This is a genomic window from Kribbella qitaiheensis, from assembly GCF_014217565.1.
Classification (GTDB): Bacteria; Actinomycetota; Actinomycetes; order Propionibacteriales; family Kribbellaceae; genus Kribbella; species Kribbella qitaiheensis_A.
On the sequence record NZ_CP043661.1, the window covers coordinates 684124 to 741794 of the forward strand.

Annotated in this window: 51 protein-coding genes, 1 tRNA gene, 3 pseudogenes and 1 riboswitch (1 of these 56 running past the window's edge); of the genes and pseudogenes, 36 read left to right on the forward strand and 19 right to left on the reverse strand. The window is 68.0% G+C overall.

Annotated features, from left to right (window positions below; all coding sequences use genetic code 11):
• Nucleotides 1-389, reverse strand: partial view of a magnesium/cobalt transporter CorA gene (corA, locus tag F1D05_RS02915; RefSeq protein WP_185445882.1) — the beginning only. The gene continues 586 nt to the left of window position 1, outside the view; the window shows 389 of its 975 coding nt (coding positions 1-389); the start codon lies at nt 387-389; the stop codon falls past the left edge of the window.
• A 91-nt stretch (nt 390-480) separates the two neighbouring features.
• On the opposite strand from corA, the gene F1D05_RS02920 reads away from it, so the two are divergent.
• From F1D05_RS02920 to F1D05_RS02930, 3 genes are read left to right on the forward strand one after another with little or no spacing between them, the layout of a single operon-like run.
• Nucleotides 481-1188, forward strand: a complete 708-nt coding sequence (locus F1D05_RS02920) for a histidine phosphatase family protein (protein ID WP_185445883.1) — start codon at nt 481-483, stop codon at nt 1186-1188.
• 13 nt (nt 1189-1201) lie between these two features.
• Entirely contained in the window at nt 1202-1774 is a 573-nt protein-coding gene (locus F1D05_RS02925) for a DUF3090 family protein (protein ID WP_185445884.1), read from the forward strand.
• Nucleotides 1771-2700, forward strand: a complete 930-nt coding sequence (locus tag F1D05_RS02930; RefSeq protein WP_185445885.1) for an SCO1664 family protein — start codon at nt 1771-1773, stop codon at nt 2698-2700. Before F1D05_RS02925 ends, F1D05_RS02930 begins: the two co-directional genes overlap by 4 nt.
• A gap of 161 nt (nt 2701-2861) precedes the next feature.
• Here F1D05_RS02930 and F1D05_RS42785 read toward each other — a convergent pair.
• Nucleotides 2862-3266: pseudogene (locus F1D05_RS42785) on the reverse strand (DUF6882 domain-containing protein); the annotation flags it as partial.
• A 100-nt stretch (nt 3267-3366) separates the two neighbouring features.
• Between F1D05_RS42785 and mshC the strand changes: the two are divergent.
• Nucleotides 3367-4587: a cysteine--1-D-myo-inosityl 2-amino-2-deoxy-alpha-D-glucopyranoside ligase gene (mshC, locus tag F1D05_RS02940; protein ID WP_185445887.1), complete on the forward strand. Its 1221-nt coding sequence runs from the start codon at nt 3367-3369 to the stop codon at nt 4585-4587.
• A 1115-nt stretch (nt 4588-5702) separates the two neighbouring features.
• Here mshC and F1D05_RS02945 read toward each other — a convergent pair.
• Nucleotides 5703-6548, reverse strand: coding sequence for a PAC2 family protein (locus tag F1D05_RS02945; RefSeq protein ID WP_185448961.1), 846 nt, complete (start codon nt 6546-6548; stop codon nt 5703-5705).
• 177 nt (nt 6549-6725) lie between these two features.
• On the opposite strand from F1D05_RS02945, the gene F1D05_RS02950 reads away from it, so the two are divergent.
• From F1D05_RS02950 to F1D05_RS02980, 7 genes are all read left to right on the forward strand, one after another.
• On the forward strand, nt 6726-7376 hold the full coding sequence (locus F1D05_RS02950; protein ID WP_185445888.1) for an HAD family hydrolase: 651 nt from the start codon (nt 6726-6728) through the stop codon (nt 7374-7376).
• 132 nt (nt 7377-7508) lie between these two features.
• Nucleotides 7509-9080, forward strand: coding sequence for an ABC transporter substrate-binding protein (locus F1D05_RS02955; RefSeq protein WP_185445889.1), 1572 nt, complete (start codon nt 7509-7511; stop codon nt 9078-9080).
• Between the two features lie 203 nt (nt 9081-9283).
• Entirely contained in the window at nt 9284-10282 is a 999-nt protein-coding gene (locus F1D05_RS02960; protein WP_185445890.1) for an ABC transporter permease, read from the forward strand.
• Between the two features lie 60 nt (nt 10283-10342).
• Nucleotides 10343-12103, forward strand: coding sequence for an ABC transporter substrate-binding protein (locus tag F1D05_RS02965; protein ID WP_185445891.1), 1761 nt, complete (start codon nt 10343-10345; stop codon nt 12101-12103).
• A gap of 89 nt (nt 12104-12192) precedes the next feature.
• A complete protein-coding gene (locus F1D05_RS02970; RefSeq protein ID WP_185445892.1) occupies nt 12193-13206 on the forward strand; it encodes an ABC transporter permease in 1014 nt (337 codons plus the stop codon).
• Nucleotides 13203-14249, forward strand: coding sequence for an ABC transporter ATP-binding protein (locus F1D05_RS02975; protein WP_185445893.1), 1047 nt, complete (start codon nt 13203-13205; stop codon nt 14247-14249). The genes F1D05_RS02970 and F1D05_RS02975 overlap by 4 nt, the downstream gene beginning before the upstream one ends.
• A gap of 67 nt (nt 14250-14316) precedes the next feature.
• Nucleotides 14317-15399, forward strand: coding sequence for an ABC transporter ATP-binding protein (locus F1D05_RS02980; RefSeq protein WP_185448962.1), 1083 nt, complete (start codon nt 14317-14319; stop codon nt 15397-15399).
• 118 nt (nt 15400-15517) lie between these two features.
• Here F1D05_RS02980 and F1D05_RS02985 read toward each other — a convergent pair whose 3' ends face one another.
• Genes F1D05_RS02985 through F1D05_RS03000 form a run of 4 tightly spaced genes read right to left on the reverse strand, consistent with a single transcriptional unit; the run spans nt 15518 to nt 18961 of the window.
• Nucleotides 15518-16183 (reverse strand): response regulator, encoded by a 666-nt coding sequence (locus F1D05_RS02985; protein ID WP_185445894.1) that lies wholly within the window; start codon nt 16181-16183, stop codon nt 15518-15520.
• The gene (locus F1D05_RS02990) at nt 16180-17421 is read right to left on the reverse strand and encodes a sensor histidine kinase (protein WP_185445895.1); all 1242 of its coding nucleotides are present in this window, start codon (nt 17419-17421) and stop codon (nt 16180-16182) included. The genes F1D05_RS02985 and F1D05_RS02990 overlap by 4 nt, the downstream gene beginning before the upstream one ends.
• Before the next feature lie 47 nt (nt 17422-17468).
• On the reverse strand, nt 17469-18242 hold the full coding sequence (locus tag F1D05_RS02995) for an ABC transporter permease subunit (protein WP_185445896.1): 774 nt from the start codon (nt 18240-18242) through the stop codon (nt 17469-17471).
• Nucleotides 18239-18961 carry an ABC transporter ATP-binding protein gene (locus tag F1D05_RS03000; RefSeq protein WP_185445897.1) on the reverse strand — a complete coding sequence of 241 codons (723 nt, stop codon included), beginning with the start codon at nt 18959-18961 and terminating at the stop codon, nt 18239-18241. Before F1D05_RS03000 ends, F1D05_RS02995 begins: the two co-directional genes overlap by 4 nt.
• Nucleotides 18962-19235: 274 nt before the next feature.
• Between F1D05_RS03000 and F1D05_RS03005 the strand changes: the two genes are divergently transcribed.
• Genes F1D05_RS03005 through F1D05_RS03015 form a run of 3 tightly spaced genes read left to right on the forward strand, consistent with a single transcriptional unit; the run spans nt 19236 to nt 23400 of the window.
• Complete coding sequence (locus tag F1D05_RS03005; protein ID WP_185445898.1) at nt 19236-20093, forward strand: MIP/aquaporin family protein; 858 nt, start codon at nt 19236-19238, stop codon at nt 20091-20093.
• Nucleotides 20094-20120: 27 nt separating this feature from the next.
• Complete coding sequence (gene glpK / locus F1D05_RS03010) at nt 20121-21638, forward strand: glycerol kinase GlpK (RefSeq protein ID WP_185445899.1); 1518 nt, start codon at nt 20121-20123, stop codon at nt 21636-21638.
• Nucleotides 21639-21687: 49 nt separating this feature from the next.
• Complete coding sequence (locus F1D05_RS03015) at nt 21688-23400, forward strand: glycerol-3-phosphate dehydrogenase/oxidase (RefSeq protein ID WP_219732990.1); 1713 nt, start codon at nt 21688-21690, stop codon at nt 23398-23400.
• Between the two features lie 64 nt (nt 23401-23464).
• Here F1D05_RS03015 and F1D05_RS03020 read toward each other — a convergent pair whose 3' ends face one another.
• Nucleotides 23465-23959, reverse strand: coding sequence for a winged helix-turn-helix transcriptional regulator (locus tag F1D05_RS03020; RefSeq protein WP_185445900.1), 495 nt, complete (start codon nt 23957-23959; stop codon nt 23465-23467).
• Between the two features lie 76 nt (nt 23960-24035).
• Here F1D05_RS03020 and F1D05_RS03025 point away from each other — a divergent pair, with 76 nt between their 5' ends.
• Nucleotides 24036-24506, forward strand: coding sequence for a nuclear transport factor 2 family protein (locus F1D05_RS03025; protein ID WP_206686060.1), 471 nt, complete (start codon nt 24036-24038; stop codon nt 24504-24506).
• A 34-nt stretch (nt 24507-24540) separates the two neighbouring features.
• On the opposite strand, the pseudogene glpK (F1D05_RS03030) reads toward F1D05_RS03025, so the two are convergent.
• From glpK (F1D05_RS03030) to F1D05_RS03045, 4 genes and pseudogenes are all read right to left on the reverse strand, one after another.
• Nucleotides 24541-26050: pseudogene (gene glpK, locus F1D05_RS03030) on the reverse strand (glycerol kinase GlpK).
• Nucleotides 26050-26808 (reverse strand): IclR family transcriptional regulator, encoded by a 759-nt coding sequence (locus F1D05_RS03035; protein ID WP_185445901.1) that lies wholly within the window; start codon nt 26806-26808, stop codon nt 26050-26052. The pseudogene glpK (F1D05_RS03030) and the gene F1D05_RS03035 overlap by 1 nt, the downstream one beginning before the upstream one ends.
• Before the next feature lie 60 nt (nt 26809-26868).
• Nucleotides 26869-29400 carry an ABC transporter permease gene (locus tag F1D05_RS03040; RefSeq protein ID WP_185445902.1) on the reverse strand — a complete coding sequence of 844 codons (2532 nt, stop codon included), beginning with the start codon at nt 29398-29400 and terminating at the stop codon, nt 26869-26871.
• A complete protein-coding gene (locus F1D05_RS03045; protein WP_185448965.1) occupies nt 29400-30176 on the reverse strand; it encodes an ABC transporter ATP-binding protein in 777 nt (258 codons plus the stop codon). The genes F1D05_RS03040 and F1D05_RS03045 overlap by 1 nt, the downstream gene beginning before the upstream one ends.
• A gap of 280 nt (nt 30177-30456) precedes the next feature.
• On the opposite strand from F1D05_RS03045, the gene F1D05_RS39645 reads away from it, so the two are divergent.
• The gene (locus F1D05_RS39645) at nt 30457-33069 is read left to right on the forward strand and encodes a PKD domain-containing protein (protein ID WP_281388900.1); all 2613 of its coding nucleotides are present in this window, start codon (nt 30457-30459) and stop codon (nt 33067-33069) included.
• 111 nt (nt 33070-33180) lie between these two features.
• Here F1D05_RS39645 and F1D05_RS03055 read toward each other — a convergent pair whose 3' ends face one another.
• Both F1D05_RS03055 and F1D05_RS03060 read right to left on the reverse strand, forming a co-directional pair.
• The gene (locus F1D05_RS03055; RefSeq protein WP_185445904.1) at nt 33181-34866 is read right to left on the reverse strand and encodes a ribonuclease J; all 1686 of its coding nucleotides are present in this window, start codon (nt 34864-34866) and stop codon (nt 33181-33183) included.
• Nucleotides 34867-35005: 139 nt separating this feature from the next.
• A complete protein-coding gene (locus tag F1D05_RS03060) occupies nt 35006-35893 on the reverse strand; it encodes a RecB family exonuclease (protein WP_185445905.1) in 888 nt (295 codons plus the stop codon).
• 160 nt (nt 35894-36053) lie between these two features.
• On the opposite strand from F1D05_RS03060, the gene F1D05_RS03065 reads away from it, so the two are divergent.
• The 5 genes from F1D05_RS03065 (at nt 36054) to F1D05_RS03085 (ending at nt 41902) form a co-directional block, all read left to right on the forward strand.
• A complete protein-coding gene (locus F1D05_RS03065) occupies nt 36054-36923 on the forward strand; it encodes an intradiol ring-cleavage dioxygenase (RefSeq protein ID WP_185445906.1) in 870 nt (289 codons plus the stop codon).
• 35 nt (nt 36924-36958) lie between these two features.
• Nucleotides 36959-38110: a site-2 protease family protein gene (locus F1D05_RS03070; RefSeq protein ID WP_246486384.1), complete on the forward strand. Its 1152-nt coding sequence runs from the start codon at nt 36959-36961 to the stop codon at nt 38108-38110.
• A 480-nt stretch (nt 38111-38590) separates the two neighbouring features.
• On the forward strand, nt 38591-39547 hold the full coding sequence (locus tag F1D05_RS03075) for a tRNA (adenine-N1)-methyltransferase (protein WP_246486385.1): 957 nt from the start codon (nt 38591-38593) through the stop codon (nt 39545-39547).
• Nucleotides 39548-39616: 69 nt separating this feature from the next.
• The gene (gene arc / locus F1D05_RS03080; RefSeq protein ID WP_185445907.1) at nt 39617-41359 is read left to right on the forward strand and encodes a proteasome ATPase; all 1743 of its coding nucleotides are present in this window, start codon (nt 39617-39619) and stop codon (nt 41357-41359) included.
• 201 nt (nt 41360-41560) lie between these two features.
• Complete coding sequence (locus tag F1D05_RS03085; RefSeq protein WP_185445908.1) at nt 41561-41902, forward strand: hypothetical protein; 342 nt, start codon at nt 41561-41563, stop codon at nt 41900-41902.
• Here F1D05_RS03085 and F1D05_RS03090 read toward each other — a convergent pair.
• From F1D05_RS03090 to F1D05_RS03105, 4 genes are read right to left on the reverse strand one after another with little or no spacing between them, the layout of a single operon-like run.
• Entirely contained in the window at nt 41899-42708 is an 810-nt protein-coding gene (locus tag F1D05_RS03090; RefSeq protein WP_185445909.1) for a hypothetical protein, read from the reverse strand. The genes F1D05_RS03085 and F1D05_RS03090 overlap by 4 nt on opposite strands.
• Nucleotides 42705-43322, reverse strand: a complete 618-nt coding sequence (locus F1D05_RS03095) for an RNA polymerase sigma factor (RefSeq protein ID WP_246486386.1) — start codon at nt 43320-43322, stop codon at nt 42705-42707. Before F1D05_RS03095 ends, F1D05_RS03090 begins: the two co-directional genes overlap by 4 nt.
• Before the next feature lie 36 nt (nt 43323-43358).
• Nucleotides 43359-44099: a phosphotransferase gene (locus F1D05_RS03100; RefSeq protein ID WP_185445910.1), complete on the reverse strand. Its 741-nt coding sequence runs from the start codon at nt 44097-44099 to the stop codon at nt 43359-43361.
• Nucleotides 44096-44596, reverse strand: a complete 501-nt coding sequence (locus tag F1D05_RS03105; protein WP_185445911.1) for an NUDIX hydrolase — start codon at nt 44594-44596, stop codon at nt 44096-44098. The genes F1D05_RS03100 and F1D05_RS03105 overlap by 4 nt, the downstream gene beginning before the upstream one ends.
• A gap of 72 nt (nt 44597-44668) precedes the next feature.
• Between F1D05_RS03105 and dop the strand changes: the two are divergent.
• From dop to F1D05_RS03180, 15 genes and pseudogenes are all read left to right on the forward strand, one after another.
• Nucleotides 44669-46190: pseudogene (gene dop / locus F1D05_RS03110) on the forward strand (depupylase/deamidase Dop).
• Nucleotides 46191-46269: 79 nt separating this feature from the next.
• On the forward strand, nt 46270-46479 hold the full coding sequence (locus F1D05_RS03115) for a ubiquitin-like protein Pup (protein WP_112238945.1): 210 nt from the start codon (nt 46270-46272) through the stop codon (nt 46477-46479).
• A gap of 8 nt (nt 46480-46487) precedes the next feature.
• Nucleotides 46488-47327 (forward strand): proteasome subunit beta, encoded by an 840-nt coding sequence (gene prcB, locus F1D05_RS03120; RefSeq protein WP_185445912.1) that lies wholly within the window; start codon nt 46488-46490, stop codon nt 47325-47327.
• A 48-nt stretch (nt 47328-47375) separates the two neighbouring features.
• Complete coding sequence (gene prcA / locus F1D05_RS03125; RefSeq protein ID WP_185445913.1) at nt 47376-48230, forward strand: proteasome subunit alpha; 855 nt, start codon at nt 47376-47378, stop codon at nt 48228-48230.
• A gap of 107 nt (nt 48231-48337) precedes the next feature.
• Entirely contained in the window at nt 48338-48871 is a 534-nt protein-coding gene (locus tag F1D05_RS03130) for an NUDIX hydrolase (RefSeq protein ID WP_185445914.1), read from the forward strand.
• A 66-nt stretch (nt 48872-48937) separates the two neighbouring features.
• Nucleotides 48938-49672, forward strand: a complete 735-nt coding sequence (locus tag F1D05_RS03135; protein ID WP_185445915.1) for a class I SAM-dependent methyltransferase — start codon at nt 48938-48940, stop codon at nt 49670-49672.
• A 366-nt stretch (nt 49673-50038) separates the two neighbouring features.
• Nucleotides 50039-50464: a hypothetical protein gene (locus F1D05_RS03140; RefSeq protein WP_185445916.1), complete on the forward strand. Its 426-nt coding sequence runs from the start codon at nt 50039-50041 to the stop codon at nt 50462-50464.
• A gap of 5 nt (nt 50465-50469) precedes the next feature.
• Nucleotides 50470-50560: riboswitch (ZMP/ZTP riboswitch) on the forward strand.
• A 29-nt stretch (nt 50561-50589) separates the two neighbouring features.
• Nucleotides 50590-51444 carry a bifunctional 5,10-methylenetetrahydrofolate dehydrogenase/5,10-methenyltetrahydrofolate cyclohydrolase gene (locus tag F1D05_RS03145; protein ID WP_185445917.1) on the forward strand — a complete coding sequence of 285 codons (855 nt, stop codon included), beginning with the start codon at nt 50590-50592 and terminating at the stop codon, nt 51442-51444.
• A gap of 87 nt (nt 51445-51531) precedes the next feature.
• Nucleotides 51532-51900 carry a chorismate mutase gene (gene aroH, locus F1D05_RS03150; protein WP_185445918.1) on the forward strand — a complete coding sequence of 123 codons (369 nt, stop codon included), beginning with the start codon at nt 51532-51534 and terminating at the stop codon, nt 51898-51900.
• Complete coding sequence (locus tag F1D05_RS03155; RefSeq protein ID WP_185445919.1) at nt 51897-52967, forward strand: prephenate dehydrogenase; 1071 nt, start codon at nt 51897-51899, stop codon at nt 52965-52967. The genes aroH and F1D05_RS03155 overlap by 4 nt, the downstream gene beginning before the upstream one ends.
• 9 nt (nt 52968-52976) lie before the next feature.
• Nucleotides 52977-53666, forward strand: coding sequence for a (d)CMP kinase (gene cmk, locus F1D05_RS03160; protein ID WP_185445920.1), 690 nt, complete (start codon nt 52977-52979; stop codon nt 53664-53666).
• Complete coding sequence (locus tag F1D05_RS03165; protein WP_185445921.1) at nt 53663-54391, forward strand: lysophospholipid acyltransferase family protein; 729 nt, start codon at nt 53663-53665, stop codon at nt 54389-54391. The genes cmk and F1D05_RS03165 overlap by 4 nt, the downstream gene beginning before the upstream one ends.
• Entirely contained in the window at nt 54384-55766 is a 1383-nt protein-coding gene (gene der / locus F1D05_RS03170; RefSeq protein WP_185445922.1) for a ribosome biogenesis GTPase Der, read from the forward strand. The genes F1D05_RS03165 and der overlap by 8 nt, the downstream gene beginning before the upstream one ends.
• Before the next feature lie 154 nt (nt 55767-55920).
• A tRNA-Pro gene (locus F1D05_RS03175) sits at nt 55921-55993 on the forward strand.
• A 110-nt stretch (nt 55994-56103) separates the two neighbouring features.
• The gene (locus F1D05_RS03180) at nt 56104-57060 is read left to right on the forward strand and encodes a S1C family serine protease (protein WP_246486387.1); all 957 of its coding nucleotides are present in this window, start codon (nt 56104-56106) and stop codon (nt 57058-57060) included.
• A 22-nt stretch (nt 57061-57082) separates the two neighbouring features.
• Here F1D05_RS03180 and F1D05_RS03185 read toward each other — a convergent pair whose 3' ends face one another.
• Nucleotides 57083-57535, reverse strand: coding sequence for a GNAT family N-acetyltransferase (locus tag F1D05_RS03185; RefSeq protein ID WP_185445923.1), 453 nt, complete (start codon nt 57533-57535; stop codon nt 57083-57085).
• Nucleotides 57536-57671: the final 136 nt, after the last annotated feature.

The window sequence follows — 57671 nt, forward strand, 5'->3', positions numbered from 1 at the left end:
TCCTCGAGCTCGGCCCGGGCGGTGGTCAGCGGGGCGCCCTCGCCGTGCCGGACGGTGACGACATAGCGCTTGCCGACGAAGACGCTGACCTGGCCGGTCTCGACCGCGTCGCCGCTGTCGGGGTACCAGAGTGTGCGCAGGACGACCACGATCGAGTCGCCGTACCGCTCGACCTTGGGCCGCTGGTGGGCCTTGAGCGCGTCCTCGACGGCGAGTTCGTGCAGGCCGAAGAGCTTCTGGACCCGGCTCATCTCGACCGCGGACGGTTCGTACAGACCGATCCAGCCGAAGCAGTCCTCGTGGTCGTCGATCGCCTGGGCGACGGTCTCCGGCTCCTTGGCGAGGTCCTGGCGTACGCCGTCGGCGTACACCCCGCAGTCGACGATCACCCGGCCATTCTGGCACCCGGGATCCGGTCCGGGCCGGGTGACGGCGGAAATACGCCGTACCGAATTTGTCCCGACCGGATAACGTGCGGCTATGCCCACGGTGATTCTGGTCCGGCACGGCCGCAGCAGTGCCAACACGTCCGGCGTACTGGCCGGCCGGACGCCAGGGGTGAAACTCGACGACACCGGCGTGCAGCAGGCGGCCGCGGTCGGCGACCGGCTGGCCGCGTTGCCGCTGGCCGCGATCGTCACCTCGCCGCTGGACCGGTGCAAACAGACCGCGGCGGCGATCGCGAAGCACCACGAAGGGTTGCGTCCGGCAACGGATCGGCGGCTGACCGAGTGCGGGTACGGCGACTGGACCGGCAAGAAGATCCCCGACCTGGCGAAGGACCCGCTCTGGGCGGTGGTCCAGCAGCACCCGTCGGCGGTGACGTTTCCGAACGGTGAGTCGATGCGCGGGATGCAGCAGCGCGCGGTCGACGCCATCCGGGCGCACGACGCGGCCGTTGCCGCCAGCCACGGTCCGCACGCGATCTGGGTGGCCGTCTCGCACGGCGACGTGATCAAGTCGATCGTGGCCGACGCGCTCGGACAGCACCTGGACACGTTCCAGCGGATCGTGGTCGACACCGCCTCGACGACGATCATCACCTACACCGCGACCCGCCCGTTCCTGGTCCGGCTGAACGACTCCGGCAGCGAGCTGGCCTCGCTGGTGCCGAAGCCACCCGCGAAGAAAAAGAGCACCCGAAAGTCCGCAGTACAGTCCTCGGACGCCGTCGTCGGCGGCCGCTAGATAGGGTCGAGGTATGGCGCGCGTAGTGCATTCGTATGACGATCCGGACCGGTTCGTCGCCGGCACCGTTGGTGAACCCGGTGCCCGGACCTTCTTCCTGCAGGCCCGGGCCGGTGCCCGGATGACGTCGGTGGCCTGTGAGAAGGAACAGGTGATGGCGCTCGCGGAGCGACTCGACGTGATGCTGGACGAGGTGGCCCGGCGGTTCGACCGCGACCCGGTCACGCCGGTCGGGGCCGACGACACCGATCCGCTCGAGCAGCCGATCGAGGAGGAGTTCCGGGCCGGCACGATGACGCTGGCCTGGGAGGCCGACGCCGAGAAGGTCGTGATCGAAGTCTTCGCGGTGGTCGTCGCCGAGCCGGCCGAGGAGGAGCCCGACCCGGTCGCGGCGGCGCTGGAGGCCGACGACGGCGAGGTGTTCATCGTCCGGATCAGCGAGGAGCAGGCCCGGGCCTTCGCCCGCCGGGCGGTCGCGCTGGTGGCGTCGGGGCGGCCGACCTGCCCGTTCTGCGGCCGGCCGATCGACCCGGAGGGACACATCTGCCCACGCGCCAACGGTTATCGCAGGCACGTAACCGAATGACCGATCCCGACCTGCTCCGCAGCGGGGAATTGTCCCTGCATGGACGCCTGGTGGCTGCCTCCAACGGCACTTTCCAGGGCTCGGTGAGCCTCGGTGAGGACTCGGCCACGGTGGTCTACAAGCCGGTCCAGGGGGAGCGGCCGCTCTGGGACTTTCCGGACGGCACACTGGCCCAGCGCGAGTACGCGGCGTACGTCGTGTCCGAGGCGCTCGGCTGGTCCGTGGTGCCGCCGACCCTGCTGCGCGACGGGCCCCTCGGCGAGGGCATGGTGCAGCTGTGGATCGATGAGGTCGAGCGGGAGCCGGGTGACACCGAGCTGGTCGACATCGTCCCGCAAGGTCGCGTCCCGAAGGGCTGGGTCGGCGTGCTCGATGCACTCGACGGCCGGCACAACCCGGTCACGCTGGTCCATGCCGAGACCGATCCGCTGCGCCGGATGGCCGTCTTCGATGCCATCGTCAACAATGCCGATCGCAAGGGCGGGCATGTGCTCGACCCGGGCGACGGGCGGGTGTTCGGGGTCGATCACGGGGTCACCTTCAACGCCGACGACAAGCTGCGGACGGTGCTCTGGGGCTGGGCCGGCGAGCCGGTGCCGGCCGACCTGCTGGACGACGTACGGCGGCTTGCTGATCAGCTGGCGGGGAAGCTCGGGCAGGAGCTGTGTGAGCTGATCACGGCGGTTGAGCTGACCGCGACCCGGGAGCGGTGTGCGACGTTGCTGAAGACGGGTGTGTTCCCGCTCCCGAGCGACGACTGGCCGGCGATTCCCTGGCGTTCTAGCTCTCTGCTGGGGGTTCGACCGTGGTGCGGTCGAGACGGGCCGGAGCGGTCGAAGGCTGCCACGATGCGGGAACCGTCGGGCGCCGTTGCGGAGATGGTGTCGTCCGATCCGTCGTACGGGATCTTGAAGTGCTTCAGGTAGCCGCGGACGACTCGCCGGTGGTCGGCCGGGAAGGCGCTGACGGCGGCCATCAGCAGGCGCGGGGTGGCGATCGGGTCGAAGCCGGCGATCGGGAGCAGGCTGTCGTCGACGTGCAGGTAGACCGCGCCCTTGCCGTCGTTGATCGGTGTGGACCAAGTGCCGTGCCCGCCGAGTACTACGCCGGCTGCGATCGCGAGGGTGGTGGCCGCCTGGTGAGGAGCGGAGAATCCGGCCAGCTCCGGCTCGCCGCTGGTGAACTCGAGGATCCCGTACTGCGTGCCGAACTCGCGGATCCGCAGCGTCGGCGCGATCGCCGGGTGGTCCTGGCTGAAGCTCGGGTTCGCCCAGCCCCACAACCAGGTCTGGGTGAGATGCGAGAAGCTGCCGAGAAGGGAGACGCCGGTCAGTACGCCGTCGGCGCCGGTAAGCGTCCTGGCGTCGAGGTCGGCCCAGCGATCGGTGGGGCCCAGCGTGGCGTTGAAGAGGTCCTGTTGCTGGATCGCGGCAGCCGCCACGGTCGCGCCGAACTTCTGGAACGGGCCACTGAAATCCTTCGGCGTGTTCATCGCGGCGGAGGTTAGCTGATGGGTGGGTCCGTCCGCTCACCGATGCGGGGAATGGAACCGGATCACGGCGCGAATTCGCTGACTGGATAGGCTCCGTCCCATGCAGGCGTGGACGAAACCAGAAATCCCGGTCGTACCCGGGCCGGCCCGGCGTCTTCGCCTCTACGACACCGCTTCCGGTGGCCTGGTCGAGGTGCCGCCCACGGACGGCGAGACTGCGCGGATGTACGTCTGCGGCATCACGCCGTACGACGCGACGCACATGGGCCACGCTGCGACGTACGTCACATTCGATCTGATCAACCGGCTGTGGCGCGATGACGGCCACGAGGTCCGGTACACCCAGAACATCACCGACGTGGATGACCCGCTGCTCGAGCGGGCGGCCGCGACCGGTGTCGAGTGGACCGACCTGGCCGAGCGCGAGATCCAGCTTTTTCGCGACGACATGACGGCGTTGCGGGTGATCCCGCCGCAGAACTACATCGGGGCGGTCGAGTCGATCCCGCTCGTCGTCGAGCGGATCGCCGAGCTGCGGAAGGCGGGTGCCGTCTACGAGGTCGAGGGCGATCTGTACTTCTCGGTGAAGGCTGATCCGGCCTTCGGCAGCGTTTCGTCGTACTCGCCGGAGTTGATGCAGGAGCTGTTCGGCGAGCGCGGCGGGGATCCTGATCGGGTCGGCAAGCGGGATCCGCTGGACTGCCTGGTGTGGCAGCTCGAACGGCCCGGAGAGCCGGCGTGGGAGTCGGAGTTCGGTCGCGGGCGGCCGGGGTGGCACATCGAGTGCTCGGCGATCGCGCTGCGGTACCTGGGGATGACGATCGACGTACAGGGTGGCGGGTCGGACCTGATCTTCCCGCACCACGAGATGTCGGCCAGCGAGGCGCAGTGTGCGACGGGGGAGTACCCGTTCGCCCGCGCGTACGTGCACCAGGCGATGGTCGGCCTCGACGGCGAGAAGATGTCGAAGTCCAAGGGCAACCTGGTCCTGGTCTCGAAGGAACGCCTGGCCGGCACCGATCCGATGGCGATCCGCTTGGCGCTGCTGGCGCATCACTATCGGACCGACTGGTTCTGGACGTCGTCGGATCTGGTTGACGCGCAGGCGCGCCTCGACGTGTGGCGGGCGGCCGTTGGTCGCGGCTCCGGGCCCGATGGCGCGGCCGCGGTGGATGCACTCCGAGCTGCCCTGACCAACGACCTCGACACAGTGGCAGCCCTCGCCGCCATCGACCAATGGTCCGAGACCAACGGCGACGACACCTCAGCCCCGGCACTCGTCGTCCAGGCCCTCGACGCCCTGCTGGGAATCAAGCTCTAACCCGTACGGCGATCAGTTGGCGCTCCTGCTTCGTGGGTTGCCTCGGAATAGGCCACCGCATCGGCCGCACCCGGTGAGCTTCACCTGGTTTCGCGGTCTCCGGTGCGGGATTGTGCCAGTCGAGGTGGCAGCTACCCGGATCCCGCGGGGATGTGTGAGTCGCCAGGCGTTGATCGGTGTGGGCGCCGATGCTGGTAGTGCGAGGGGGGGGTGTGTCCCGGGCGACAGGTAATGGGTGGCTGCTGTCCGGGGTGTCACGCTCAGCCGGGTGGCGCCGGGGCCGGATTCGGGGACTATTACCTGTCGCTCGGGACACCGGAGCAGCCTGGTTGTGGCTAGCTGGAAACTTTCTCTCGGGATGGGCAAGTTTGTTTCCGCCAGGCCGGGGATCGGCCTGGTTCGGGCCGATTGGGGGTGTAGCCGGACACCCAGGTAGGCAGTGGTGGAGCTGGGCGGGGGGGTGGTGGGTGCCTACTGGGTCGTGGTGGCGCTCAGGCTGGTCGTCGGCGGGGGGTGGTTTGGGTGGGTGGCGGGGGCACTGCCTGGCTGGCGGTACGGCGCGTGACGTCGGCGGGGTTGGGGTGGGATTCGGGTGCCGGGTTGGTGGCTTGTGGTGGTGCCGGGCCAGGAACCTGGTGCACCTTTGCCGACGCCGGCATGTCGCCACAGTGGTCAGCGGTTCCGGGATAGCTGCGTCCTTGCCTGGTCGGGGTGGTGGGTGTCAGGTGCCGAGCTTGCTCGGTCCCGCAGGGACGCCGAAGGCGCACTTGATACCCGGCAGCTCGACCAGCACAATCCCGCAGCCCGGGGACGCGAACCCGGACCACCCGCACCCCCACGAACCCGGACCACTCCGCGCCCACGAACCCGGACCACCCGCACACCCACGAACCCGGACCCCCGCACACCCACGAGCCGGACCACCACCCGCACACCACGAGCCCGGACCACCCGCACGCCCACGAGCCCGGACCACCTCACCCACCCCACGAACCCGGGCCAGCCGCCCCGACGAACAGGTGCGCCGCACCGCTGGTTCCAGCTGCGATGTAGGAGCCGCGTAGTGGGATGACCGGCCGATGAAGGAGGGGTGACGCGGCCTTCGGCGTACGAGGTTATTCGGGACGATCCGTGTTGCGCCGCCGCAGATACCGTTCGAACTCGGCCGCTATCGCGTCGCCCGAAGCCTCCGGGAGGTCGGTGGTTTCGCGTTGTTCTTCGAGGGACTGGACGTACTCGGCGACCTCGGGGTCTTCTTCGCTGAGTTCGTCGGCGCCTCGTTGCCAGGCGCGGGCGAGTTCGGGGAGGTCGCCTTCGGGGATGGGAAGGTCCAGAAGGGCCTCGAGCTTGCCCAACAGGGCCAGGGACGCCTTCGGGCAAGGGGTGCCGGCGATGTAGTGGGGGATCGCGGACCAGATGGAGACCGACGGTACGCCGAGGGTGCCGCAGAGGTCGGCGAAGACGCCGGTGATGCCGGTGGGGCCTTCGTAGGTGGACGGCTCCAGGCTCCAGTTGGCGGTGAGTTCGGGGTCGGACGACGACGCGCTGACCGGGATCGGGCGGGTGTGCGGGGCGTCGGCGAGCAGGGCGCCGAGGACGACCACCAGCTGGGCGTTCGAGTCGTCGACCAGTTCGAGGAGTTCGCGGCAGAATCCGCGCCAGCGCATGTTCGGCTCGATACCGCGGATCAGCAGGACGTCGCGGCCGGTGTCGGTCGGCCGGGCCAGGAAGATCCGGGTGGTCGGCCAGGTGAGCCGGCGGACGCCGTCGGAGTCGAAGCCGACCTGCGGCCGGTTGACCTGGAAGTCGTAGTAGTCCTCCGGGTCGATCGCCGTGACGAGCTCGGCCTCCCACTCGTCGATGAGATGGTCGACTGCGCCGGTGGCCGCCTCGGCGGCGTCGTTCCAACCCTCGAACGCGGCGATCACGACCGGGTCCCTCAGGTTCGCGAGATCTACCACTCCCGCCACCCCCTTGTCCTAGTCGTCTGAGGAGCTCCCGGCCCGGCCGGGAGCAGGGTGCCAGCCTACGTCCATCACCCACCCGACGCCGGTGCTTTCACGCCCGGCGGAAGTGTCGAGCCGATCCGGACCGGACCCGCCGTACGGCGGCTGACAGCAGCAAGGGAAACTTAGGACATGACCCTTCGAGCGGTGCTTTGGGACATGGACGGCACGCTGGTGGATTCGGAGCCCGTCTGGGCCCGGGTGCAGCTGGAGTTACTCGCCGGGCTGGGCGCGATCTGGACGCTCGAGGACTGCGTCAACCTGGTCGGCAGCGATCTGAGTGATGCGGTCGATGCGTGGATGGCACGGATCCCGGCCGGCGCGATCGAGCGGGAAGAACTGGCCGAGCGGATGTACGGCGAGGTGGTCGGGACCTTGAAGGAAGAGGTCGAGTTCCGCCCGGGCGCTGTCGAGCTGTTGCAGGCGCTCAACGCCGAAGGCATCCCGTGCGCGCTGGTCTCCGCGTCGTACCGCGTCATGATCGACGCCGTGCTCTCGCACCTGCCACCTGACCTGTACGACGTGATCGTGGCGGGCGACGAGGTCACCAACGGCAAGCCGCATCCCGAGCCCTATCTCACGGCGGCCCGCGAGCTGAAGGTCGATCCGGCCGACTGCATCGTGATCGAGGATTCGCCGGGCGGCACAGCCTCCGGTACTGCGGCCGGCGCGTTCGTGATCGCCGTGCCGCAATGGGTCACCATCCCCGCGGCACCGCGCCGGTTGGTCGCCGAGTCGCTCGAACAGTTCACTCCCCAAACTCTGCGCGACCTGCTGGCCTGAACCTCACGGAGGAGATGCGCCTGTCGCGCAGTACCGTCTTTGGTGCCGGCGATGGTCGGGAGGTAGCGTTTCGGGGCCCTCCGGGGTAACCGTGGCCACGGGTGGGGTCGCGAAGTCGAGAGGGTGGAATTGGTGATAGCGGTGAAGCGCCGGGCGGTAGCCGGCGTGCTGGTGGGGTCACTGGCCGTACTGCTCGCCGGGTGCGGGAAGAACGATCACCCGGTCAGCCAGGGCGGCACTCCACCTCCGCCGAAGCAGACGGTCCTCAAGGTCGCGACGACCGACGCCGTCACCTCGCTGGACCCGGCCGGGCCGTACGAGATCGGCTCGCGGACCCTGCAGGCGAACATCTTCCAGACCCTGCTGACGATCACCCCGGACAAGCCGACGCCGGTCCCGGACGCGGCCGACTGCCAGTACGACGCCCCGACGATCTACACCTGCAGCCTGAAAAAGGACCTCACCTTCCCGAACGGGCACGAACTGACGTCGTCGGACGTGAAGTTCAGCTTCGACCGGATGCTCAAGCTGAAGACGCCCGGCGGCCCGGCCGCTCTGTTCACCTCGGTCGCGTCGGTGACCACGCCCGACGAGCTGACGGCCGTGTTCAACCTCAAGCGACCGGACGCGCGACTGCCGTACCTGCTCACCATCACGGCCGCCTCGATCCTCGACGAGGAGTTCTACCCGACGTCGAAGCTGCTCAACGACACCGCGATGGGCAGCGGCCCGTACGAGCTCACGTCGTACAAGGCAGGCCGTCAGGCTGTGCTGACCAAGTTCACCGGGTACCGCGGGGCGCGCGGGGCGCTGAACGGCGGTGTCGAGCTGAACACGGTGGCCGACTCGGCCGCGCTGACCCAAGCGGTGACGAGCGGCAAGGCCGATGTCGCGCTGCACGGATTCGGGCCGACCGACCTGGACAAGCTCCGGTCGGGGGACAAGGTCCAGGTGGTCGAGGCGGAGTCCGCGGAGACGCGGTTCTTCTCCTTCAACTTCAAGTCGGCCACCGCCCGAAGACCTGCCGTACGCCGGGCCGTCGCGCAGCTCCTGGATCGGGCGACGCTGGTCAAGAAGGCGTACGCAGATCACGTCACGCCCTTGTACTCCGTGATCCCGCCAGGGTTCGGCGGCCATGTCGACGCCTTCAAGGCGGAGTACAAGGAGCCGAACAAGGCGGCGGCGACCATGATCCTCCGCGACGGAGGTCTGACCGGAGTGGTCACGTTGACGCTCGGCTGGACCCCGACCCACTACGGCCCAGGAGCGAAGGCCGAGGCGATAGAGGTGAAGCGCCAGCTGGAGGCCTCCGGGCTCTTCAAGGTGAACCTCCGCGGCGTCGAGTGGCCGCAGTACCAGCAGCTGGTGAAAGCTGGAACGTTTGATCTCTACCACGCCGGCTGGACCCCGGAGTACCCGGACAGCGACGACTATCTGGTGCCGATCGTGCGTGAGGGCGCGGTGTTCCAGAACGCCTACCGGTCGCAGAACGCGAACAAGCTGATGGATCAGGAAATCGCTGAGCAGAACCAGCTTGATCGCGAAGAGTTACTGGAGAACCTGCAGCGGGTGCTGGCCCACGACGTACCGGCTCTGCCCAGCTGGCAGGGTCGGCTGACCGTCGTCGCGGGCAAGGACATCAAAAACGTCGCGGCAACGCTGAATCCGCTGTCTTTCGTGTACTTCTCGTCACTGCGCAAGTAACGCTCCGCGATCCTTCCGCGACGCGTGGTGCCACGGCATGGTTTACTGCCGGACGTCCACGATACGGGACGATTTCCTAGTCATCACGATCGGGCAACGCACCCATTCCGGAGTTTGACTCCGCAACGTAATGGCGGCAGGTTTAGGCGGCAGCCGCTGCGAGCGGCTGGCGGAACAACACATCGGACAGGGGTAGCTATCGCGTGACCACACCACTCGAGGTCGAACCCGGGGGAGCGGCGGCGGGAGATCCGGAAGCCATCTTGCAGGGCACCACCCGGATCGAGGGTCGCTCGCTGTGGCGGATCTCCTGGACGCGCCTGAAGCGGGACAAGGTCGCGATGGCCGGCGCCGTCGTGGTCGTGTTGCTCATCCTGATGGCGGTCTTCGCGCCGTTGATCGTGAAGCTGCTCGGTAGCCCGCCGAACGAGTTCCACCAGAACCTGATCGACACCAAGGGCGGCACGCTGGCCCCGATCGGCAAGTTCGGCGGCATCAGCAAGGACCATCTGATGGGCCTGGAGCCCGTCAACGGCCGCGACATCTTCAGCCGGGTCGTCTACGGCTCCCGGATCTCGTTGCTGATCGCGTTCTTCGCCACCCTCCTGTCGGTGGCGATCGGCACCACGATGGGCATCGTGGCCGGCTTCTTCGGCGGCTGGGTGGATGCCGTCATCAGCCGCCTGATGGACATCTTCCTGGCCTTCCCGCTGCTGGTCTTCGCGATCGCGCTGGCCGGCGTGATGCCGGACGAGGCTTTCGGCCTGAAGGGCAACACACTGCGGATCTGCCTGCTGATCTTCATCGTCGGGTTCTTCAACTGGCCTTACATCGGCCGGATCATCCGCGGTCAGACGTTGTCACTGCGCGAACGGGAGTACATCGACGCCGCCCGGAGCCTCGGCGCCAAGCGGCCGTACATCCTGTTCACCGAACTGCTGCCGAACCTGCTCGGCCCGATCCTGGTGTACGCGACGCTGCTGATCCCGACCAACATCCTGTTCGAGGCGGCGCTGTCCTTCCTGGGCGTCGGAATCCGCCCGCCGACGGCGTCCTGGGGCGGCATGCTTTCGGACGCCGTGAACTTCTACACCCTGCCGCACTTCATGTTGTGGCCCGGCCTGGCCATCTTCATCACTGTGCTGGCCTTCAACCTGTTCGGGGACGGTCTGCGCGACGCCCTCGACCCGAAGGCCCGTTAGTTCCATCAAGTAGTCCCCGGTTTGACTTGGCTCCTGAGAAGAAGGGGTGGATCGGAAACGATGAACACCAGACGAATCAAGACAGCGATCGCCGCTACCGTGGTGCTCGCTCTGTCGCTTTCTGCCTGTGGCGGTAGCGACAACAACAGCGGCGGCTCGTCGGGCGGTGACACCGCGAAGGCTGAGTTCAACGCAGCGATGACCAAGGTGTTCAACGCCTCGGACAAGAAGGGTGGCATCGTCAAGTTCGCGGACGAGAGCGCCCCGGACTCGGTCGACACCGGCGACACCTACTACGGCAGCCAGTGGGACATGGTCCGGCTGTACAGCCGCGCGCTGACCATGTTCACGGTCGCCCCGGGCGATGCCAGCAACAAGCTTGTCGGCGACCTGGCCGAGGACGTCGGCAAGGCGACCGACGGCGGCAAGACCTGGACCTACAAGATCCGCAAGGGCGTCAAGTTCGAGGACGGCACCGTCATCACGTCGAAGGACGTGAAGTACGGCGTCGAGCGGTCCACGGACAAGACCGTCTTCCCGGACGGCCCGGCGTACTTCGACTCGATGCTCAACTGGCCGGCCGGCTGGGCGGGCCCGTACAAGTCCAAGGGCATGAACACGGACTCGGCGATCTCGACGCCGGACGACAACACCATCGTGTTCCACCTGAAGACGGCCTTCGCGGGATTCGACTACCTGGCGATGACGCCGCAGTCCGTTCCGGTCCCGGCCGCGACGGACCAGGGCGCGAAGCAGAAGCAGCACGTCATCTCCTCCGGCCCGTACATGTTCGCGTCGTACGCCGATGGCAAGAGCTACACGCTCAAGCGCAACCCGAACTGGGACCCGGCGACGGACCCGAACCGCAAGGCATTGCCGGACGGCGTCGACATGCAGATGAACGTCGACGCCGAGGACATCGACAACCGGCTGATCTCCGGTGACGTGGACATCGCCCTCGCGGGCACCGGTGTCACCGCCGCCACCCAGAGCCGGGTGCTGGGTGACCCGGCGCTGAAGGCCCGTGCCGACAACCCGACGCTGGGCCGGCTCTGGTACACCTCGATCAACCCGACGGTGAAGCCGTTCGACAACATCGAGTGCCGCAAGGCCATCGAGTACGCGATGGACAAGACGTCCTACCAGACCGCGTACGGCGGCGAGTTCGCCGGCGGTGCGCTGGCCACCACCCTGCTGCCGCCGATCATCCCGGGCTACAAGCAGTTCGACCTGTACACGACGCCGGACAGCAAGGGTGACCTGGCCAAGGCCAAGGAGTCGCTGACCAAGTGCGGTCAGCCGAACGGCTTCTCGACCAGCATCTCCTACCGCAACGAGCGGCCGAAGGAGAAGGCGACCGCCGAGGCGTTCCAGCAGCAGCTGGCCAAGATCGGTATCAAGATCACCCCGAAGGGCTTCCCGAAGAAGGACTACTTCTCCACCTACGCCGGCAACCCGCCGTACGTGGCGAAGAACGGTCTCGGCCTGGCCGTCAACGGCTGGGGTGCGGACTGGAACGACGGCTACGGCTTCCTGTCCCAGATCACCGACTCCCGCGTCATCCGCGAGACCGGCGGTTCGTCGAACACCAGCGTGCGGATCCCCGAGGTCGACAAGCTGCTGGATGAGGCGCAGGGTGAGCTCGACACCGCCAAGCGCGAGGGTGACTGGGCCGTGATCGACCAGAAGGTGATGGAGCAGGCAGTCATCTACCCGGGCGTCTACGCCAAGAGCCTGTTGCTGCGGGGCAAGAACCTGACCAACGTGTTCGTCAACCCGCAGTTCGGCATGTACGACTACCTGTCGCTGGGCAAGCCGTAACTCGTCCGTCTTCTTCAGATTAGGTAGGTGAAGGCACTTGGTGGCCGGTCCGGAAGTCGATTCCGGACCGGCCACCGACGCCGAGGTCCGTGGTCACATACATCATCCGGCGGCTGATCGCCGCCGTTGGTCTGCTCTTCATCGTGAGCGTCATCACGTTCTCGATCTTCTATCTGGTTCCGAGGCTGGCCGGCGCGACGCCGGAGACCCTCGCGACCAGGTACGTCGGTCGGACCGCGACGGCCGAGACCGTCAAGCTGACCGCAGAGAACCTCGGTTTTTACGACCCGATCGCCGTCCAGTACGGCAACTGGGCGAAGGGCATCTTCGTCGGTGAGAGCTACGACATGGGCACCGAGATCGAGCACTGCCCGGCGCCCTGTCTGGGCTACTCGTTCATCACCCGGCAACCGGTCTGGCCGGACCTGCTCGACAGAGCGCCGGTGACGTTGTCACTGGCCGCCGGGGCGTCGGTCCTCTGGTTGCTGGGCGGCGTTTCGATCGGCGTCCTGTCCGCGCTGCGAAGAGGCTCGCTGTTCGACCGGGCCGCGATGACGCTGGCGCTGGCCGGCGTCTCGATGCCGATCTTCTGGACCGGTCTGATGTCGCTGACCTTCCTGAGTTACAAATTCGGCTGGTTCAAGGGTGGCGGCAGCTATGTGCCGATCACCGAGAACCCCCTCGCATGGGCCCAGTCGCTGCTGCTGCCCTGGATCACCCTCGCGTTCCTGTTCTCGGCGCAGTACGCGCGGCTGACCCGGGCCGGCATGCTCGAGACGATGAACGAGGACTACATCCGGACGGCCCGGGCGAAGGGCCTGAAGGAGAACGTCGTCGTGGTCCGGCACGGCCTGCGCGCCGCGCTCACGCCGATCCTGACGATCTTCGGTCTCGACCTCGGCCTGCTGCTCGGCGGCGCGGTCCTGACCGAGAAGGTGTTCAGCCTGAACGGTCTGGGCAAGTACGCGGTCACCGGCATCTCCGACCAGGACATGCCGAAGATCATGGGCGTCACCTTGCTCGCGGCCTTCTTCATCGTGATCTCCAACCTGGTCGTCGACATGCTGTACGCCGTCGTCGACCCGAGAGTGCGGCTCCAGTGACCGAGAACAGCGCACCCACCAGGAACAACGCCTTCCTGCAGGTCCGCGACCTGCGGGTGCACTTCCCGACCGACGACGGTGTGGTCAAGTCCGTCGACGGGTTGTCCTTCAGCCTGGACCGGGGCAAGACGCTCGGTATCGTCGGCGAGTCCGGCTCCGGCAAGAGCGTCACCAGCCTGTCGATCATGGGCCTGCACAAGGCCGGTACTGCGCGGATCTCGGGCGAGGTGCTGCTGGACGGGCAGGACCTGATCAGCTCGAGCCGCGAAGAGGTGCGGCTGCTCCGCGGCAAGCGGATGGCGATGATCTTCCAGGACCCGCTGTCGGCGATGCACCCGTACTACACGGTCGGCGCCCAGATCATCGAGGCCTACCGGGTGCACAACAAGGTGACCAAGGCGGTCGCCCGCAAGCACGCGGTCGAGATGCTCGACCGGGTCGGCATCCCGCAGCCGGACAAGCGCGTCGACGCCTACCCGCATGAGTTCTCCGGCGGGATGCGGCAGCGCGCGATGATCGCGATGGCACTGTCCTGCGACCCCGACCTGCTGATCGCCGACGAGCCGACCACGGCGCTCGACGTCACCGTGCAGGCGCAGATCCTGGACCTGATCCGGGATCTGCAGAACGAGTTCAACTCCGCCGTGATCATCATCACCCACGACCTCGGCGTGGTCGCCGAGCTGGCCGATGACATCCAGGTGATGTACGCCGGCCGCGCGATCGAGTACGGCACGGCCCAGGACATCTTCGACCGGCCGCAGCACCCCTACACCTGGGGCCTGCTCGGCTCGATGCCACGGATCGACAAGGAACGGACCGAGCGGCTGATCCCGATCAAGGGCACGCCGCCGAGCCTCATCAACGTGCCGCCGGGCTGCGCGTTCAACCCGCGCTGCAACTACGCGCACCTGAACGGCGGTGCCAGCGAGACCGAGGTGCCGGAGCTGCTCGACATCGGCGGCGGACACCAAGTTGCCTGTCACCTGTCGCCCGAGCAACGCAAGCACGCCTGGGAGACCGACATCAAGCCGAAGCTGTGAACGCCGAAGCTGTGCGGGCTCGAACCATGACTGCCGAATCTGGGAACGACGGAGCGCCACTGTGACCATTACTGACACCGAATCGGGCACCGCGACCCCGCCCGTGGGCGAGGAGCTGCTCGCGGTCACGGGTCTGAAGAAGCACTTCGCGATCCGGAAGGGCCTGCTGCAGCGCCAGACCGGTGCGGTCCAGGCGGTCGACGGCCTCGACTTCACCGTTACCAGGGGCGAGACGTTCTCGCTGGTGGGGGAGTCCGGCTGTGGCAAGACGACCACCGGCCGGTTGCTGACCCGTCTGCTGGAGCCGACCGACGGCACGATCGTCTTCGAAGGCCGCGACATCAGCCATCTGTCCGAGGGCCGGATGCGTCCGCTCCGCAAGGACGTACAGATGATCTTCCAGGACCCGTACGGCTCATTGAACCCCCGCCATACGGTCGGCAAGATCGTCGGCGCCCCTTTCAAGCTGCAGAACGTGAAGACTCCGGGCGGCACCAAGAAGGCGGTGCAGGAGCTGCTGGAACTGGTCGGCCTGAGCCCGGAGCACTACAACCGGTACCCGCACGAGTTCTCCGGCGGTCAGCGGCAGCGGATCGGGATCGCCCGAACGTTGGCGCTGCGGCCGAAGCTGATCGTGGCCGACGAGCCGGTCTCGGCGCTGGACGTCTCGATCCAGGCCCAAGTGGTCAACCTGCTGGAAGACCTGCAGGAAGAGTTCAACCTGACCTACGTGATGATCGCGCACGACCTGTCGGTCGTCCGGCACGTGTCGGACCGAGTCGCGGTGATGTACCTGGGCAAGATCGTCGAGATCGCCGACCGGGTCAGCCTGTACGAGAAGCCGATGCACCCGTACACGTTGGCGCTGCTGTCCGCAGTACCGATCCCGGACACCAAGGGGAAGGGCGGCCGAGAGCGGATCCGGCTCCAGGGCGACGTCCCCAGCCCGATCAATCCGCCGCCGGCCTGCCGCTTCCACACCCGCTGCTGGAAGGCGCAGGACATCTGCAAGACGGTCGAACCGCCCTTGCTCCAACTGGCCCCGGGACATCAGGCGGCCTGCCACTTCCCGGAGAACCAGGCGGGCGGCGAAGCTCCGAAAACCGGCACCGCACGGCAGGGCACGCCCATCGCGACGCCGGAGAGCTGACAGCCGGCACGCAGCTCCAGTACCGAAGAGCCGCCCGGGGAGATTTCTTCCCGGGCGGCTCTTCGTCGAACGGGCGGTCCGCCGGGACGCGATGAGAGCGGGAAATGGTTGGCCCGTACTACGGTGATCTTGGGCGGACGATGCCGGTCTCGTAGGCATGGACGATGACCTGGGCTCGATCGCGCAGGCCGAGTTTGGTGAGGATCCGGCTGACATGGACCTTCACCGTGGGCTCGGAGATGTAGAGCTGCTCGGCGATCTCGCGGTTCGACCTGCCGCGGGCGATCTCGAGGAGGATCTCGCGTTCTCGCTCGGTGAAGCTTTCGAGCGGCTCTTCGGCCGGCGGTCGCGCGGGCTCAGGCAGGTGTGGGGTGAACTTCTCGATCAGCCGCCGGGTGACCGCGGGCGCGACTGCTGCCGCGCCGCTCGCGACGACCCGGATGCCGTTGATGAGATCGGCGGGGAGCGCGTCCTTGATCAGAAACCCGGAGGCGCCGGCGCGAAGAGCGGCGTACACGTACTCGTCGAGGTCGAAGGTCGTCAGCACCAAGATCTTGGCGGGCGAACCGGACGCGACGATCTGCCGGGTCGCCTCGATCCCGTCCAGAACCGGCATCCGGACGTCCATCAGCACCACGTCCGGGGCGAGCGTTCTGGTCAGAGAGAGCGCTTCCTGCCCGTTCCCGGCCTCTCCGACCACCTCGAGATCAGGCTCCTGGTTGAGAAACGCCCTGAACCCCAGCCGCAGCAGAGCTTGATCATCGGCAAGCAAGACCCGAATCACGCCCGCACCGCCTTCTCACTCGAAAGGTCTGGTTGAGGTGAAGGCAGGGCAGGTGGGTCGGGAGTGTGGGGGAGGTGGGCGGTCAGGTGCCAGCCGGTGGGGGTGGTGGGGCCGGATCGGATGGTGCCGCCGTAGGTGGTGGCTCGTTCGGTGATGCCTAGGAGGCCGTGGCCGCCGGGGGTGGTCGGGCGAGGGGGAGCGCCGGCGCCGTCGTCGGTGATGGTGAGGTCGACGCTGTCCGGCGTACGGAGGAGACGGACCTCGGCGCGAGCCTTGGGACCGGCGTGCTTGAGGGTGTTGGTGAGCGCCTCTTGCACGATGCGATAGATGATCACCCCGGCGCCGGGAGAGAGCGCTTCCTCGTGTTCTCCGACGACGCTCAGCTCGACCTGCAGCCCGGCATCACGCACCTGAGCGACCAACTCGTCCAGGTCGCCGAGGCCCGGCTGTGGTGCGCGCGAGTGCCCATCACGCAGTACGCCGACCATCCGCCGCATCTCGGACAGCGCTGCCCGCCCGGTGATCGACGACTGCCGCATCAGCTCGGTCGCCTGCTCGGGATCGCTACCGGCGGTGGCGGCTGCCCCGTCCGCCAGCGCGACCATGACCGCGAGGTTGTGGGCGACGACATCGTGCACCTCCCGCGCGAGCTGCGTCCGCTCGGCTACCACCGCGATCCGCGCCCTCGCGTCGAGCTCTTGCTGAAGATGTCGCGCTCTCTCGCGATCCGCCTTCTCCCGCAAACGCAAGGAGATCGCGAGCAAACAGGTGGCGGCCACGATCGAGCCGATCCCGATCAAGGTCGACAGCTGGCCGCTACTGGTCAGCGTCGCCACGACGACCGCGCTCAGGACCGCTGCGAGGGCGGGCCACAACTGGATCATCCGGGCGTACCGCGCAACGCCGTACAGGGCGAAGAGCGGGGCGAAGACCAGATAGACCCCTGGGACATTGAGGACGACGCAGAGGCCGACCAGGGCGAGCACCGACCAGAACACAGTGACCGGGGCACGCCGCCGCCAGATCAGCGGCAGGTGGACAGCGGCGAACAGCAGCCACGTCGGCCCGGCGACACCGGGCCCTGGCCCGATCGCGCCGGACGCGTTCGACCCGCCGACCGTCGCCGGGAGCACGATCAGCGCGAGCAGCACCGTCAGGCAGGTGTCCACCAACCGCGGCGGCTGGATCACCCACTGACGGCTCCCCGGACGGCCTGGGTTCCACCAATGACTGGTCATCGGGTTCTCCGGTGGTTGGTCAACGGATCTTCACCTTCGTCGCGGTTTCAGATGTCCCGGCGGCGCAGTAGCGCCGCGGCCCACGCCAGCATCAGGATGACCCACCCGAGGACCACCACGCTCGAGACGCCGGGGGAGAGCATCACGTCCGGTGCGTCCCCGACCTGGACCATCGCCTCCGACGCGTTCCGGAACATGCCCTGAAGAGCGAGGGTGGGGAAGTACGGCAACACGCCCTGGAACGACGCGGGCAACGCCGACAGCAGCACCGACGGCAGAACCACCAGAACGAGCACGTACGCCGACAGGGCGCCCGCGGTACTGCGGAGCAGCGTTCCCAACGCGAGTGCCATCAGTCCGGCGGCCACCGTCGCGCCGACTGCTCCGAACAACGACCGGACAATCCCCGGATCCCCCAGCGAAAGGCGGAGGGCGCTGTCCGTGAAGGCCTGATAGGTGAGGAACGCACCAAAGTATCCGAAGAGCAATGCGGGCGTCGCCACGACGACGAGAACCACGGCCTTCGCCCACAACACCGGCAGGCGCCGCGGTACTGCGGTGAACGTCGCCCGGATCACGCCGGACTGGAACTCGCCGCTCATCATCGTCAGCCCGAACACCCCGACCGCCACCGCGAACAGCAGGAAGCCGCCACCCACACTGAGAGTGGGATCGGTCGGCCGGGCGTGATTGGTGTGGCCGATCCAGCCGGACAACGCGCTGAAAACCACCGGCAGCGCGATCAGCACGGCCCAGTTCGTCGAGGACAGCTTGGTCCCTTCGGACCGGAGTACGCGCTGGAAGGCCGGCCCGTCGATCATCGCGCACCGCCCGAGAACTCGACCGAGTCACCGGTCAGCTGGAGATAGGCCTCTTCGAGTGAGGCGTGGCCCGAGGTGAGCTCGGCGATCGGCAGATCGGCCAGCAACCGCCCGCGGCCGACCACCACGAGCTGGTCCGCGGTCAACGCCATCTCACTGATCAGGTGGGACGACACGAACACCGTCCGCCCCTCCGCGGCCTGATCCCGCAACAAGTTCCGCAGCCAATGCACGCCGGCCGGATCGAGTCCGTTCGCCGGCTCGTCGAGGACCAAGGTGGACGGCTCACCCAGCAGCACAGCCGCGACCCCGAGCCGCTGCCGCATCCCGAGCGAGAACTCCGCCGAGGAGCGCCCGGCGACCGAAGTCAGCCCGACCAGGTCGAGCACTTCCTCCACCCTGCTCGCCGCGATCCCGTGCGTCTGCGCCAACGCCAGCAGATGCCGGTACGCCGTACGCCCCCGCTGCACCGGAGTCGCCTCGAGCAACGCCCCCACTTGCCGCAGCGGCTCCCGCAGCTCCGAATACAGCTGCCCGTCGATCGTCGCACTTCCACTCGACGCTCTGGCCAGCCCCAGCAGAATCCGCATCGTGGTCGACTTGCCCGCCCCGTTCGGCCCGAGAAACCCGGTCACCCGCCCCGGCCGCACCTCGAAACTCAGCCCGTCGACCACCACCACATCGCCGTACCGCTTCGTCAGCCCACTGATCTCGATCATGCCTGCGACGCTAGAGATCGTGGCGACACTCGACGTCCGGCAGACGGCTAGTTCCCGCTCTCCCCACTTACGTCGAAAGACGTACTCGATCGGGGGCAAGCGAGGACTGCTCGTGCGGAGACTGAAGCGGAATCTCAACCTAACGGTGTGGTCGGTAGGGCTTGCCGCGCGGCGGCGCGTTCGACAATGTCGAACGAGGGTCGTTGTGCCGCCTGGCAGACGCTCTTAGATTCCAATCCTCCGTGGTCGTCACGGAGTGGAAGGGAGACCAAGCATGGCTACGACTGAGGCGGTCAAGGCGAAAACCCTTCTGGGGGAGTGTTCCGCCGAGCTCGCCGGCACGTTCATCCTGATCCTGTTCGGCTGTGGCGTCGTCGCCCAGGTAGTCGCCGGTGGTATCGGCGACCACGACTCGATCGCGTGGGCCTGGGGACTCGGAGTGACACTGGGTATCTACGTGGCGGGCCGGATGACCGGCGCGCACCTGAACCCGGCGGTGACGATCGCGCTGGCGGCGTTCCGCGGGTTCAGCTGGAAGAAGGTGCTGCCGTACTCGGTGGCACAGTTCCTCGGAGCGTTCCTGGCGGCGCTCGTGGTTCGCTGGAACTACACCGAGGCACTGCACAAGGTCGACCCGGGCCTGACGATCAAGTCCCAGGGCGTGTTCTCCACGCTGCCCGGTAACGGCAGCATGGATCTCGGCGTCCACCTGTGGGGCGGCTTCCGGGACCAGATCATCGGTACGGCGATCCTGATGATGGTCATCCTGGCCATCACCGATCTCCGCAACACCGCACCCGCGGCCAATCTTGCCCCGTTCATCGTCGGCCTGCTCGTGGTCGGCATCGGAATGGCCTGGGGCACCAACGCCGGCTACGCGATCAACCCGGCCCGCGACTTCGGGCCCCGGTTGGCATCGTTCTTCACCGGGTACGGCGGAGCGATGAAGGATCAGTTCGGGGACGTCTATTTCTGGGTGCCGATCGTGGCACCGATCATCGGCGCGCTGGTCGGCGCTGCCCTGTACGACCTGCTGGTCGGCCGTCACCTGCCGATCTCGGACGAGGACGAGGAGCCCGGCCGCATCCCCACCGATGAGGCAGCGGCCGGAGCAGAGACGACCACCGCATGACCACCCAGTGTGAGGAGAGGACTTTCCATGGCTGACTTCGTAGGTGCCGTCGACCAGGGCACCACGAGTACCCGCTTCATGATCTTCGACCACTCCGGTAACGAGGTGGGCAAGCACCAGCTCGAGCACGAGCAGATCCTGCCGCAGGCCGGCTGGGTCGAGCACAACCCGGTGGAGATCTGGGAGCGCACCAGCTCGGTGATCCGGACCGCGCTGAACGCCAACGGCCTGCATGCGAGCGACCTGGCGGCGCTCGGCATCACCAACCAGCGCGAGACGGCCGTGGTCTGGAACCGCAAGACCGGCCGGCCGTACTACAACGCGATCGTCTGGCAGGACACCCGGACCGACCGGATCGCCTCGGCGCTCGAACGCGAGGGCAAGGGCGACGTGATCCGGCAGAAGGCCGGCCTGCCGCCGGCGACGTACTTCTCGGCCGGCAAGGTGCAGTGGATCCTGGAGAACGTCGACGGGGTCCGCGAAGCGGCCGAGGCCGGTGACGCCGTCTTCGGCAACACCGACAGCTGGCTGATCTGGAACCTCACCGGTGGCACCGACGGTGGTTCGCACATCACCGACGTGACGAACGCCAGCCGGACCATGCTGATGAACCTGGAGACGCTCGACTGGGACGACGAGCTGATCTCGTTCTTCAACATCCCGCGCCAGATGCTGCCCGAGATCCGGCCGTCGTCGGACCCGAACACCTACGGCGACACCCTGACCAACGGCCCCCTCGGCGGTCAGGTGCCGCTGACGGGCATCCTCGGCGACCAGCAGGCGGCCACCGTCGGCCAGGTCTGCTTCAAGCCGGGCGAGGCGAAGAACACCTACGGGACCGGCAACTTCATGCTGCTGAACACCGGCACCGAGCTGGTGCGGTCGAAGGCCGGCCTGCTCAGCACGGTGTGCTACAAGTTCGGCGACGAGGACCCGGTCTACGCGCTGGAGGGATCCATCGCGGTGACGGGTTCCGCGGTCCAGTGGCTGCGGGACCAGCTCGGCATCATCTCCGGTGCCAGCGAGACCGAGACCCTGGCCCGTCAGGTCGAGGACAACGGCGGTGTGTACTTCGTACCGGCGTTCTCCGGTCTGTTCGCACCGTACTGGCGCTCCGACGCGCGTGGCGCGATCGTCGGGCTGTCCCGCTTCAACACGAACGCTCACCTCGCGCGCGCAACACTGGAAGCGATCTGCTACCAGAGCAAGGACGTGGCGGACGCGATGGAGAAGGACTCCGGCGTGAAGCTCGACGTACTGAAGGTGGACGGCGGCGTCACGGCGAACGAGCTGTGCATGCAGATGCAGGCCGACATCCTCGGTGTACCGGTGAGCAAGCCGGTCGTCGCGGAGACCACGGCGCTCGGGGCGGCGTACGCGGCCGGCCTGGCCACCGGGTTCTGGAAGACCAAGGAAGAGCTGGTCCAGAACTGGAACGAGGACAAGCGCTGGAGCCCGGAGTGGAACGACGAGCAGCGTGCCGAGGGGTACAAGGGCTGGGAGAAGGCCGTCAAGCGCACTCTTGACTGGGTCGACGTCGACTAGTTCGAGCTGCAGTACGTAGTACAAGGCTGGATAACGGAAGGAAAGCACAGTGGGCGCAGTGGCTCTGTCACCGCAAGCGAGGTCCGAGGCCATCGACGCGATGGCGGACGGCCGGGAGCTGGACATCCTGGTGATCGGCGGTGGGGTGGTCGGCACCGGGTCGGCCCTCGACGCCGCGACCCGGGGCCTGACCACGGGGTTGCTGGAGGCTCGTGACTTCGCGAGTGGCACCTCCAGCAGGTCCAGCAAGCTGATCCACGGCGGCCTGCGCTACCTGGAGATGCTCGACTTCCGTCTGGTGCACGAGGCGCTGCAGGAGCGCGGTCTGCTGCTGCAGCGCCTGGCACCGCACCTGGTGAAGCCGGTGCCGTTCCTGTACCCACTGCAGCACCGGTGGTGGGAGCGGTTCTACGCCGGCTCGGGCGTCGCGCTGTACGACGCGATGGCGCTCAGCTCGGGGCTCGGCGCGGGTCTGCCGATCCACAAGCACCTGACCCGACGTGGCGCCATGCGGCTGGCGCCCAGCTTGAAGAAGTCCGCTCTGGTCGGAGCACTGCAGTACTACGACGCGCAAGTCGACGATGCTCGCCACACGATGGAGCTGGCCCGTACTGCGGCGTCGTACGGCGCGCACGTCGCGAACCGGGTCAAGGTGACCGGGTTCCTCCGGCAGGGTGAGCGCGTGACCGGGGTCCAGGCGAAGGATCTGGAGAGCGGCCGCGAGTTCGAAGTACGGGCCAAGCAGGTCGTGAACGCGACCGGGGTGTGGACCGATGACACCCAGGCGATGGTCGGCGAGCGCGGGCAGTACCACGTGCGCGCCTCGAAGGGCATCCACCTGGTCGTGCCGAAGGACCGGATCCAGTCCAGCAGCGGGATGATCCTGCGGACCGAGAAGTCCGTGCTGTTCATCATCCCGTGGGGCCGGCACTGGCTGATCGGCACCACCGACACCGACTGGAGCCTGGACAAGGCGCACCCGGCCGCGACCAGCAAGGACATCGACTACCTGCTCGACCACGTCAACGCGGTACTGGTGACGCCGTTGACGCGGGAAGACGTCGAAGGCGTGTACGCCGGGCTCCGACCCCTTCTGGCGGGGGAGTCGGAGAGTACGTCGAAGCTGTCCCGCGAGCACGTCGTCGCGCACGCGGCGCCCGGACTGGTTGTCGTTGCCGGTGGCAAGTACACGACGTACCGGGTGATGGCCAAGGACGCGGTCGACGCGGCCGCGAACGCGCTCGACGGGCGGGTGCCGAAGTCGGTCACCAAGAACACCCCACTGGTCGGCGCCGACGGGTACCACGCGATGTGGAACCAGCGGCACCTGATCGCGCGGCGGTCCGGGCTGCACGTGGCCCGGATCGAGCACCTGCTGAACCGGTACGGCGCACTGATCGACGAGGTGCTCGCGCTCGTCGAGAAGGATCCGTCGCTGGGGGAGCAGTTGCCCGGCACGCAGGACTACCTGAAGGCAGAGGTCGTGTACGGCGCCACGAACGAAGGCGCCCGCCACCTGGACGACGTACTGGCTCGTCGCACCCGGATCTCGATCGAGGCCTGGGACCGCGGCGTGGAAGCAGCGGACGCGGCCGCCCGCCTGATGGCCCCCGTCCTCGGCTGGGACGAGGCGACCATCGAACGCGAGGTCTCCTTCTACCAGCAACGCGTCCGGTCCGAACGCGACTCCCAGGAACAACCCGACGACGAATCCGCCGACAAGGTCCGCCTGGGCGCCCCCGACATCGTCTCCCCAGTCTGACCCTGCCACCGCTTGCGTCCGAAGAACCGAGGGGTCTGACCCTCGGCTCTTCGGACGTTGTCGTTCAGTGGGTCATGACGGTGGCGATGAGGGCGGTACCGGGGGCGGTGCGGCCGCCGGGGCCGGGGGAGGGGGTGGTGGTTTCGGTCGTTAGGGGGTCGCCGCATTCGGAGCAGCAGATGGTCGGCGTGGTGACCTCGCCGCACGTCGTGTGGGTGAAGCGGATGGGCTGGCCGGCGGGTGGGGTTGCCCAGCGGTCGCCCCACGCGGTGAGGGCGATCAGGATCAGGATCAGTTCGCGGCCGGGTTCGGTTAGCTCGTAGGCGTACCGGACCGGGTTCTCCTGGTACGGCGTACGCGCAATCAGGCCGGCCGTCATCAGCGTGTTCAGCCGATCGGTGAGCAGGTTTCGCGAGATGCCCAGGTCGGTGACGAGTTGGTCGAACCGGTCCAGGCCCAGGTAGAGGTCGCGGAGGACCAACGGGCTCCACCAGTCGCCCATCACCTCCAGCGACTGGGCGAGTGAGCAGTGCATCCCGGCGAAGCTCGTGTTCCGCATGCCGCCATCCTAGTCAGTTGCGCCATTGAACTCACTGGTCCTAGGGTGGGGAGCTCACCGACGGAGGGATGTGGGCGTGTACCACCGATTCGTGGCCGGCAAGGTGCGACAGGCGTTCGCGGAGATCAGCGCGGGCAACTGGGAGGCGATGGTGGCCGGCATGGCGCCGAAGTTCACCTACCGGTTCTACGGCGACCACGCGTTGTCCGGCGAGCGGCATACGCACGAGGCGCTTCGGCGCTGGTGGGAGCGCTGCTTCAGGTTGTTGCCGGAGACTCGTTTCGAGGTGCGGGACGTACTCGTGGCGGGGTGGCCCTGGCACACGAAGGTGGCGACCGCCGTCACCGTCGACGTCGGCCTGGCCGACGGGACGCGGTACCAGAATGTCGTGCACCAGTTCCTCACCATGCGCTGGGGCAAGATCACCGAGGTGCGGACGCTGGAGGACACCGCGGTGCTGGAGCGCACCCTGGACCGACTCGCCGCGGCCGGCATCGAAGAAGCTCACGCCGCCCCGATCACCGACGAGGTGCCGGCCGCCGCGTGAGGGCATGTCGGCTGAGGAAATCTGGTGCGGCTGACTACTGGTCCGGGCGGATCCAGCCGAAGGTTCGCTGGACTGCGGCTTGCCAGTTGGCGTATTCGGTGGAGCGGCGGTCGGGGTCCATGTGCGGGAGCCATTGGCCGGCTCGATGCCAGTTGCTGCGGAGGCCCTCGAGGTCGGGCCAGTAGCCGACCGCGAGGCCGGCGGCGTACGCGGCGCCGAGAGAGACCGTTTCGGTGACCATCGGCCGCACCACCGGGACGTCGAGCAGATCGGCGAGGAACTGCATCAGCAGGTTGTTCGCCGTCATCCCGCCGTCGACCTTCAGCGCGGTGAGCGCGATACCGGAGTCCGCGTTCATCGCGTCGACCACCTCCAGCGTCTGGAACCCGGTCGCCTCCAGCACGGCCCCGGGCCAGATGGCCCTTCGTGATGTACGACGTGAGGCCCGCGATCACACCTCGCGCCTCACTTCGCCAATGCGGCGCGAACAACCCCGAGAACGCGGGCACGATGTAGGCGCCGCCGTTGTCCTCGACGGTCCGCGCGAGCGTCTCGATCTCGGCCGCCGTGTGGATCAGCCCGAGCCCGTCGCGGAACCACTGCACCAGCGACCCGGTCACTGCCATCGAGCCTTCCAGCGCGTACGCCGCGGGCTCGGAGCCGATCTGGTACGCCACGGTGGTCAGCATCCCGTGCGTCGACCGGACGATCTCCTTGCCGGTGTGCAGCAGCAGGAACGACCCGGTGCCGTACGTGCACTTGGCCTCTCCCGGGCTGAAGCAGGTCTGGCCGAACAGGGCGGCCTGCTGATCCCCGAGCGCCGCCCCGATCCGTACGCCGGGGAGCACCTCGGTCGCGGTCGCGAAGACCCCGGACGACGGCCGGATCTCGGGCAGCACCGACCGCGGCACGTCGAAGGCCGCGAGCAACTCGTCGTCCCACTCGAGCGACTCGATGTTCATCAGCATCGTGCGGCTGGCGTTCGTCACGTCGGTCGCGTGCAACCCGCCGTTCGGACCGCCGGTGAAGTTCCAGATCAGCCAGGACTCCATCGTGCCGAAGAGGACCTCGCCTCGCTCCGCGCGACCTCGCAGTCCGGGGGTGTGGTCGAGCATCCAGCGCAGGCGCGGCGCGGAGAAGTACGTCGTCAGTGGCAGCCCGCACAGGTCCGCGAACCGGTCCGCGCCCTCGTCGCCGGCGAGTTCCTTGACGAGCCGGTCCGTCCGGGTGTCCTGCCAGACCACGGCGTGCCCGATCGGCTGACCGGTCCGGCGGTCCCAGAGCAGGCTGGTCTCGCGCTGATTGGTGATGCCGATGGCAACGATCTGGGCCGGCTCGGCACCGATCTGCCGGATCGCGGACGGAACCACCCGGGTCACGTTGCGCCAGATCTCGGCCCCGTCGTGCTCGACCCAGCCCGGTCGTGGGAAGTACTGCTTGTGCTCACGCTGCGCCACCGACACCAGCCGCCCGCGCCGATCGAACAAGATGCAACGGGTCGAGTTGGTGCCCTGGTCCACGGCCGCGACGTACTGCTCAGCCATCAGCGCTCCTCACGGAGATCGCGGCCGATGGCCTCGGCGGTGGCGCGGACCATCGTGACCAGGTCGGTCCGGTGCCGCAGCCGGCTGTCGCAGATCCGCTCGATCCGGCCCGTCAGTCCGACCGCACCGACCACCAGGCCACCGAGCCCGCGGATCGGCGCCGCGATCCCGGCCAGCTCGATGGTGTGCTCCTCGAACTCACCCGCCCAGCCTTTGGCCCGTACTGCGGCCAGCTCGTCGAGCAACTTGGCAGGCTGGATGATCGTCCGGGTCGTGTAGGCATCGAGCTTGCGTGGCTTCGCGGTCCCACCGGCGTCGAACGCGAGGACCGCCTTGCCGAGCGCGCAGGCGTGCGGCGGCAACGTAGTACCGACGTCCAGGTTCTGGTCGCTGTCGTCGGGGCGGAAGACGTGGTGGACGACGACGACCTTGCCCTCGACCAGCCGGCCGACGCGGACGACCTCGCCGCTGCGGGAGGCGAGCGAGTCGGCCCAGTTGATCGCGCGGCTGCGGAGCTCGTTCGGATCGAGGTAGGTCTCACCGAGCCGGCCGAAGGCGTCGCTCAGGTGGTAGTGCGCGCCGCTGTGATCCTGCTCGACGAAGCCGACCTGATGCAGCGTCCTGACGATGCCGTGCACGGTGGCCTTGGCAAGTCCGAGCGCGTTGCCGAGATCGGCGACGCCCAGGCCGTTCGGTGCCGCCGCGAGAAGTCGCAACACAGCCGCAGCCCGCTCGATGGACTGCACACTGCCCGGCATTCCCGCAGGCTACCTGTGAATCTCTTTCCTGGCTCCGGTTCGCGGACCGGAGCGGCCAGGTCATTCGGTGGCGATCGCCCGCAGTACGTCCAGGCGCGCTGCGCGGCGTGACGGCCAGACTGCAGCGAGTACTCCGACGGCTGCCGCGACCACCACCGCGATGACGAGTTGGAGCACCGGGATGTCGAGCACGCCGAGTCCGTCGTCGACCATCACCGCCTGGATCGCGGCCCCGAACAGGACGCCGATCAGGACTCCGAGCAGAGCGCCGAGCAGGCTGATCGCGATCGATTCCACCTGCAGCATCCGGCGCAGTTGCGGCCGGTCCATCCCGATCGCGCGGAGCAGGCCGATCTCCCGGGTGCGTTCGACCACCGAGAGCGCCAGCGTGTTCACGATGCCGAGAATGGCGATCAGTACGGCGAGTGCCAGCAGCATCCCGACGACGGCAAGGGCGGCGTTGATCGGTCCGCGCTCGCCTTGTGCGTACGCCTGCTGATCCCGGACCAGCAAGGTCGGGTAGTCGTGCAACTGACCGATCACCGCGATCCGGACCGGCGCGAGGTCGGTGCCTTGGGCAACCTCGACGTACAGGGTGAGATCGGTCGAGGCGCCGCCGAGCTCGGTGAACTTCGGCAGCGAGACCACGATGCCGTTGAGCTGCCGGTTCGGTTCGATCACGGCGCCGACCGTGACCTGGTGCTTGCCGCTGGGGGTGATGACCTGGACGGTCTTGCCGACGGTCAGGTCGAGAGTCCGGGCGACGTTGCGCGGGAGGACCGCCTGGCCTGCCTTGAGCGCGTCGAGCGAACCGGACTCGACCTTCGTGGTGATCGAGCCGCTCAGCGTGCCGTCGTCGACACCGCGGAGCTGGAACGGCCTGGCGCCGACCTTGGCGGGCATCTGCCGGACCCGATGCACGGCGGAAACGCCCGGTACCGCGCTGATCCGGTCGCCGATCCGGCCGCTGAAGCCGTCGCCGCCGTCGTTGGTGACGACCAGCTCGGAGGTCCCGATCGCGTCCGTGATGCTGCGGTCGACGGACGCCTTGGCCGAGGAGGCGATCACGACGAGACCGCTGATCAGGGCGAGCGAGATCATCAGGGCGGACGCCGTCGCGGAGGTCCGGCGGGGATTCCGCTCGGCATTGCGCCGGCCGAGCGTGACCGGCGCCTTGCGCCCGAACGGCGACATCAGCCCGCGTACGGCGTACCGGCTGATCAGTGGGCTGGTCAGCACCACGCCCAGCAGCGCGAGGGCGGCGCCGAGGCTCAGCAGGATGGCGCCGGCGAGGCCGCGGACGGACTGGGCGATGGCGTAGAGGGTGGCCGCCATCAGGAACATGAATCCGCCGACGAGGAGCCGGGCGAGCAGCGAGCGTTCGGGGATGGTGACGTCGTCGCGCATGGCTGCGACCGGGGGAAGCTTGCCCGCGCGGCGGGCTGCTGGGTACGCCGCGGCGAGGGTGACGCCGATGCCGACGATGTAGGCGGCGATGACCGTGGCCGCGCTGATCTTGAGGGCGGCGCTGGGGATCGCGAGGTCGAGATGCTGGTACGAGAACTGCAGCCCGGCGGCGACTCCGGCGCCGAGGAGCAGTCCGAGGGTCGAGCCGATCGCGCCGATCACGAGCGCCTCGGCGAGGACGGTGCCGGTGACCTGGCCGCGGGAGGCGCCGATCGCGCGCAGCATCGCGAGCTCGCGGGAGCGTTGCGCGACGACCATCGCGAAGGTGTTCACGATCAGGAACGCGCCGACGAAAAGGGCGAGGGCCGCGAACAGGAGCAGTACTGCGCTGTAGCCGCCGAACGTGTCGTTGAGGGCGCTCTCGCCTTCGGTCGAGACCTGAGCGGCGGTGCGGACGCGGACCTCCGGGCCGGCCAGGGTCGCGATCGCCTTGCTGACCTCCTGCGGGTCCTGACCGGGACGGACCGCGACGCTGATCGAGGTCCAGCCGGGTTGGCCGAGGAGGAAGAGCTGAGCGGTCGCGGGGTCGAACGTGACGAGTGGCGTGCCTGCCGACGAGCCGGAGAGGGTCGGGGTGGTGATCGCGGTGAGAGTGGCCGTCACGGCTCGGGCGGGGGTGATGACCTTGACCTTGTCGCCGAGCTGGAAGCCCTCGCGGTTGACGGTCGACTGGTCGAGGCCGAGCTGGGTCTGGCCCCAGGGCTGGTTGCCGTCGAGCAGCTTGAAGGGGGCGGTCAACGGGTTGTGCGGCCAGCCGGCGGCATAGATCGGTACGCCGTACGTGGCGGTTGGTTTGCCGTCCGAGCCGATGATCTGGACGCCGCCGACGAGGAGCTGCGGGTCGATGCCGGCCACGCCCTGGATCGCGGCGATGCGGTCGGCGAGGCCGGAACTGAGGGTCGGCGGCTTGGCGTTCGCCGTACCGGGTGTCGTGTCGAGTGCGGTGACCGGTGTGACAGTGATGTCCGCCGAGCTGCCGGCGAAGTTCTTCTTCAGGGCGGCCGAGAGGGTGTCGGTGAAGATGAGGGCGCCGGCGACGAACGCGACGCCGAGCAGAACGGCGACCGTGCACAGGACGAAGCGGAGGCGGTGGGCGAGCACCGACCGCAGGCCGAGCTTGAGCATCAGCCGACCTCGAGTTGCTTCATCGCATCCAGGACCGACTCGGCGGTCGGGTCCAGCAGTTCCGAACGCAACCGGCCGTCCGCGAGGAACAGCACCCGATCGGCGTACGCCGCGGCGCTGGGGTCGTGGGTCACCATCACCACCGTCTGGCCGAAATCGCGGACCGAGCGGTGCAGGAATCCGAGCACGTCGGCGGACGAACTGGAATCGAGGTTGCCGGTCGGCTCGTCGGCGAAGACCACATCGGGCCGGGAGACGAGGGCCCGGGCGCAGGCGACCCGCTGCTGCTGACCGCCGGACAGCTCGGACGGCTTGTGGGTCAGCCGGTCGCCGAGGCCGATGGTCGCGATCACGGTGTCGAGCCAGGCCTGGTCGGGTTTGCGGTTGGCCAGGTCGAGCGGGAGCGTGATGTTCTCCAGCGCGGTCAGCGTCGGGATCAGGTTGAACGCCTGGAACACGAATCCGACCCGGTCCCTGCGCAGGTGGGTGAGCGCCTTCTCGGGCAATCGGGTCAGATCGAGATCGCCGAACAGCACCTGACCACTGGTCGGCCGGTCCAGTCCTGCCAGGCAGTGCAGCAAGGTCGACTTACCGGACCCGGACGGGCCCATGATCGCCGTGAACCGGCCCTTGCCGAAGTCGACGCCGACGTCGGCCAGCGCGTCGATCCGGGTCTCCCCGGTGCCGTAACTCTTGCCGACCGCCACGGTCCTGATCGCCACGTCCGGGCCGGCCTCGGCGCGCGCGGGCTGGTTCGAACCGGCGACATCATCCACAGTCACGCCCCGAACGCTATCGGTCCGCCGGTCCGCTCCCGGCCACCGCACCCGATCAGCCGATCAGCCGATCAGCCGATCAGCCGAAGGCAACGAGGCGTTGACACTGCGACCACCGTGGAGCACCTTCTGGGGTAACAGGCCACCGAGGGGAACAGGCGAGGGGTCGCCAGGGTGGCCTTGGGGGGCTGCTATGACCATGTCCGAATTTCCACGGATCAACGTTCATCACGGCAGGGGGAGACAGTTACAGCGGGAGAAGCGGCGCCCGGGTCGAGGGGTGCTTGCCGGCACCGTTGCCGCGCTCCTGATAGCGCCGATGGCGCTCGTCTGGTCGACGCTGCCGGCCGCGGCGGCGAATCTGACCGCCACCTTGGTCAGGACGGTGTCGACCGCGAACTACAACCCACCGTCACCAGACCCGTCGGGTATCACCTACAACAGTGACCGCAACACTTTGCTGATCTCGGACGCCGAGGTGGACGAGGTCAGCATCTTCCGCGGGGTCAATCTGTACGAGACCAGCCTGTCCGGCGTCCTACAGGACACCGGCGTCACGACTTCCTACACGCACGAGCCGGCCGGCATCGGCTACAACCCCGCCAACAAGCACGTCTTCCTGTCGGATGACGACCAGGCGCGGGTGTACGAGCTGGCAGGGGGTCCGGACGGGCGCTACGGGACGAGCGACGACGTCCGTACGACGTTCAGCACCGCTGCGTTCGGAGGTGGGGACTCCGAGGACGTGGAGTTCTTCCCACCGACCGGTGAGGTGTTCGTGCTGGAAGGCGCGGACACCGACATCCATCGGGTGTCACCCGGTCCCGATGGGCTCTTCAACGGCGTGGCGCCGACCGGCGACGACATCGACACCGAGTTCGACATCGGCCGCTACGGGGTGGACGACCCGGAAGGGATCGGCTTCTACCCCGGGCGCAACACCGTGCTGGTCGTCGACAGCGCTACGGAGACGGCGTACGAGTTCAACCGCAACATGCAGCTGGTGAACAAGATCAACATCGCGGCCTCGAACCAGGTCTTCGCGGCCGGCATCACCGTCGCACCCGCGAGCAACGACCCGTCGCGCTGGGATCTGTACATCGTCGACCGCGGCGTGGACAACGACACGAACCCGGCGGAGAACGACGGGAAGCTGTACGAGATGTCGGTCCAGCTGCCGCCGATACCGAATCTCGCCCCGGTCGTCTCGGTGGGCAATGATCAGCCAACGCATGTCGGCGAATCGCTTGCTCTGCAGGCCGTCGTACGAGATGACGGGCTGCCCACGTCGGCGACGACGGTCGACTGGCAGCAGGTGAGCGGCCCGGGAACAGTCACCTTCGGATCGCCGTCCTCGGCCCAAACCTCGGCGACCTTCAGTGCCGCAGGGACGTACGTCGTACGGGCTGTCGGTAGCGACTCCGCACTGTCCGGGTCCGACGATCTGCAGGTCGCTGTCGTCGCTCCGGGCGGGGCTCTTCCACTCGATACCCCGGTCCAGAGGGCGTTCGACGATGTCGAGCAGCGGCCCACGGGGTACGCGGATTGGGTCGGCACGACGCTGAACGTCCCGAATGCCGGTACGACGACGCAGACGGTGGGGCTCCGCTTCGACAACCTCGACGTGCCCCAGGGCGCAACGGTCACGGAGGCGTGGGTCCAATTCACCTCGGCAGGGGCGAACTCCGGCACGACCGCCGTACAGATCTACGGCATAGCGGAGAACGACACACCGGCCTTCACCACGTCTCCGACGGGTGTGACTTCGCGTCCACGGACGCAGGCACATGCCACCTGGAACGCGGCCGCGTGGACAGGAACAGGCCAGGCCGGTACTGCGCAGCGCACGGCCGATCTGCGCGTCGAGGCGCAGGAGGTGCTCAGCCGACCGGGTTGGCGGCGAGGGAACGCGTTGGGATTCTCCTTGAGCGGCACAGGGGAGCGCCGTGCGTCGTCGCACGACGGTCCTGCCACGCCGGTGCTGCACTTGGCGTACACGGTGCCGGGCGGCAACACCGCGCCGGTCGCCGCGTTCACGTCCAGCTGCACCGGCCTGTCGTGCACCTTCAACGGCTCGGGCTCGTCCGATGCCGAAGGCCCCATCGCCGGATATGCGTGGAACTTCGGCGACAGCACCACCGGTACAGGAGCCCAACCGGCTCATACCTACGGTGCAGCCGGCACCTACACCGTCGCGCTCACCGTGACTGACGGCGCCGGGGCGACAAACACGGTCACCCATCCGGTCACGGTGGGGGGAACGTCCACCGGGATCGCCTTCCACGGCGCAATCGGATACAACGGCAATACGACGAGCCCGGCGTTCGCAGTGCCGAGCACCGTGCAGGCGGGTGACGTGCTCGTGCTCTTCGCGACGCTGAACCTGACGACCGCGACAGTCACCGGACCGACAGGGGTGACCGGGTGGACCTCGATCGTCAACGTGGTGTCCGGCTCACAGCGGACGATGGCGTGGTCGAAGATCGCGTCGGCGAGTGATGCCGGCCAGGCAGTGCGCCTGACCTTCGACACCTACGCCAAGGTCTCCCTGCAATTGACGGGATATGGGGGTGCCTCGCTGGGCACGGTGGGCCAACGGTCCGACACCACCGCGGTGACCGCGCACGTGACGCCGACGGCGAACGTGAGTGCCGCTGGATCATGGTTGCTGTCCTACTGGGCGGACAAGTCGTCGACGACGACGAACTGGACCAGCCCGGCCGGTTCGGTGGACAGGGACGAGCGGATCGGATCCGGCAGCGGACTGATCGCATCACTCGTCGCGGACAGTGGAGCGCCGGTGCCCACCGGTAGCGCCGGCGGGCTGACAGCAACCACCAACGCGGCCAGTCGCGCGACCATGATCACCATCGTCCTCCCACCATCGGGGTGAGCGACGGGGTCTGACGGAGGCGGCCTCGGCGTCAGGGTCGGGGTCGCCTATCGCTGAGAGAGGGCGCCGGGGGAGATATCCACCCGGCGCCGGCTCCCTTGGCGGGAGGTGTCAGGCGTCGATGACGACCGGGATGATGACCGGGCGGCGGCGCCAGTGGCGGTAGGTCCAGTTGCCGACTGCGCGGCCGACCAGTTCCTCGAGTTGGTGGACCTCGCCGATGCCTTCGCTGGCTGCCTTGGCGAGGGTGTCGGCGATGATCGGCTCGACCGCCTTGAAGGTGGTGTCGTCGTGGACGAAGCCGCGGGCCAGGAAGTCCGGCGGCTCGGCGAGCTTGCCGGTGTGTGCGTCGACCAGCAGGACGACGGTGACCACGCCCTCCTCGGCCAGCGCGCGGCGGTCCTTCAGGTTCGCCTCGGTGACGCCGCCGACGGTCATCGCGTCGACGTACACGTAGCCCGCGTCGACCTTGCCGGTGATCCTGGCGCGGCCCTTGTCCAGGTCCACCACCACGCCGTCCTCGGCGATGATCACGCGATCGGCCGGTACGCCGGTGGCCACGGCGAGCGCCGCGTTCGCCTTCAGGTGCCTGTACTCACCGTGGATCGGCATCACGTTGCGCGGCTTGACCAGGTTGTAGCAGTAGACGAGCTCGCCCGCGCTGGCGTGGCCGGAGACGTGCACCTTCGCGTTGCCCTTGTGGACGACGTTCGCGCCCCAGCGGATCAGGCCGTTGATGACCGCGTAGATCGCGTTCTCGTTGCCGGGGATCAGCGAGCTGGCCATCAGCACGGTGTCGCCCTCGCCGATCCGGATCATGTGATCGCGGTTGGCCATCCGGGACAGCGCGGCCATCGGCTCGCCCTGCGAACCCGTGCAGACCAGCGTGACCTTGCGATCGGGGAGCTTCTCCAGCTCCTTCAGGTCGACGATCAGGCCCTTCGGGATCTTCAGGTAGCCCAGATCGCCGGCGATACCCATGTTGCGGACCATCGAGCGGCCGACGAAGGCGACCTTGCGGCCACCGAGCTTGGCGGCGTCGAGGACCTGCTGGATCCGGTGCACGTGGCTGGCGAAGCTGGACACGATGATGCGGCCCGGCGCGGTCCGGAAGACCGTGTCGATGGCCGGACCGAGGTCCTTCTCGGCGGTGGTGAAGCCGGGCACCTCGGCGTTGGTGGAGTCGGTCATGAACAGGTCGACGCCCTGCTCGCCGAGCTTGGCGAAACCGCGCAGGTCGGTCAGCCGGCGGTCGAGCGGGAACTGGTCCATCTTGAAGTCACCGGTGTGCAGGACGACGCCGGCCTTCGTCCGGATCGCCACCGCGAGGCCGTCCGGGATCGAGTGGTTGACGGCGAAGAAGTCGCACTCGAAGGAGCCGAGCTTGCGCCGGTCACCCTCCTTGACCTCGATCGTCTCGGGCCTGATCCGGTGTTCCTTCAGCTTGGCGGTGATGAACGCCAGCGTCAGCCTCGAACCGATCAGCGGGATGTCGCCGCGTTCCTTCAGCAGGTACGGCACGCCGCCGATGTGGTCCTCGTGGCCGTGGGTCAGCACGATGCCGTCGATCTTGTCGAGGCGGTCCCGGATCGAGCTGAAGTCCGGCAGGATCACGTCGACGCCCGGCTGGTGCTCCTCCGGGAACAACACACCGCAGTCCACCACCAGCAGCCGGCCCTTGTGCTCGAACACGGTCATGTTGCGGCCGATCTCACCGAGCCCACCCAGCGCGACGATGCGCAGGGCGTTGTCCGGCAGGCGGGGCGGTAGTCCCAGGTCGGGATGCGGGTGACTCATAACCTGGACGGTATCCGAGAGTGGTGGGGGTTCCGGGCACCGACCGGTGTGAACCGGACCTCAGCCGCACCTGCTAGCACTCCGGCGAGCCAGCTCTCCGGCCCTTCGAACGGCATCAGACCCGGTCCTTCGGCGGCCATCAGCCGTCGACTCCGACCAGGTCGACGCCGGCCGATTCCTCGGCGACTTCCTCGACCGAGCGAACCGGCAGCGGCGGGGGAGTGCCACCCCACGCCGGGCAGAGCGCCTTGTGGTCGCACCAGTCGCACAGCGGGCCCGGGCTGGGTCGCCAGTCACCCGACTCGAGCGCTCGCGTGATCGCCAGCCACAACGCGGACACCTTGCGCTCGCAGGCGCGCAGATCTGCCTCGTCCGGGACATAGCGGACGATCTCGCCATTGCCCAGGTAGACCAGCTGCAGCATCGCCGGAACGACACCGCGCAGTCGCCAGAGCACGAGCGCGTAGAACTTCATCTGGAACAGCGCCTTGGCCTCGAAGAACTCCGACGGCGACCGCCCGGTCTTGTAGTCGACCACCCTGATCTCGCCGGTCGGCGCCACATCCAGACGATCGACGTACCCCCGCAGCGTGAGGCCGGACTCCAGCTCGGTCTCGACATACAACTCTCGCTCGGCGGGCTCGAGCGCGTTCGGGTTCTCCAGCGTGAAGTACTTGCCGAGCAGTTGGTGGGCCTCGGCGAGCCACTTCGCGAGCTCCTCGCCGCCGGCATCCTCTGCGAACAGCTCAGCGACCTCGGGCTCGGCTTCGAGCACGTGCTGCCATTGCGGCTCGAGCATTTCGGCGGCACGCTCCAGCGTCCGCTGGCCGGCCGGCAGATCGAAGAGGCGCTCCAGCACGCCGTGCACGACGGTTCCTCGGACCGCTGCCGACGACGGCTTCTCCGGTAGGCGGTCGATCACGCGGAACCTGTACTTGAGTGGGCAGCTCATGAAGTCCGCCGCCCGCGACGGGGACAGTGCCCCCCGTGGGTGGCCGTGCACATCAACTGCCGCTGCAACACTCATACCGGAAGGCTAGGCGAGACCACCGACACTCTGCTCGCGCGCCGCACGTTGCCTGTGGACAACCCGCTGTACGGGCTCACAGCGAACTCCCAGCGGACTTTCGGGAAACCATCGGCCCCGGTTGTCAGTCTTGGCAGCACAGCCGACCGAGGAGACCGAAATGACCCATCCCCACGAACACGACCTGGGCCTGGTCCACGACCTCGGCATCCTCCGCCGCCGGAACGTCCTCCGCCCTTTCGCAGGCGCTGGAATTGCCGCCCTGGCGGGATGTGCCGCCGACTCGACGGACATCGCCGGTACGCCGAGCAGGGCGACCACTCCGACCGCCGGCACCAGCGCCGGTACTCCGTCCAGCAGCAGCTCGTCGACGGCTTCGACCTCGGCAGCCTGCGCCGAGGAGATCCCCGAGGAGACCGCTGGACCCTTCCCTGGCGATGGATCGAACGGCCCGAACGTGCTGACCACGTCCGGGATCGTGCGAAGGGACCTGACCAAGTCCTTCGGATCGGCCTCCGGCGTCGCGAAGGGGGTGCCGCTGACCGTGGAGCTCGTAGTACAGGAGAGTGCGAAGTGCACGGCACTAGCAGGTGCGGCCGTCTACGTGTGGCATTGCGACGCGCAGGGGCGGTACTCGATGTACGACGACGAGATCAGCGGCGAGAACTACCTCCGCGGAGTACAGGCGACCGATGCCCAGGGCAAGGTCACCTTCACCACGATCTTCCCCGCGGCGTACGACGGACGCTGGCCGCACATCCACTTCGAGGTGTACGCGTCGCTGTCCGAGGCGACCGCTGCAGGGAAGATCAGTGCGACCTCGCAGCTCGCGCTGCCGGAGGAGACCTGCAAGACCGTCTACGCGACCAGCGGGTACGACGGGAGCACACAGAACCTGGCCCGGACCTCGCTGCAGCGCGACATGGTGTTCGGTGACGGTGACGGTGACGACGGCGGCGTACGGCAGCTGGCTGCTGTCACTGGCAGCGTGCAGGAGGGTTACGTAGCTCGGCTCACCGTGGGCGTGTAGCACGGTGTTACCTGTCGACCAGTAGCGTTACCTCGATGTCGGAGCCGCGTGATCCCCAAAACCCCGTCCAGCCTGCCGGTACACCGCCCGGCACCTGGGTGCTCGGGCGTATCAAAGGGGTCCGGCTCACCATGCGGGTCACCTGGCTGCCCGTCGCCGTACTGCTCGCGCTCGGCTTCTCCACTGTCATCGGCGAGCAGTTCCCGGAACTGGGTGGCTGGAGGTACGTCGCGTCGTTCGCCTTCGTGGTCGCGTTCACCGTCTCGATCCTGATCCACGAACTGGCGCACGCGCTGGTCGCGATGCGGTACAAGATCCCGGTGACCGAGATCAACCTCGGCTTCTTCGCGGCCGGCACCCACATCGAGGGCGAACGCAAGACCCCGTTCGAGGAGTTCGCCATCTCGATCGTCGGGCCGCTCGCGTCGCTACTGGTGGGCGGCGTCGCCTATCTCGGATCGCGGGCTGTCGACGAAGGCGTGGGGTATGTCGCGCTGTTCGAGCTGGCCCTGGCGAACCTGATCGTCGGGGTCACGAACCTGCTGCCCGGGCTGCCGCTGGACGGCGGCTGGGTGTTGCGGGCGTTCGTGTGGAAGCTGACCGGCAACATGCACACCGGCACGATCGCCGCGGCCTGGGCCGGCCGGCTGATCGCGATGGCCGTACTGGCCGCGCCGGTCGTACTGCAACAGGTCTTCGACCGGCAGCCGACCATCATCGACTTCGTGATCGCCCTGCTGGTCGGCTTCTTCCTCTGGATGGGCTCGACCGCGTCGCTGATGCAGGCCCGGTTGCGGCGCAAGCTGCCCGCCTTGCAGGTACGCACGATTGCCCGCCGGGCGATCGCAGTACACGCCGGTACGCCGGTGTCGGAAGCGGTCCGACTCGCGTCGGAACAGCGCGCCGGTGCGGTCGTGGTGATGGACGGCGAAGGCAAACCGCACGCCCTGGTCTCCGAATCGGCTGTCAACGCGGTCGCCCCGAACCAGCGCCCGTGGACCACCGTCGGCGAGGTCTCCACCCGGATCGCCGCCGGCCACATCATCGGCGTCAACGACACCGGCGAAGAAATCCTCGCCACCCTGCGCGAACACCCAGCCTCGGAGTACCTGGTCCTGGACCCCGAAGGCCAGGTCTACGGCGTCCTGGCGACGGCCGACGTCGAAGCGGCCTTCCGCGGCAGGTGAAAGCTCCGCCAAGGGTCAACCCACCCCGAGTGGCGCCGACCTGCGAGCTCGGCCCCCTTCGGTGTGCTCCGCCCCTCCCATCCGCCAAGGGTCAACCCACCCCGAGTGGCGCCGACCTGCGAGCTCGGCCCCCTTCGGTGTGCTCCGCCCCTCCCATCCGCCAAGGGTCAACCCACCCCGAGTGGCGCCGACCTGCGAGCTCGGCCCCCTTCGGTGTGCTCCGCCCCTCCCATTGGGGTTCCCCCATCGCTATACCAGTGGGGGAACCCCCACCAGCCAGGGTGAACCCCCACAACGCTCTGTGAAGCCGGTGCGCGAGGTCGCGGCGTCCTGGGGCGGGTGGATCGAGCGGCTGACGCAGGAGGCGCGAAGCGGGCCTGCCTGAGCGACCCGGCAGAGGCGGGAAGCGGGTCACCACCGCGAGCTTCCCGCGCAGGTCGATCCCCTTTGGGGGTGGGTGGAAGTTAAGGTGAGCGCCTTATGTCTGATCTTCGTGATTTTCCTGATGCCTCGTTCTCCGGGGTGCACCATGGTCCGTTGCAGGCGGGCGAGTGGGTCACCTTGTCCGACTCCAAGGGCCGGCGGCACTCGGTCTTCCTGGAGCGGGGGAAGGTCTTTCACACCACCAAGGGTGGGATCGAGCACGACGAGCTGATCGACGGGCCGGACGCGGTGGTGGTCCGGTCCAAGGGCGGCGTGGAGTATCTGGCGCTCCGGCCGTTGATGGCCGACTACTCGGTCTCGATGCCGCGCGGTGCGGCCGTGATCTATCCCAAGGACACCGCGCAGATCGTCACGATGGCCGACATCTTCCCGGGCGCGAAGGTGGTCGAGGCAGGCGCCGGTTCCGGCGCGCTGACCACCGCGCTGCTGCGCGCGGTCGGGATCAACGGTCAGGTGATCTCGTTCGAACGGCGTGAGGACTTCGCCGAGGTGGCCAGGAAGAACGTCACCGGGTTCTTCGGTGCCGAGCACCCGGCCTGGCGGCTGCAGGTGGGTGACCTGGTCGAGTCGCTCGACGAGGAGGACGTCGACCGGATCGTCCTCGACATGCTCGCCCCCTGGGAGTGCGTGGACGCCGCTGCGGCTGCCCTGGTCCCGGGAGGGGTGTTCTGCGCTTACGTGGCCACCACGACCCAGCTGAGCCGGGTCGTGGAGACGCTACGGGCTCACGGCGAGTTCACCGAGCCGCGCTCGTGGGAGTCGCTCGTGCGCGACTGGCACGTCGAGGGACTGGCGGTCCGGCCGGGTCACCGGATGCAGGGTCACACCGCGTTCCTGGTCACCGCCCGGCGGATGGCGCACGGCGTGCAGGCGCCCCGGAAGAAGCGCCGGCCGGCGCCTGGCGCGTACGGCGACGACTATTCCGGGCCGCGTAAGTCCGATACGCCCGGAGACACGCCGGGAGCAACGGATTCATCCGCAACCGACACGTGATGGGATTCGGCTTGCTAGGTGAGGTTTTCTGGGTAAGGTCCATAGGGTCGAGCCCCACATGGTGAGGTGATGATCGTGGCTGGAGACGAGAGTCCTACCGCGGCAGAGCTGCGTAACCAGGTCAGGTACCTGGAGGCCGAGGTCGCAGCGTTGCGGCGGAGGTTGTTGGAGCACCCGGCGGACAGCCGGTCGCTCGAGAGCAGACTGTCCGAAACCCAGACGTCCTTGGCGAGCGTGACCGCACAGAACGAGCGGTTGGCGGAAACGCTGCGCGAGGCCCGAGAGAAGATCATCGCCCTGAAGGAGGAGGTCGACCGGCTGGCGCAACCGCCGTCCGGTTTCGGTACCTTCCTGGGTCGCAACGACGACGACACGCTGGACGTGTTCACCGGGGGACGCAAGCTCCGGGTCGCTGCGAGCCCATCAGTTGACCTGGACGCGCTCAAGCTCGGCCAGGAACTGATGCTGAACGAGGCGCTGAACGTGGTCGAGGCCTGCGACTTCGAGGTCGTCGGTGACGTGGTGATGCTGAAGGAGCTGCTGGCCGACGGCGAGCGGGCGCTGGTGATCGCGCAGGCCGACGAGGAACGGGTCGTCCGGCTCGCCTCGCCACTGCTCGACATCGCGCTGCGGGCCGGCGACTCGCTGCTGCTGGAGCCACGCTCCGGCTACGTCTACGAGAAGATCCCCAAGTCCGAGGTCGAGGAGCTGGTCCTCGAAGAGGTGCCGGACATCGACTACACCCAGATCGGTGGCCTGTCCGGCCAGATCGAGCAGATCCGGGACGCGGTCGAGATGCCGTACCTGCACAAGGACCTGTTCCTGGAGCACGAGCTCAAGCCGCCGAAGGGCGTCCTGCTGTACGGCCCGCCGGGTTGTGGCAAGACGCTGATCGCGAAGGCGGTGGCCAACTCGCTGGCCAAGAAGGTGGCCGAGAAGACCGGTGCGGAGGGAAGATCGTTCTTCCTCAACATCAAGGGTCCCGAGCTGCTGAACAAGTACGTCGGCGAGACCGAGCGGCACATCCGGCTGGTCTTCCAGCGGGCCCGTGAGAAGGCCTCCGAAGGCATGCCGGTGATCATCTTCTTCGACGAGATGGACTCGCTGTTCCGCACCCGCGGTTCCGGTGTCTCCTCCGACGTCGAGAACACGATCGTGCCGCAGCTGCTGAGCGAGATCGACGGTGTCGAGGGCCTGGAGAACGTCCTGGTCATCGGCGCCTCCAACCGCGAGGACATGATCGACCCGGCGATCCTGCGGCCGGGCCGTCTCGACGTGAAGATCAAGATCGAGCGGCCGGACGCCGAGTCCGCCCGCGACATCTTCTCGAAGTACCTGACCCCCACGCTGCCGCTGCACGCCGACGACCTCGGCGAGTTCGGTGGCGACCGGCGCGAATGTGTCAACGGGATGATCCAGCGCACGGTCGAGCGGATGTACACCGAGGCCGACGAGAACCGCTTCCTCGAGGTCACCTACGCCAACGGTGACAAGGAAGTCCTGTACTTCAAGGACTTCAACTCGGGCGCGATGATCCAGAACATCGTCGACCGGGCCAAGAAGATGGCGATCAAGGCCTTCCTGGACGACAAGCAGAAGGGTCTGCGGGTGCAGCACCTGCTGCAGGCGTGCGTCGACGAGTTCAAGGAGAACGAGGACCTGCCGAACACGACCAACCCGGACGACTGGGCCCGGATCTCCGGCAAGAAGGGCGAGCGGATCGTCTACATCCGTACGCTCATCTCCGGCAAGCAGGGCACCGAGCCGGGTCGCTCCATCGACACGGCCACCAACACCGGTCAGTACCTGTAAAACCTCACACCAGCCGCCCCGGTCCATCTCGGACCGGGGCGGCTGGTGCTTGTGGACGGCCACTGGCCCCTACCACCACGGCTGTCTGATCGCCAGGTGCCTGGGACCACCAATCCCCTTGTCGTGAGGCGGTGCTGGGAGGGGAGTTGGTCAGGGTTTCCCCTGATCCGGTGCAAGCCGGTCGCGGCGTACCGTCAGCGTATGGCGACGGAAGAGATCCGCAAGGACCTGCGCGCGGCTGTGGCTGCGCGGCAGGAGCTGGGGCCGGACTACGAGCCCGAGATCATTGACGGGTTCCTCGCGAAACTCGATGCGCACACCGCTCATCACTTCGCGATCCCACCGGTGCAGGCCCCCAAGCCGAGCCAGGAAGGCGATCCGGGCGGTCTAGCGCTGGCCATCATCTCGGTCACCGCCGGCATCCCGATCACCGCCATCGCCGCCGCCCAGGAAGGCACCATCGCGATCATCATCTGCTGGGGCGGCCTGGTCGGCATCAACCTCGCCCGCTCCGTCACCCGCTTCATCAGCCGCCAGCCCTAAGACAGCGGCACCGGGTTGCCGTTCTTGTCGAAGGCCCGGAATTCGCGCACGCTGTGTGGCTTGGGTAATTGAGTGAGGCTGTCGGTCGCGTCCGCGTAGGCGATCCCGTCCTGAACAACGCCCTCGTACCAAGGGCTCGCGCCGCCCGACCAGACCCAGCGTGCCTGGATCCGGGTAATCTCGGGACGCACCCGGTACATTCCCCAGGTCTCCTTGATCTCGATCAGTGGAGCGCCGTTCGGCGGCATGCCCCCTTGCACGTAGGTCAGCTCGTCGATCGTGAGCATGCCCTGAGCCGGAGTAGGTCCGGCAGTCCAGCGACCGTCGAGGACATCGTCACCCTGACCTGTAGCGGTACAGAAGAGGATCCCCAGGCTGTGGCCGGGCTGAGCTTTGGGCTGCGAGACCCTCATCAGGGCCACCACGCCGGTCAGGTTCTTCGCATTGTCGAGACTGGCGAACCGTTTCACCTTGCGGCTCCACAGCACCTCGTCCGCAGGCTGGTACAGGGCGGTTCGGCAACTCTGCTTCAGCTTTGCCAACTCGGCCGCGCTCGCCGGCCCCAGATCGACCGTGATCGCGTCCGGCACCGGCGAATTGATGACCGGAGGCGCGGTCTTCTCGCCCCAGTGGCCGGCGAGGGTGGCGCCGGCGATGACGGCTGCGACAGCAGCCACCGCGGCAATCGGGACGGCCCAGCGCCGCGGCGTTCGGCGTACTGCGGGGTGCATCACCTGGTTGCGGAGGCGGGCACGCTGAGACTCGGAAAGCGGAGGTACCCGCGGCGGAGCCAGCTTCGTGGTCATGAGAGCTCCTCGGAGAGCGCGATCCGGGACAGCAGGTCGGGGAAGCGGCGGCGGGTGCGGTGCAGGCGGGCCTTGACGGTGCCGATCGGTACGCCGAGGGCGTCGGCGGTCTCAGCCGTCGTCAGGCCGGACCAGACGACCAGTTCGAGCGTCTCCCGTTCGTGCCGGGGGAGCTTCGCCAACGCGCGGCGGATGGCGGACATCCGCTGTTCGTCATCGAGTTTGCGGGCCACTTCGGCGGCATGGTCGGGACCGGGCGAGGGATCCGGCAATCGCTCCAGCATGGTCCGGAACCGCCTTGTGGTCCGGAACAGGACGCGGCATTCGTTGCCGGCGACGACCAACAGCCAGCCGCGGGCACTAGGTCCAGTCATGGGTCCTGGTGGGTTCCGCTGAAACCGTCGCCAGGTGCTCAGAAACGTCGCCTGGACGACATCCTCGGCGGTGGTCCAAGAGGCGGTACGGCGGAAAGCGAAGGCATACACGTCGTCCGCGTACCGGTCGAACAGCTCACCCAACGCGTCCTGGTCCCCAGCTCGAAGCCGGTCCCACAACTCCGCATCGGATCCGGCGGCCATCGCGGGCTCCGTCTCTTCGGTCTGGATGATCTTCACATCGGTGAGTGGCCGCTCACCTACCCGATGGTTGCGTCAGAGCCGGGCCAGCACTCCCGAGAGACCGCTCTCCACGAATTCCGGCTGCTCCGTGCCGAGACCGTGGACGACCTCGTACCAAGGGCCCAGTCGATACCAGTCGTAGGCCCGCCGGACCAGCTCTGGCTCCGGTTGGTAGGTCTCGGCAGCTGCCTCGGAGAGCGCCGGCGGAGTGGCGTGCAGGAGCCAGCACAGGTCCAGACCAGGGTCGCCGATATGCGCGTCGGTCCAGTCGATGATGCCGGTGATCCGACCATCGTGGACCCGGACGTGGTCGGGCCCGAAATCCCCGTGCACCAGCGTGGTGTGGCCGCCGATGTTGTCCAGCAGTTCCGCGCCACGGACCCGGTCGGCACCAGACAGCAATGGCAGCACCTGCGCACGCATCTCAGCGAGGATCTCGACGCGCTCGGCCGCTGCCGTCACCGGATCCAGTGCTCCGTGCGCAACAGCTTCGAGCGGATCCACAGCGTGGAGCGCTCGCAGAAATGATCCGAGCTCGCGGCCCAGCGCGGTACTGGCCTCTTCGATCGGCTCACCGACCAGCAGACGATGGCGTACGCCGTCCTCGGTCGGCTCGGGGATGGGGATAGGCAGCGGGAGTTGCGGAGCGAGCCAGGGGAGGAGGCGGGTCTCGGCGAGCAGTCGTGGGCCGACCTCCGGGCGCCGGGGAGCCCTATGCAGCCAGTCGCCCTCCAGCCAGGCGCGACTGTCCCAGCCGTTGTCGGTGATCGTCATCCGAACGACCTCACCAGCGGGCCGAGCATGGCGGCGGTGTCCGGCATCACCGGCCAGTCGGGGTCGTCGAGCCTCGCGATCAGCTCGGCGGGGGACATCCACGCACCCCAGGCAACCTCTTCCGGCTGATGATGGACCGGACCGTCCCAGACGCACATGTAGAGATAGGCGTGGTACGACGTGGCGTCATCCGCATAGTCGCCTTCGGGCAGCTTCACCAGGTCGACGTCGGTGATCCCGAGCTCCTCGGCGAGCTCGCGCACAACCGCGTCGTACGGGTCCTCACCCGCCGCCACGACGCCGCCGGCCGCGAAGTCGTAGTACGAGGGGTAGACGTCCTTGGTCGGGGTCCGGCGATGGACGTAGATGTCGCCGGCGCTGTTGCGGACCAGTACTCCGGTGGCGCCGTGGCGCAGGTTGTCCCGCCGCATCACCGATCTCGGCGCGCTACCACACACCCGGCCGTCGGAGTCCAGCAACGCCACGAGTTCGTCCATTTGGGCAGTCTCACATGTAACCCTGTGGACACGTCCACACCTTTAGTCGGCCTTACCGCGTAGGCTCGAAGCATGAGTGTTCGGCGGATCATGGGCACCGAGACCGAGTTCGGGATCTCGGTGCCGGGCCAGCCAGGGGCGAACCCGATGCTGACCTCCAGCCAGGTGGTCAACGGCTATGCCCAGACGCAGCCACTGGCGCGCAAGACGAGGTGGGACTTCGACGAGGAGCACCCACTGCGGGACGCGCGGGGCTTCGACCTGAGCCGGGAGGTGGCCGACTCCAGCCAGCTCACCGACGAGGAGACCGGGCTGGCCAACGTCATCCTGACCAACGGAGCGAGGTTGTACGTCGACCACGCCCACCCGGAGTACTCGGCGCCCGAGTGCACCAACCCACGCGACGTGGTGGTCTGGGACAAGGCCGGCGAGCTGGTGATCATGGAGGGCGCGCGGCAGGCCCGGCAGATCCCCGGCGCGCCACCGCTGAACCTGTACAAGAACAACACCGACAACAAGGGCGCGTCGTACGGGTCGCACGAGAACTACCTGATGCGCCGGTCCACGCCGTTCGCGTCGATCGTGCGGCACCTGACGCCGTTCTTCGTCAGCCGCCAGGTGGTCACCGGCGCCGGGCCGGGTCGGGATCGGCCAGGACGGCAACGCGCACGGGTTCCAGATCAGCCAGCGGGCGGACTACTTCGAGGTCGAGGTCGGCCTGGAGACGACGCTGAAGCGGCCGATCATCAACACCCGCGACGAGCCGCACGCGAATCCGGACCGGTACCGGCGGCTGCACGTGATCATCGGCGACGCGAACCTGTCCGAGATCTCGACGTACCTGAAGGTCGGTACGACGTCGCTGGTGCTCGCGATGATCGAGGACGGCTGGCTGACGGACGACCTGAGCGTCGACCGGCCGGTCTTCGCGCTGCACGAGATCAGCCACGACCCGAGCTGTACGCACCAGATGACGTTGAAGGACGGCCGCAAGATCAACGCCGTCCAGCTCCAGGTGGAGTATCTGGAGCAGGCCCGCAAGTACGTCGAGGACAAGTACGGCGACGACGCGGACCGGCAGACCAAGGACGTCCTGCAGCGCTGGGAGAACGTGCTCGACCAGCTGGCCACCGACCCGATGAAGCTGAGCGACCAGCTCGACTGGGTCGCCAAGCTGAAGCTGCTGCAGTCCTACCGCGACCGTGACGGCCTCGACTGGGACGACTCCAAGCTGCACCTGGTCGACCTGCAGTACGCCGATCTGCGGCCGGACAAGGGCCTGTACTACAAGCTCGTCAAGTCCGGCCGGATGCAGCGACTGGTCAGCGACGAGGAGATCCGGATGGCCGTCTCGCACCCGCCGACGGACACCCGCGCCTACTTCCGCGGCCGTTGCATGCAGCAGTACGCCGGTCAGGTGGCGGCCGCGTCCTGGGACTCGGTCATCTTCGATCTGCCCGGTAAGGAGTCATTGCAACGAATCCCGACCTTGGACCCGTTGCGCGGGACAAAAGCTCATGTCGGGGCCCTTCTTGACCAGTGCGACACCGCGAGTGACCTGGTTCGCACCATTACTGGGGGCGCTGCCGGGTAGGGTCTGCCGTAGAAAGAAAAACCACTGCGAGGGTCGGTTGGGCGGCCATCGCGGGCGGCGGTTCTAGGAGGTGTGTGCGATGGCGAAGGACGGCGGGCAGCAGCACAAGCAGCCGAAGCGTTCGACGACCGAGGAAGAGGTCACCGAGGTCAAGTCGACCGAGGACGCCGCCGAGCGCAAGGAACGGCTCGACGACGACGTGGACTCGATCCTCGACGAGATCGACGAGGTGCTGGAGGAGAACGCGGAAGAGTTCGTCCGCGGCTTCGTGCAAAAGGGTGGGGAGTGAACCGCTAGATGACATTCGATGCCTCCGGCAGGTTGCCGGAAGCCTTCCTGGTCCCAGGTGGCTCGTCCTTCATGGACTTCCTGGCCGGGCACGCGCCCGACCTGTTGCCCGGACGACGCTCCCTGGGATCGGCTGACTTTTCCGCCGACGTTCCGCACGGTACGACCATCGTCTCGGCCACCTTCCCCGGTGGCGTGCTGATGGCCGGCGACCGGCGGGCCACGATGGGCAACATCATCGCCCAGCGTGACATCGAGAAGGTCTTCCCCGCCGACGAGTACTCCGCGGTCGCGTTCGCGGGCTCGGCCGGCTTCGGAATAGAGATGGTCAGACTCTTCCAGGTCGAGCTGGAGCACTACGAGAAGCTCGAGGGCACGACGCTCAGCCTGGACGGCAAGGCGAACAGGCTGAGCGCGCTGATCCGGGGCAACCTGGCGATGGCGATGCAGGGCCTGGCCGTGGTGCCGCTGTTCGCGGGCTACGACGAGGAGATCAAGGGCGGCCGGATCTTCTCGTACGACGCCACTGGCGGGCGTTACGAGGAGCAGGCCTTCCACAGCGTCGGCTCGGGTTCGCTGTTCGCCCGGGGCGCGCTGAAGAAGCTCTACCGGCCGGACCTGACCGCGACGGAGTGTGCCACGGTCGCGGTCCAGTCCCTGATCGACGCGGCGGACGACGACTCGGCGACCGGTGGACCGGACATGCTGAGGCGGATCTTCCCGGTGATCGGCGTGGTCACGGCCGACGGCTACAAGCGACTGCCCGAGGACGAGGTGGCCTCGATCGTCGACAGCGTGTGGGCGGCCCGGCACGAGCGTCCCGACGGCCCGGCCTCCTCGCTGATCTGAGCAGCTCGCCGACCTGAGTCTGCCCGCGCTTCGAAGACAAGGATTTCCATGAGCGTTCCGTTCTACGTCTCTCCCGAACAGCTGATGCGGGACCGGGCGGACTTCGCCCGGAAGGGCATCGCCAAGGGCCGCAGCGCGATCGCACTGCAGTACGCCGACGGCATCCTGTTCGTCGCGGAGAACAGGTCACCCGCCCTGCACAAGGTGGCCGAGATCTACGACCGGATGGCGTTTGCCGCGGTCGGGCGGTACAACGAGTTCGAGAACCTGCGGATCGCCGGCGTCCGACTCGCCGACATGCGTGGGTACTCCTACGACCGGCGCGACGTGACGGGCCGGGCGCTGGCGAACGCGTACGCGCAGACGCTCGGTGCGATCTTCTCCTCCGGTGGCGAGAAGCCGCTCGAGGTGGAGATCCTGGTCGCCGAGATCGGCAACACGCCGGCTGCCGACCAGATCTACCGGCTCACCTACGACGGCTCGATCGCCGACGTGCGTGGGTACGCCGTGATGGGTGGGCCGGCCGAGCAGGTCGCCGACTACATCGGCGAGCACTATGCCGAGGGGATCTCGCTCGCGGGCGCCCTCCGGCTGGCGGTGGACGCACTCGGCCACGACGGCACCGACACCCGGCAGCTCGAGCCGGACCAGCTCGAGGTCGCCGTACTGGACCGGACCAGGTCCCAGGTGCGCAAGTTCAAGCGGATCTCCGAGGAGACGCTGGCCCGGATCCTGTCCGAGTCCAGGCCCGACACCTCGCCGTCCGAGCCGGCCGCGCACTCCGAGGCCGCCGAGTCGGTCAACGGCGGCAACTACGAGAGCGCGAGCACGGACGGTGCTTCGGCCGACGACGACGCACCGGTCGCGCCCCCGGAAGACCCGGACACCAGCAACCCGCTGTGACAGCCGAATCGACGCCCGCCGGAGAATCCCTTTCCCCGGCGGGCGACTCGGGTGGTGTGGGCTCCGGACCCAATGGGTCCCCTCGGCCTGCCGATCCGGAGCCGTGGGTGTTGCTCGAAGAGAAGCCGGGCTTCGACGGGTTCCTGACCGTGAAGTTGCGGCGGTACCGGTTGCCCGACGGGCGTGAGGTCGACTGGGACGTCTTCGGTCCGGAGCTGGACTCCGGGTTCAGCTCGGGTGTCACCGTGCTGCCGCTGACGCCGGAGGGCCGAATCGTCACGATCCGGATGTTCCGCGCCGGCCCGGACCAGGTGGTTACCAACCTGCCCGGCGGTCTCGTCGATCCGGGGGAGGACCCCGAGGCCGGTGGTCGTCGTGAGCTGGAAGAGGAGACCGGCTACACCTGCGAATCGATCGAGGTGGTGGGCTGGCTGTGGGCGAGTTCGTCGTCGGTCTTCCGTAAGTACGTAGCGATCGCTCGCGGCTGCCGTCCGGACGGGCAGCAACACCTGGACGAAACCGAGGACTGCGTCCCGGTGGAGCTCACAGTCGACGAATTCCGCACCGAACTCCGTAAGCCCGGCCAGATGACCGGCACCGACGCGGCCTACGTGGCCCTCGACCACGCCGGCCTCCTCTGACCAAGCGCCGTTCTGGCCGGGGTATTTGCGTTGCGTGACCGTTTGGGTGCGCTCTAGCGTGCGCGCATGACTGGCGACCCGTTCGGCGACGAGCGACTGGTGGAGCTGTACGACCTCGACAACCCGGACGGTGTCGATCACGCCTACTACCGTGCCCTGGCCGACGAGCTCAAGGCAACGAAGATCCTCGACTTCGGTTGCGGCACGGGCCTGCTGACCCGGTCTCTTGCAACGCCCGGTCGCGAGGTCATCGGCGTCGACCCGAGCAAGACGATGCTGGACTACGCGCGGAAACAACCCGGTGCCGAGAGCGTCACCTGGATCGACGGTGGTTCGACCGCGGTCGACCAGACCGGCGACGCCGATCTCGTGCTGAGCAGCGGCAACACGATGATGTACGTCAGCACCGAAGAGTTCCCGGCCGTCCTGGCGACCCTCGCAGAAGCTCTGAGGCCTGGCGGAGTGATCAGCTTCGAGAGCCGCAACCCGGCTGCGCGTGCGTGGGAGCAGTGGGGCCGCGACGCGACGTACGGCGAACGCGACACCTCGGTCGGCCACCTGATCGAATGGATGGAGGTCACCGAGGTCGACAACGGCCGCGTGGTCTTCGACGCCCACAACGTGTTCGAGGACGGCCGCGACACGGTCTCGACCAACGTCCTCTACTTCCGTACTGCGGAGGAGATCACCGCGGGCCTCGAAGCAGCCGGCTTCGGCTCGATCGACGCCCGGGCCGGCTGGAACGGCGAGGAACTCACCGACGCCTCCCGTCTCTTCGTCGTCAAGGCAATCAAGAAGTGACGTCACGGCAGGCACTTGAAGAGCACCTACGCGCAGTGAATGAATAGACGACGCGGATCCTTCCGCCCCGAGGAGTCGCCATGCCACGCCGCCGTCTGACGCTGCTCACGGTGCTCGCCATCGCCGTCCACTCCCTCGCCCTCATCCCCGCCGCCGAGGCCGCCGTGCCGAAGGTCAACCTGACACCCGAACCGCAGCAGCCCAACCGGCTTCCTCCACTCCGGCGCCCTCGCGTGGTCGGCCGATGGCGAGAGCTGGACCGAGCTGACCCGCGGCACGACGGCCGAAGTACGAGTCACCGCAGCGGCAGGCACCCAGGCCCGGTACGTCCGGTATCGCGCGCTGGCGCCCAACCCGTCGTACTGGATGGTGGTTCGCGAGTTCGCAGTACAGGTGACTGACGGCTCGGAACTGGTGCTGACGGCAAGCGGCACTCCGGCCGGCTCGGCACTGCCGGCTGCGGTCGATGGAGACACCAGTACTGCGTACGCGGCCGCCGGCGGGCCGGTTGCCGGTGACGCGCTGACGGTGACTGCGTCGGTCCCGACGAAGGTAGACCGAGTCACGGTGTTGCAGCGGACCGACGCGGCAGCTAAGTGTCGGCTGGAGATCAGGACGCCTGCAGGCTGGGAGTCGCTCGGTGCTCTTCGGGGTGCCTATACCGCAGTACAGGTTGATGGCCGGGAGATCGAGGCGGTCCGGGTGGTGTGGTCGGCCGGAACCGGCGCACCGCAGGTGGCCGAAGTGATCCTGCGCAAAGCCGAGGTGAATCCCACCCGATCCGGCGGGTAAACTCCGAGGCGGACCGCGACTGGCGTTCGGGTGGATCACCACCGGGGAGCGGTTCGCCGGAGTTTCCGGCCGAAGCCGCGCGCCTGGGTGACCGACCTGTTCGTCGACGCCCGAAGGAGCGCGCCATGACCTCGACCGAAACCACTGCCCGCCTGATGATCGGCACCAACCTTGCCGCCGAGATGGTGGCGAAGGCGGCTGAGCGGGCCAAGAAGCTGCAGGACGAAACCGGTGTCCAGCCGTGTCTGGCGGCCGTGCTGGTGGGGGATGACCCGGCCTCCGCGACCTACGTCCGGATGAAGCAGAACCGCAGCAAGAAGGCCGGGATCGCGTCGCGGAGCGTAATACTGCCTGCGGAGACCACGACCGAGGAACTCGTCGCGGAGCTGACGAAGCTCTCGAACGATCCCGAGGTGCACGGGATCCTGCTGCAGCACCCGGTGCCGGCGCAGATCGACGAGCGGGCCGCGTTCGAGGCGATCAACCCGGCCAAGGATGTCGACGGCGTCACCATGCACGCGTTCGCGGCGATGGCGTTCGGCGAGCCGGGCTTCCGGTCCTGCACCCCCGGCGGGATCATCCGGCTGCTCGAGGCGTACGACGTACCGCTGGAAGGCGCGCACGCCGTCGTCATCGGCCGCAGCCCGATTCTCGGCAAGCCGGTCGGAATGTTGCTGCTGGCATCGAACGCCACCGTCACCTACACCCACTCGAGAACCCGCGACCTCGCGGACATCGTCCGGACCGCCGACATCGTGGTCGCGGCGGTCGGCAAGGCGAACTTCGTCCGGGGTGACTGGCTGAAGCCCGGCGCGGTGGTGATCGATGCCGGATACAACGAAGGCAACGTCGGTGACGTCCACTTCGAGGAGGCCGCCCAGGTGGCGAGCCTGATCACCCCGGTACCCGGCGGTGTCGGCCCGATGACCATTTCGTTGCTGCTGGAGCAGACCGTCGACGCCGCGGAACGGCTCCGTTAGGGGCAGAATGCGAGACGGACAGGCAGCCGATCCGGGAACTGGCTAGGGTTGGCTGGCTGAGTAAAGGCGAACTAGGAGGCAGGCACTGTGGCGGTACGGGCGATCCGGGGAGCCACCCAGCTCGAGAAGGATGAGCGCGAGCATCTGCTCGAGCGATCCGCGGAGCTGGTCCGGGCGGTGCTGCAGGCGAACGATCTCGAGTCCGAGGATCTGATCAGCATCCTGTTCACGGTCACGCCGGACCTGCATTCGGAGTTTCCCGCGGTGGCCGGCCGGCAGATCGGCCTGACCGACGTACCGCTGATGTGCATGCAGGAGATCGACGTGCCGCACGCGCTGCCGCGAGTGGTCCGGATGATGGTGCACGCGGAGTCGGCGCGGTCGCGGGAGAAGATCCAGCACGTCTACCTGCATGGTGCGGTCAGCCTCCGGCCGGACCTGACGGGTGCCCAGTGACCGAGCTCCGCGGACCGGTCCGGATCGTCGGCACCGGACTGATCGGTACGTCGATCGGCCTCGCGCTCGCACGACTCGGTGTCGTCGTCGAGGTCGTCGACGCCGATCCTGACAACGCGCTGATGGCCGAGCGGATCGGGGCCGGCTCGCGGCTGGTCCAGATCGAGCCGCAGCTGGTCGTCGTCGCCGTGCCGCCCGATCACGTCGGCGCGGTGGTGGCGGAGCAGCTCAAGCAGACCGATGCGATCGTCACCGACGCCGCCAGCGTGAAGTCGAAGCCGCTGGCCGAGGCACGCGCACTCAGCTCGGCCGAGGACCTCACCCGGTACGTCGGCAGCCACCCGATGGCCGGTTCCGAGCGCAACGGCCCGCTGGCCGGCCGTGCGGACCTTTTCGACGGTGCGACCTGGGCGATCACGCCGCACGAGACCAGCTCTCCCGAGGCCGTCGAGCTCGTACGGCGGCTCGCCGAGGCCGCCGGCGCGCGCACTGTCGAGCTGTCCGTCGGAGACCACGACCTCGCGGTGGCCCGCGTCTCCCATCTGCCGCAGCTGATGTCGTCCCTCGCGGCCGGCACCCTGGTCGACGCCCCGGCGGCGCACCTGGAGCTGTCCGGCCAGGGCGTTCGTGACGTCACCCGGATCGCGGCCAGCGACCCCGGCCTGTGGACCCAGATCGTCTCGGCCAACTCGCCGGCCCTGAGCGGCCTGCTGGAAGGGATTCGCGACGAGCTGGACCGGCTACTCATTGCCCTGGGCAAGGAAGAGTCGGCCGAGGAGGTCACCGCAGTACTGAACCGTGGCGTCTCCGGCGCCGTCCGGGTGCCTGGCAAGCACGGCGCACCGCACATCGAGCTCGTTCCGGTGCTCGTCACGATTCCCGACCGGCCCGGTCAGCTGGCCCGGCTGTTCAACGACGCGGCCGCTTCCGGCGCGAACGTCGAGGACCTGCGGATCGACCACAGCCCCGGCCGCCCGGTCGGTGAGGTCGAGCTGGACGTCAAGCCGGACTCGGTCGAGCAGCTGGTCCGGGTACTGACCGAGCGTGGCTGGGCCGTGCACCGGTAACCTCTGGCCATGATCATCGCTGTCGACGGCCCGAGCGGTTCCGGTAAATCGAGCACGGCCCGCGGTGTCGCGACCAGGTTGGGCCTGCAGTACCTCGACACCGGCGCGATGTACCGCGCGGTCACCTGGTCCGTCCTCGAGCACGGGATCGACCCGGCGAACACCGAAACGGCCGCCGCCCGGGCCCGCGATCTGGAGCTGGCGATCTCCACCGATCCGCAGCACCAGACGATCGGCGCCGACGGGACTGACGTCACCGAGGCGATCCGGGACCCGCGGATCAGCGCGGCCGTGAGCAAGGTCGCTGCCACCAATCTGGACATCCGGGCCGAGCTGATCAGCCGGCAGCAGGCGATCATCGCCGCCGCCCAGCCGACCGGCGGGATCGTCGTCGAGGGCCGGGACATCGCCACCGTGGTGGCCCCGGAGGCCGAGCTGAAGGTCGTGCTGATCGCCGACCAGGAGGCCCGGATGGCCCGCCGCAAGGCGGAGCTGGCCGAGGGTGCCGTGTCGGCCGAGCAGCTCCGGGACCAGATCGTCCGCCGCGACGCCGACGACTCGACCGTCGCCCAGTTCCTGGTGGCCTCCGACGGGGCCGTCACCGTCGATTCCACTCATCTTTCGCTGGAGGAGGTCATCGACGTGATCTGCCGGCTGGCGAAGGAGGCCGAGGCCGCCCCTCGCGACCGGGAGTCATGACAGCCGAACTCACCGGCCACCGGGAGCTCCCGCGCACCGATGACCTGGATCCGCTGCCGTACCGGCTGGGCCTGCCGCTGCGCTGGCTGATCGGTCACTACTTCCGTCAACGCTACGACCTGACCGTGCACCGCGAGGACCTGTTCCCGCGCACCGGCCCGGTGCTGGTGGCCCCGAACCACCTGGGTCTCCTGGACGGACCCCTGCTAGGCGCGATCGCACCCCGGATGGTGCACCAGCTCGGCAAGATCGAGGCCTTCACCGGGTTGCAGGGCAAAGTGCTGGTGAGGGTCGGCCAGATCCCGATCGACCGGTCCGCGTACGACGTACTGGCGGTCCGCCGGGCAATCCAGGTCCTGCGCGGGGGCCGGGCACTGACCATCTACCCGGAGGGGGCCCGCGGACCGGGGGACTTCCGGCGGATTCGGACCGGGGTGGCCTACCTGGCCGCCGTGACCGGTACGCCGATCCTGCCGGTGGCCCTGCTCGGAACCAGGCAGCCGGGCGGTGACGTGGACCTGTTTCCGCCTCGGGGTACCAGGCTGGATGTGGTGTATGGCGAACCTTTCACTGTCGAGCGCGTACCATTTCCCAGGAGGCACTCGGACGTACGCGTGATTGCCGACCAGATCGGCGACGTGTTGCGGGCCCATGTGCAGGCGGCCGTCGCAGCCACCGGCAACCCGCTTCCGGGTATGCCAGACCAGAAGGATCCTGATGAGTGACCTGCCCACCCGCTACGAGTTCGCCGCGGAGCCGACCCACGACCGCGAAGACACCGGGCCGCTCCCGGTCGTTGCGATCGTCGGCCGGCCGAACGTCGGCAAGTCGACGCTGGTGAACCGGATCATCGGCCGCCGCGAGGCAGTGGTCGAGGACACTCCGGGCGTCACCCGGGACCGGGTCTCGTACGACGCCAACTGGGCCGGACGCGGCTTCACGCTGGTCGACACCGGCGGCTGGGACCCGGACGCCGTCGGCTTCGCGGCCCTCGTCGCCGCCCAGGCCGAGGTCGCGATCAACCTCGCGGACGCCGTGCTGTTCGTGGTGGACGCGACGGTCGGGATCACGGACTCCGACGAGGCCGTCGTCCGGGTGCTGCGCAAGTCCGGCAAGCCGGTCGTACTGGCCGCGAACAAGGTGGACGACCAGCGCGTCGAGGCCGAGGCGATGAACCTGTGGAGCCTCGGCATCGGTGAGCCGTTCCCGATCTCGGCGATGCACGGCCGCGGTACCGGCGACATGCTGGACGCCGTCCTGGCCGCGCTGCCGGACGCTCCGGCCGAGCGGGACGCCGTGCTCGGCGGGCCGCGCCGGGTCGCGATCGTCGGCAAGCCGAACGTGGGCAAGTCCTCGCTGCTGAACAAGGTCGCCAAGGAGGACCGGGTCGTCGTCAGCGACATCTCCGGTACGACGGTCGACCCGGTCGACGAGCTGATCGTGCTGGGCGGCAAGGACTGGCGCTTCATCGACACCGCCGGCATCCGGCGCAAGGTGAAGAACGTCCAGGGCCACGAGTACTACGCCAGCCTGCGCACCAACGGCGCGATCGAGCGGGCCGAGGTCGTCGTGGTCGTGATCGACGCGTCCGAGCCGATGACCGAGCAGGACCTGCGGATCATGAACACGGTCGAGGAGACCGGCAAGGCGCTGGTGATCGCGTACAACAAGTGGGACCTGGTCGACGAGGACCGGCGCTACTACCTGGAGCGCGAGATCGACCGCGACCTGGTCCAGTTCCGCTGGGCTCCGCGGGTGAACATCTCCGCGATGACCGGCCGGCACATGGAGAAGCTGGTGCCGGCCATCGAGGCGGCGCTGGACGGCTGGCAGACCCGCGTCCCGACCGGCCAGCTGAACGCGTTCCTCGGCCGGCTGGTGGCGGCGCACCCGCACCCGGTCCGGTCCGGCAAGCAGCCGAAGATCCTGTTCGGCACCCAGGCCACCACGATGCCGCCGACCTTCGCGATCTTCACCTCGGGCGCCTTCGAGCCGTCGTACCAGCGCTTCATCGAGCGCCGGCTCCGCGAAGACTTCGGCTTCGTCGGCAGCCCGGTCCATGTCCAGATCCGGCCCCGGGTGAAGAAGCCCAAGAAGTAATCTCGGCCTGTGTAGAGAACGCTGAGATCACCGGACCCGTTGCCCTCAGCAACAATGCGGCAGTCACGGCCTGGTGGTCACCGATCGAACTTGGTAAAAAGCACTCGCTGAATGGGGTAAGGTTTACCCGCTCGCTGCTGCTGGAGTGAGCATTCGGGCTGTGGCCTAGTTGGTAAGGCGCCAGTCTGGGGGACTGGAGATCGCGAGTTCAAGTCTCGCCAGCCCGACACCCGAGCAAGGGGCACCGATTTCGATCGGTGCCCCTTTTCGTTGCTCCTCCCCGTCGTCCCTGGTCCGCTCTTGATTGCGCTGTAATGATGTAATCAGGAGGCGCATCGTGATAGATGACGGCGTAGACGACAGGGCTGACGACGACGTACTGGATGGTTACTCCCGGGTGGTCTCGGGAGTGGCCGAACATCTCATCCCGCGGGTGGCCAGCCTGCGGGTCAAAGGCCGGCGGGGCGACTCGTCCGGATCCGCCGTCGTACTGACCGGCGACGGGCATCTGCTCACCAACGCCCACGTGGTCGGCGACGGCGACAGCGCGACCGCCGAGTTCGCGGACGGTACGACGGCGCAGGCGGCCGTGATCGGCGTGGACCGGTTGTCCGACCTCGCGGTACTGCGGGCCGATCGCGCAATACCCGACCCGCCGGAGTACGGCAACGCGGACGGCCTCAGGGTCGGGAACCTGGTAGTTGCCGTGGGCAACCCGCTGGGGCTGGCCGGCAGCGTGACGGCCGGCGTGGTGAGCGCTCTCGGGCGTTCTCTGCCGGTCCGGTCCGGGACGGCGCAGCGCATCATCGAGGACGTGATCCAGACGGATGCGGCGCTGAACCCGGGCAACTCCGGGGGAGCGCTGGCCGACGGCAAGGGCAGGGTGATCGGCATCAACACGGCGGTCGCGGGAATCGGGCTCGGCCTCGCGGTTCCGATGAACCCAACCTCGCGCCGGATCATCTACGCGCTCCTTCATGACGGCCGGGTCCGCCGCGCCTACCTCGGCCTGGTTACCACGCCCGCACCCCTGCGCCCACAACTCGTCGAGCGCTTCGGTCAACGAACCGCCCTGCGAGTCGTCGAGGTGATCTCTGGCAGCCCCGCCGCCGACGCCGGCCTCTGCGCAGGCGACCTGGTCCTCGCGGTCGACGGCACCCCGCTCCGCGACGCCCAATCCCTCCAACGCCAACTCTTCGCCGAAGCCATCGGCCGCCGCACAGAGATCACCGCCATCCGCAACGGCGCCCTGGTCGACGTCGTCGCCTCACCCGCCGAACTGACAGACCGCTAGTGCCCCGTGTCCTTCCGCGCGGTCAGTTCGGGTAGGGGAGTGGTGCGCGCAGGAGTACGCAGGTGCCAGGCTTGAGGGGAGCGTTAGGGAAGGTGAAGTCGCGGGTGACCTCTTCGAACCTGAACCTCTGGTGGAGGTCGAGGATTGCCCCGTTCGCGAGGTTGGCAAAGTAGTAGATCTCGTCGGCGCGTTCGGCGGTCCAGCGCATCCTGTCGATGGTGAGCAGTTCGCCGATCCCGTAGCGGCGCCACTTCGGCGCGATAATCAATCCGATCAGGTAGTACCCGCTCGGCGCGGTATCGGCCGGCATCCCGGACATGAGCTGATGCCGGATCACGCCGCCGTACCCGACCACGTCATCGCCCGCGCACGCGACCGCGACGTACCGGTCGGGATTCTCGAGATCGGCCAGCAACCGCTCTCTGCGTTCCGCGACGCTGCCGCCTGCCCGCGACACGATCAGCCGCGCGCACACCTCGAGATCTTCAGAGAGCGCTCCCCGCACCGAGATCGCAACTCCCGTGCTCGCTCGCGTCTCATCTGGCCGGTAATCAGCGAAACCTGTCACAAGTTCCACCCTAAACCGACGTGGTCAAAGACTTACCCCGCAG

What these genes read in the sequence shown, in the direction of transcription:
- F1D05_RS02920 (WP_185445883.1), top strand. Translation starts at nt 481, where the DNA reads ATGCCCACGGTGATTCTGGTCCGGCACGGCCGCAGCAGTGCCAACACG.
- F1D05_RS02925 (WP_185445884.1), top strand. Translation starts at nt 1,202, where the DNA reads ATGGCGCGCGTAGTGCATTCGTATGACGATCCGGACCGGTTCGTCGCC.
- F1D05_RS02930 (WP_185445885.1), top strand. Translation starts at nt 1,771, where the DNA reads ATGACCGATCCCGACCTGCTCCGCAGCGGGGAATTGTCCCTGCATGGA.
- mshC (WP_185445887.1), top strand. Translation starts at nt 3,367, where the DNA reads ATGCAGGCGTGGACGAAACCAGAAATCCCGGTCGTACCCGGGCCGGCC.
- F1D05_RS02950 (WP_185445888.1), top strand. Translation starts at nt 6,726, where the DNA reads ATGACCCTTCGAGCGGTGCTTTGGGACATGGACGGCACGCTGGTGGAT.
- F1D05_RS02965 (WP_185445891.1), top strand. Translation starts at nt 10,343, where the DNA reads ATGAACACCAGACGAATCAAGACAGCGATCGCCGCTACCGTGGTGCTC.
- F1D05_RS02990 (WP_185445895.1), bottom strand. Translation starts at nt 17,421, where the DNA reads ATGACCAGTCATTGGTGGAACCCAGGCCGTCCGGGGAGCCGTCAGTGG.
- F1D05_RS02995 (WP_185445896.1), bottom strand. Translation starts at nt 18,242, where the DNA reads ATGATCGACGGGCCGGCCTTCCAGCGCGTACTCCGGTCCGAAGGGACC.
- F1D05_RS03000 (WP_185445897.1), bottom strand. Translation starts at nt 18,961, where the DNA reads ATGATCGAGATCAGTGGGCTGACGAAGCGGTACGGCGATGTGGTGGTG.
- F1D05_RS03005 (WP_185445898.1), top strand. Translation starts at nt 19,236, where the DNA reads ATGGCTACGACTGAGGCGGTCAAGGCGAAAACCCTTCTGGGGGAGTGT.
- glpK (WP_185445899.1), top strand. Translation starts at nt 20,121, where the DNA reads ATGGCTGACTTCGTAGGTGCCGTCGACCAGGGCACCACGAGTACCCGC.
- F1D05_RS03020 (WP_185445900.1), bottom strand. Translation starts at nt 23,959, where the DNA reads ATGCGGAACACGAGCTTCGCCGGGATGCACTGCTCACTCGCCCAGTCG.
- F1D05_RS03035 (WP_185445901.1), bottom strand. Translation starts at nt 26,808, where the DNA reads ATGCCGGGCAGTGTGCAGTCCATCGAGCGGGCTGCGGCTGTGTTGCGA.
- F1D05_RS03040 (WP_185445902.1), bottom strand. Translation starts at nt 29,400, where the DNA reads ATGCTCAAGCTCGGCCTGCGGTCGGTGCTCGCCCACCGCCTCCGCTTC.
- F1D05_RS03055 (WP_185445904.1), bottom strand. Translation starts at nt 34,866, where the DNA reads ATGAGTCACCCGCATCCCGACCTGGGACTACCGCCCCGCCTGCCGGAC.
- F1D05_RS03060 (WP_185445905.1), bottom strand. Translation starts at nt 35,893, where the DNA reads ATGAGTGTTGCAGCGGCAGTTGATGTGCACGGCCACCCACGGGGGGCA.
- F1D05_RS03065 (WP_185445906.1), top strand. Translation starts at nt 36,054, where the DNA reads ATGACCCATCCCCACGAACACGACCTGGGCCTGGTCCACGACCTCGGC.
- F1D05_RS03070 (WP_246486384.1), top strand. Translation starts at nt 36,959, where the DNA reads ATGTCGGAGCCGCGTGATCCCCAAAACCCCGTCCAGCCTGCCGGTACA.
- F1D05_RS03075 (WP_246486385.1), top strand. Translation starts at nt 38,591, where the DNA reads ATGTCTGATCTTCGTGATTTTCCTGATGCCTCGTTCTCCGGGGTGCAC.
- arc (WP_185445907.1), top strand. Translation starts at nt 39,617, where the DNA reads ATGATCGTGGCTGGAGACGAGAGTCCTACCGCGGCAGAGCTGCGTAAC.
- F1D05_RS03085 (WP_185445908.1), top strand. Translation starts at nt 41,561, where the DNA reads ATGGCGACGGAAGAGATCCGCAAGGACCTGCGCGCGGCTGTGGCTGCG.
- F1D05_RS03090 (WP_185445909.1), bottom strand. Translation starts at nt 42,708, where the DNA reads ATGACCACGAAGCTGGCTCCGCCGCGGGTACCTCCGCTTTCCGAGTCT.
- F1D05_RS03100 (WP_185445910.1), bottom strand. Translation starts at nt 44,099, where the DNA reads ATGACGATCACCGACAACGGCTGGGACAGTCGCGCCTGGCTGGAGGGC.
- F1D05_RS03105 (WP_185445911.1), bottom strand. Translation starts at nt 44,596, where the DNA reads ATGGACGAACTCGTGGCGTTGCTGGACTCCGACGGCCGGGTGTGTGGT.
- F1D05_RS03115 (WP_112238945.1), top strand. Translation starts at nt 46,270, where the DNA reads ATGGCGAAGGACGGCGGGCAGCAGCACAAGCAGCCGAAGCGTTCGACG.
- prcB (WP_185445912.1), top strand. Translation starts at nt 46,488, where the DNA reads ATGACATTCGATGCCTCCGGCAGGTTGCCGGAAGCCTTCCTGGTCCCA.
- prcA (WP_185445913.1), top strand. Translation starts at nt 47,376, where the DNA reads ATGAGCGTTCCGTTCTACGTCTCTCCCGAACAGCTGATGCGGGACCGG.
- F1D05_RS03135 (WP_185445915.1), top strand. Translation starts at nt 48,938, where the DNA reads ATGACTGGCGACCCGTTCGGCGACGAGCGACTGGTGGAGCTGTACGAC.
- F1D05_RS03140 (WP_185445916.1), top strand. Translation starts at nt 50,039, where the DNA reads ATGGTGGTTCGCGAGTTCGCAGTACAGGTGACTGACGGCTCGGAACTG.
- F1D05_RS03145 (WP_185445917.1), top strand. Translation starts at nt 50,590, where the DNA reads ATGACCTCGACCGAAACCACTGCCCGCCTGATGATCGGCACCAACCTT.
- cmk (WP_185445920.1), top strand. Translation starts at nt 52,977, where the DNA reads ATGATCATCGCTGTCGACGGCCCGAGCGGTTCCGGTAAATCGAGCACG.
- F1D05_RS03165 (WP_185445921.1), top strand. Translation starts at nt 53,663, where the DNA reads ATGACAGCCGAACTCACCGGCCACCGGGAGCTCCCGCGCACCGATGAC.
- der (WP_185445922.1), top strand. Translation starts at nt 54,384, where the DNA reads ATGAGTGACCTGCCCACCCGCTACGAGTTCGCCGCGGAGCCGACCCAC.